Origin of the sequence: Muricoccus harenae (genome assembly GCF_009848505.1) — a bacterium.
Classification (GTDB): Bacteria; Pseudomonadota; Alphaproteobacteria; order Acetobacterales; family Acetobacteraceae; genus Roseomonas; species Roseomonas harenae.
Genome location: NZ_WWDL01000025.1, coordinates 55,123 through 95,673, shown reverse-complemented (window position 1 = coordinate 95,673; position 40,551 = coordinate 55,123). Strand labels below are relative to the sequence as shown.

Below are 40,551 nucleotides of genomic sequence, written 5' to 3'. Positions count from 1 at the left end.
CTGGTCAATGAGTTGGCAGAGGCAGCGCACGCCAACCAGCTCAGCCGCGCGCTCAGCCGCTGGGAGCGGCTCGACCTGATCTGCATCGACGAGCTGGGCTATGTGCCATTGGCCGAAACCGCCTGCGGGTTGATGTTCCAGGTGATCGCCGACCGAGCGGAGAAGGCGGCGGTGATCGTGACCACCAATCTGCCGTTCTCCGAATGGCCGCAGGTCATCCCTAATCCCCGGCTGTGCAAGGCCCTGATCGATCGCCTGACCGACCGGGCGCACATCATCACCACGGGGGCGGACTCCTACCGGTTCCGCCGCACCACGGCGCAGCGCAAGCCCGTCAAGCCGTGAGGAGGACACCAGAACAGCGACACTGACCGTCCTGGCCGGGCCGCGGCCCGGCCAGAACGGCCAGAAGCGGCAGCTGGGCCAGAATTCGCCAGCACTGCTGGGCCAAAATTCAGTGACACAGCCAACCGCCGCGCGAACGCCTTGGGCCTGGCTGCAGAGAGCTGCAATCTTGCCCTGCTGTCCCGCGATGGGGCTTCCCCACCACGGACATTAACGGTCGGCTTCGAACCCACTCATGTTTTCATGGGCTGGCTGGCAGCAGAACGGCCCACGTTGTTTCAACGTGGGCCGCCCGTAACTCATCGAAGATGATAAATTCTTAGCTCAGACCGAGTAGTACATCTCGAATTCAACCGGGTGCGGCGTGTGCTCGAACCGGTACACGTCCTGCCACTTCAGCTCGATGTAGGACTCGATCTGGTCGGTGGTGAAGACGTCGCCAGCCAGCAGGTAGTCGTGGTCGGCCTCGAGCGACTGCAGCGCCTCGCGGAGCGACCCGCAGACCGTCGGGATGCCCTTCAGCTCCTCCGGCGGAAGGTCGTACAGGTCCTTGTCCATCGCCTCGCCCGGGTGGATCTTGTTCTTGATCCCGTCCAGACCGGCCATGAGCATCGCCGCGAAGGCGAGGTAGGGGTTCGCGCCCGGATCCGGGAAGCGCACCTCGACGCGCTTCGCCTTCGGGCTCGTCGCGTAGGGGATGCGGCAGGAGGCGGAGCGGTTGCGGGCCGAATACGCCAGCAGCACGGGAGCCTCGAAGCCAGGGATCAGCCGCTTGTAGGAGTTGGTCAGCGGGTTGGTGAAGGCGTTGAGGGACTTGGCGTGCTTGATGATTCCGCCGATGTACCACAGCGCGTAGTCGGACAGGTCCGCATAGCCGTTACCGGCGAAGAGCGGCTTGCCATCCTTCCAGATCGACTGGTGCACATGCATGCCCGAGCCGTTGTCGCCATAGATCGGCTTCGGCATGAACGTCGCGGTCTTCCCGTAGGAATGCGCCACGTTGTGGATGCAGTACTTGTAGATCTGCATGTGGTCGGCCTGGGTGATCAGCGGGCCGAACTTGGTGCCGAGCTCGTGCTGCGACTGCGCCACCTCATGGTGGTGCTTCTCGCCCAGGACGCCCATCTCCATCATGGTGGAGAGCATCTCGGCGCGCAGATCGACTTCGCTGTCGACCGGGTTCACCGGGAAGTAGCCGCCCTTCACGCCCGGGCGGTGGCCCATATTGCCCTCGGGGAAGTCCTTCATGGACGCGCCCGGGCCTTCGCCGCTCTCCAGCTTATAGTGGCCGTAGTTGCCGCCGGTGCCGAACTTCACGTCGTCGAACACGAAGAACTCGGCCTCGGGGCCGAAGAACGCGGTGTCGCCGATGCCGGAGGACTTCAGATACTCCTCGGCCTTCTTCGCCGTGCCGCGCGGATCGCGGTTGTAGCGCTGGCCGGTGGAGGGCTCGTAGATGTCGCAGAACACGATCAGCTGTGGCTTGGCGCTGAACGGGTCCATGCAGGCATTCAGCGTGTCCGGCATCAGGATCATGTCGGACTCGTTGATCGCCTTCCAGCCAGCGATCGAAGAGCCGTCGAACATGATACCCTCGGCGAAGGTGTCCTCCTCGATGGTGGAGACATGCTGGGCAGTGTGCTGCCACTTGCCCTTCGGGTCCGTGAACCGGAAGTCCACATACTCGACGCTATTCTCCTTGATCATCTCCATTACCCTGGAGACGCTTTCCTTATCATTCGCCATTCGCCGGGTCCTGTTCCCCTTACGCGTTGATCATGGGGGAGCGTGTGCCGCCCCACCCTGGCCCACCGCAAGCCCCCCTGTCGGTTCCCCGGGGGCGTCGCGGCAGGAAAATCCCTCAGACCGCCTCTTCGCCGCGCTCTCCGGTGCGGATGCGCACCACGTCCAGCACGTCGGTGATGAAGATCTTGCCGTCGCCGATCCGCCCGGTGCGCGCGGCGGCGGTGATCGCCTCCACGGCGCGTTCGGCCAGGTCGTCGGAGCAGATCACCTCGATCTTCACCTTGGGCAGGAAGTCCACGACGTATTCCGCACCGCGGTAGAGTTCCGTGTGGCCCTTCTGGCGCCCGAAGCCCTTGGCTTCAACCACGGTCAGCCCTTGCAGGCCGATCTCGTGCAGCGCGTCCTTCACCTCGTCCAGCTTGAAGGGCTTAATGATAGCTTCGATCTTCTTCATCGGCTCCGTGTCCCGCAGGGTGGCGGGCACCCCGCTCCTCCCGCGTCTTGGCCGCGGCCCGGCAAGGCAGGCCGCTGGCGGGCGGACGTTGCACGGCCCGTGCCGGGCGGGCAAGGACGGCGCGAGGGGAATTTGAGAGACCCAGGGCCCGGCGCGCCACCAGCCGGGGCAATCTGCCTAAAGCGGAGGCATTCGGGCGCTGCGCGATTGCGCCCCGGGCCCTGCGACCCCATCATGGGCCGACCCGCACCCTGGAACGTCCCGCCCGGGATCGCCCTCCGTCGCGCCTGCCCTTCCTCGGAATCCCTGCCGCGCCCATGAACGCCCCCCTCAAGTCCCAGAATGCGCTCCTCTCCGCCACCGGCACCACGATCTTCACCGTGATGTCCGCCCTCGCCGTGCAGCACGGGGCAATCAACCTCGGCCAGGGCTTCCCGGACCAGGAGGGGCCGGAGGTGGTTGTGCGAGCGGCCGCCGAGGCGCTGCTGGACAACCGGAACCAGTATCCGCCGCTGACCGGCGTGCCGGAACTGCGCCAGGCCGTTGCCGATGCCAACCGCCGCTTCTATGGGCTGGAGGTCGATCCGCTCTCCGAGGTGGTGGTCACCTCCGGCGCGACCGAGGCGATCACCGCCTGCCTCATGGCCGTGTTGAACCCGGGCGACGAATGCGTGCTGATCGAGCCGCTTTACGACACCTACCTGCCCGTGGTGCGGATGCTCGGGGCCATCCCCAGGCTCGTCCGGCTGACCCCGCCGAAATGGGAGCTGCCGCGGACCGAGCTGGCTGCCGCCTTCGGGCCCAAGACCAAGGCAATCTTGCTCAACTCCCCCATGAACCCCGCCGGCAAGGTCTTCACGGCGGCGGAACTCGCCTTCGTGGCGGACCTGCTGCAGCGCCACGGTGCTTATGCCGTTTGCGACGAGGTCTATGAGCACCTGACCTTCGACGGCTGGGCGCATATCCCCCTGATGACCCTCCCGGGCATGCGGGAGCGCTGCATGCGGATCGGCAGCGCCGGCAAGACCTTCAGCCTGACCGGTTGGAAGGTCGGCTATATAACCGCCGACCGGTCGCTGGCCCCCAACATCGCCAAGGCACATCAGTTGCTGACCTTCACCACCCCCCCGAATCTGCAGCGGGCCGTCGCGGTGGGGCTGGGGCTCGAGGATTCCTATTTCACCGGCCTCTCCACCTCGCTCCAGGCGAAGCGGGACCGGCTGGCGGCCGGGCTGGCGGCGCTCGGCTTCGGGGTGCTGCCCAGCCAGGGCTCCTATTTCGTCACTGCCGATTTCCGGCCGCTCGGCTTCACCGGGAACGATGTGGCCTTCTGCCGCCACATCACCGAGGAAGCCAAGGTCACTGCCATTCCCGTTTCAGCCTTCTATGACGGGGAGGGGGCGCCGAATCACTTCGCCCGCTTTGCCTTCTGCAAGGCCGATGCGGTGTTGGACGAGGCACTGGCCCGGCTTGGAGCCTGGAAGGCGGCCCGCAGCGCCATGCCGGAAGCCGGGGCTCGCGCCGCCGGCTAAGGCACAATGCGTCCGGAGCCATGGTTCTGCTTCAGCCATGGTTGACGGAAGGGGCGCCTGCACCCTAAACCGCGCCGCCGGCCGGAACTCCCGGTCGGCACGTATGGCGGCCTTAGCTCAGTCGGTAGAGCGCCACGTTGTGGTCGTGGATGTCACGGGTTCGAGCCCCGTAGGTCGCCCATCCCTCCCTCCCGCCTTCACCGCATCCCGAGCCTGCTCTCACGGCAGACCCGGTTGACTTCGCGGCCATCTGCTTCCGAACTCCGTTTCCAGCGCGGCTTGAAGGCCGCCGGGGACGGAGAATGCCATGAAGCTTACCCTTGAGGGCCGCCGCGCCCTGGTCACCGGCGGCTCGCGCGGCCTCGGCCTCGCCACGGCCCGCGCCTTCGCCGAGGCCGGCGCCCGGGTGGCGCTGGTAGCCCGGAGCGAGGGGCCACTCGCCGAGGCGTCCGCCTCCATTCCCGGCAGCATCCCCGTCGCCGCCGACATCGCCACCGCCGAGGGCTGCGAGGCTGCCTTCCGCGCAGCCGAATCGGCGTTGGGCGGCATCGACGTCCTGGTGAACAACGCTGGCACCTCCCGCCGCGGGCCGCTCTCCTCGCTGAGCGATGCGGACTGGCAGGCAGACCTGGACCTGAAGCTCTTTGCCGCCATTCGGCTCGTGCGGCTCGCCTGGCCAGGCATGGCCGAGCGGCGCTTTGGGCGGATCATCAACGTGCTCAACATCGGGGCAAAAGCTCCCCCGCCGACCGGTGCGCCCACCGCCGTCTCCCGCGCCGCCGGCATGGCACTGACCAAGGTGATGGCGGGGGAGGGGGCGCCACTCGGGATCAATGTGAACGCCCTGCTCGTCGGCAAGATTGACAGCGACCAATGGGTGCGCCGGCACGCCGCCGACCCCGCCGGCCAGTCCTACGAGCAATGGAAGGAGGAAGCCGGCCGACCCATCCCCATGGGGCGGATCGGCCGGGCGGAAGAATTCGCCGCCATGGCCCTGGCCCTTGCGTCCCAGCCTGGCGACTACGTCACCGGCACCGCCATCAACGTGGATGGCGGCATGTCCCCCGTTCCCTGACAGGAGGCTTCCTTGCGCAACACGGTTGCCATTGCCGGGCTGGGCGCCATCGGGCTGGAATTGGCCCGTGCGCTGGATGCGGGGGTGGAGGGGCTGCGCCTCATCGCCGTGGCGGCGCGGGACACTGCCAAGGCCGAGGCCAACCTAGCAGGCTTCCAGAACCCGCCGCAGCTTGTTCCCCTGGCGGAGTTGGCGGACGAGGCCGAGATCGTCGTCGAATGCGCCCCCGCCGCGGTCTTTGAGGCGGTGGCGCGCCCCGCCATCGCACGCGGCCGCATCTTCATACCCGCCTCCGTCGGCGCGCTGCTGCCGCGCATGGAGCTGGTGGAGGAGGCGCGGCAGACCGGGGCGCGGATCGTGGTGCCCACCGGTGCCCTGCTCGGCCTCGACGCCGTGCGCGCCGTGGCCGAGGGACCGGTGCAGAGCGTGACGATCGAGACCCGCAAGCCACCACGCGGGCTGGAAGGCGCGCCCTACCTCACCGAGAAGGGACTGGACATGGGGGCGGTGACGGAGCCCACCCTCGTGTTCGAGGGTAATGCGCTGGAAGCGGCGCGAGGCTTCCCGGCCAATGTGAATGTCGCCGCCGCGCTGGCGCTCGCGGGAATTGGGCCGGAACGGACCATGGTGGAAATCTGGGCGGTACCGGGCCTGACGCGCAACACCCACACCATCCGGGTCGAGGCCGATGCGGCACGCTTCACCATGTCGATCGAGGGCGTGCCGAGCGAGACGAACCCCCGCACCGGCAAGCTGACGCCGCTCTCCCTCGTCGCCTGCCTGCGCGGGCTGGTTTCCACGCTAAAGGTGGGCAGCTAAGCCCTCAGGCAGCCGCCAGGGCGCGTGTCTCCGGCCGCCCATGCACCTTCAGCGTCCCGAGCCCCGCCAGCGCATCCCGGATCACGTCTCGCAGCAGCCGCACCTCGCGGATGCGGCCGAAGCTCGGGCGGTGGAAGAGGGAGATGTCCCGCCCTGGCAGCGGCACCGAGCGGATCAGCCGATAGGCCACCATATCGTCCAGCAGCGTACCCACCTGCACCGCCAGCTGCGGCAGGAGCGAGCAGCCCATGCCGGCGCCGATCAGCTGGCGCAGCGTCTCCAGGCTAGTCGCCTGCATGGAGCCGCCGGATTGCGCGGCGCGCTGGCAGGCGGGGAAGAGGGAGACGGTCTGGTCGCGCAGGCAATGGCCTTCGCTCAACAGGATCAGCTCCCCGGCGGGTACGTCATCCATCGTCACCCGGTCGATTACCGCCAGCCGGTGGTCGCGCGGCACGGCGAGAACGAAGCTCTCATGGAAGACCGGCAGCTCGGATAGCTCGATGTCACGCACCGGCGAGGCGGCGAGGAGGGCATCGAGGTCCCCCGCCTCCAGGGCGCGCACTAGCGGATGGGTCAGCCGCTCCACCAGGCTCAGGCGGAGATTCGGGAAGCGGCTGCGCAGCGGCTGCAGGATGATGGGGGCGATATAGGGCGTGAGGGTGGAGATGACGCCGAGGCGGAACTGCCCGCCCAGCGGTTCAATCCCCGACTGCGCCATCTCCAGCAGACGGCGGCCCTCCGCGAGGATGACGCGGCACTGGGCCAGGATCTCGGTGCCTTGCTCCGTCACCATCACGCTGCGGCTGGCGCGCTCGAAGACCTGCACGCCGAGATATTCCTCGAGCTTGCGGACCTGGGCCGAGAGGGTCGGCTGGCTGACGGAGCAGGCCGTCGCGGCCTTGCCGAAATGCAGGTTGTCGGCGACCGCGACGAGATACTCGATGTCGCGGAAGCTTAGCCCGGCGAGGTTCATCGCGCCCTGTCTCCTCGTCCCGTTACCACAGCACCACCACATCGCCGGAGGATGGCCCCTGGCGGATATCGATTCCTTCGGGAGTGCTGATCCCGAGCGTCATCGGCACGTGCCGTACCGTGCCGAGCGTTTCGCGAATCCGCACCACGCGCTCGCCGCCCTCGGTGCGGATGGCATCCTGGGGGCGGACGATCGCGTTCGGATTGTCACAGACGATCACGGAGAGATTTGCCGACATGCCGACGGCAAGATGGCGGCATTCCTCTGGCCGGATGTCCTCGATCAACATCCTCGCGGGGAAATCTGGCGCTCCGGTACGGGCGGAGGTCTCGCTGCTCGCCTGCGCGGTCACGCTTGCCACCATGCCGGTCAACTCCTGCCCCGAGAGGCTATCGCCGGGACCGAGGCGGGCTGCCCGACCCGGATCTTGCAGAAGTCGATCTCGTAGATACCGCTGCTCGGCTTGTCGGGCGGGCCGCTGATGTTCATCAGCTTGGGCTTGCCCGAGCCCAAGCCGCCCATGATGGAGACCGGTTCACCCTTCTCCACCCAGAGGGACAGGCCGCGCAGGATCTGCATCTGACCGGGCCCGACCTTGAAGGGCCGGGTGATGTCCGTGAGTTGGAGCATCCGCTGCTTCTACACGGCTCCGCACCCGTTGCGATGGGGGATCATGGCTCAGCGTCGGCCACCGAGCCTTACCAGCGCACCCCAGCCACCCCATGTTGCAGTGCAGCAAGTCTTTCTCGACGCGAGGGCCCGCCGCTTTGGCTCCCTCCGGGCGGAAGCAGGAGATACAGATGAATTCCAGGCTCGGCCTCGCCACACTCATGCGGCTCCAGCGGCAGCGCCAGAAGGCGGCCGAGTCTATGGGCCGGACGCCAACTGGCGATGGCCGGCTGACCGAGGTCGCCCATTTTGGCAGCAATCCTGGTGGCCTCCGCATGCTCAGCTACCTGCCGGCCGACCTGCCGCCGGGCGCGCCGCTCATCGTTGCACTGCATGGCTGCACCCAGACGGCCGCGGGCTATGACGCGGGCTGTGGCTGGTCGGACATGGCGGCACGCTCGGGCTTCGCGCTGCTGCTGCCGGAACAGCGGCGGGCGAACAACGCCCATCTCTGCTTCAATTGGTTCGAGCCCGGCGACACGGCCCGGGGCTCGGGTGAGGCGCTCTCCATCCGCCAAATGGTCGAGCACATGGTCAGCACCCATGGGCTGGACCCCGCACGGGTCTTCATCACGGGTCTCTCGGCAGGCGGGGCGATGACCTCGGTGATGCTCGCCACCTATCCGGAGGTCTTCGCGGCCGGTGCCGTTGTGGCGGGCCTCCCCTATGGCGCCGCGAGTGGGGTGGGGGAGGCCTTCTCCGCCATGGCCCGGCCGGCCGCGCTGCCGCTCCCGGCCCGCGGCGATGCGGTGCGCGCCGCAAGTCCGCACAGGGGGCCTTGGCCCCGCGTCGCCGTCTGGCAGGGGGAGGCGGACTCGACGGTGAATCCGGACAATGCGCATGAGATCGTCAAGCAATGGCTTGACCTGCACCGCCTTGGGAACCGCCCGCCGGATGTGGAGAAGCGGGCCGCCGGCCATTCCCGGCGCGGCTGGCAGGGCCGGGACGGACGGGTCCTGGTGGAGTGCCACCACATCGCGGGCATGGCCCATGGCGTGCCAATCCATCCCGGCGCCGAGGAGGGCCGCTGCGGCGTCGCCGGCCCTTACCTGCTGGATGTGGGCGTATCCTCTACCCATGGCATCCTTGATTTCTGGGGTTTGGATAGCGTCGGTGCCGCCATGGACCTGCCGGGCGCCAGCCAGGATGAGGTCATGCCCGAGCGGCCTGCCGCCAACCCGCTGCATGCGCCCCATGAGGCGATGGACTGGTCAAGGGCGCGCACAGGCGGAGGCCCAGGCGCCGCGATCGTTCAGGCGCTGCGTGCGGCCGGGCTGATGGGCCGCTAGGCGGCCGCCCCGGTTCGGCAAACTGCGGGCCGAAAGGATTGGGCGGGGCGGCCGATCCCGTACTCACTGCGGGCTAGGCGGCCGGCGGCAGCACCCTTGGCGATGCCCGGATGTCACGCGGAAGAGAATTTGGCAGAGTGCCTACAGTTCTGGGCATCGTACGGATGTCAAACTGGGCCACTCCCGCGCTACATCGGGACATCGCTGGCGATCTTTGCGCCGAGGGCAGCAACGTATCTTCGAAGCGGACCGGGCAGGCCGGTGAACGTCATTGGCTGAAAGGTCGGCCGGAGCTAGCGGCCGGAGCGAAGGGGCGAGGCAGCCGCGACGTGAAGCTGTTGCAGCGGCCAGAGGTAAAAGAAGGGTATTTCGAGGACGAAAGTCCTTAGCAATAGCGGGGAGATTTCGGATGTCACCGTCGGCCACGATTTCATCGCCGCCTTCGAGCGCGACGATCGAGATTATCCGCAGCCTCGCCGACCATGCCCGTGAGAAGGGGCTGGATATGGCGGATAGGGCGCTCATGGCTGTGCTCGAGGCGCTGCACGCCCAGGCCGCCGAGGCAGGAATGCGGCCGAGCGACGGCTGACCCGTGCGGGGTGCCTCCGCCAGCCGTGGACGGATTCCGCGTGGCCCATCCGGGGCAAGCCACTTCGTGGAGGTCCTTCAATGGACGGTAGGCCCGCAAGCAAAGGACCAGCGCGGACGCTGCGCCGTCGGCGCGTTCCGGCCGCCGACCCTACCAATGCCACCTGAACTTGACCCCGATATCTGTTCGGCCGGCACCTGCGAATTTTAATTCCGCAAATGGAACAAAAATGGACGACATTTTGCACTGATCTTGTTGTTGAAGTCGATGGCAAGGTTGAATTGCAGCCGGCTTTGATGGGTCCGACGTTGCGCGATGCGGCTGCCAGTATCTATGCGGTGGCCGCAACAGGTCGGTGATCGAGAGGTCCTATGCGGAACGAGACGCAGCACGGTGACGACGCGATGATCGCCGTTGTGGGACGCGCCGTGGAACGGGTTCTAGCCCGTGTCCCTTTTGAGCTTCGGGACGAGGCGCTGCGTGTCCTTAGGGATCAACTGGATTACACGCTCGCCAACTCGCCAATCGAAGGTCCGATCATTGATGAGATGCGGGTGCGGGCGCGTCTGGCAGCGGCATTCGCGGCCTATTCCCCCGCAGCAGGCGGCGAGGGGAGCGAACAGCACGAGCATAAACCCTGCTGACGGACCTCAGCGGAGGCGCATCGCCAGAGGAAAGCTGCGGCGGCGGCATCAGATGGAAAGATCTCCAAAGCCCACTCGGCACCCTCACGCGCGATACTGAACCTGACGGCAAGCGGCGCCAGCACGGATCTGGCGCTCAGCCTTGGCTCGCGAGTGTCGCGCGCCGTTTGCGCGGGCCGCCAGAGGGAAAGTACGCGCCTTCCCTCTTGCGCCCGGAGTGATCCGCTACGCCGGTGCAATCCGCGGTGGCTTCCAGCTTCTACTAGAGAGCGACAGCCATCTCCTCGTACATGGCGCGCTCTTCATCGATGGTCTTGTGGACCAGTTCCAGCGCTTCATCGGTCAAGGCGACGCACACGCGCCGGCCATCGGTGCCATGGGCGTAGCGCTGCACCAGGTTGGCGCGCTCAAGCGCGGCCAGCTTGCGGAGCGCGGTGCTCTGCGGTGCGCCCGAGGAAATGCAGACCGAGGAGACGCTCAGATGCGTCCCCTCAGCCCTGACGGCCGCCAAGTCGAGCAGCATGTCCCAGGCCGGCCATTCGAAGAGCTCACCGCGCGCCATGCGTCGCCGGCGGGCCCGAAGCCGCTGCATGCGCTTGAGCGAACTGGCCAGGTTCTTCGCATCCAAGCTTGCCAGGGAGGGCTGTACCTTCGCCGCTTCGGCCCGCTGCGGTGACGCCGGCGCGCCCGGTGCGTCAAGCTTAACGGTCTGAAGAAGGCGTTCGCATGTCAGCGTCAGCTCCCTGAGCAGGGCCGCACGATCCACATCTGTTCCTGACGCCGTATTCGAAGCCAGTTTGGTACCTGAGGGATGATCCGCCAGTGCTCCACCGTCCCAAGAAGTGAGACTGGCGTTCATACGTTGCGCTCCATGAGAAATGTTCCCTTGATGGAGATATGCTGCACCGCCGAACGACCCTGCGCGACCAACAATGACGTGATGCTTTGGCTCAATGGCACGAAAGCAAATCCAGTCTGGAGGGAGCACAAGTGGCGTTGTGCGGAACGAGCATGCTTGAATGTCCCCGGTCGGACCGGAGTTGCATCGGATTTTAGTCTTGCGACAATTTTCCTGCAGTGTGGCAGTTCAGAACAAGTGGCTCCAGCCGCAATACGGTTCGATGCTGACAGGTCCGCCTCTTCCTGGCGTCATCCTGGTATTACCAGGACGACGCTCCTACGCCTTCCTTGCAACTAGCGGATGTATACGGGCCGGAGAAATGCCTGCGTCAAGTGCCACTCCGGCGAAGAACCAGACATCCAAGATCGTCGGCAGCAATTGGACCATGACCGATCAAGATGAACTAAGCCGCCTCGTTGCTCAGGCCCTGGAGGCCGCCATGCAAGGTCTGCCGCCGGACCGCCGGGAACAGGCGCTGCGCCAGATGCGTGCGGAACTTGGCCATTTCCTTTGCCATGCGCCGATGGAAGAGGATTTCGTGGCGGACATCGCCTCCCGCGCGCGGATCGCCGCCTTGTTCGGCACAACCTATGAGCCTCCGCACAAGCCGCTGATCTAATGCACACGCTAGCACGGAGCGAGCGGGGGCGATCCGGTACGCCCGGCGGGTGGGCATCTGCACCACGCCTCCGCGTTACCGCTAGGCTTTGGGAGCGCGGAAGAGCTCGGCCCGTTTCAGTCAACCCCGGAGGAATGCCCCGGGTGTGCGCCAACCTGGCTTGGCCGGCCGCGCCTTCTGTGCTTCGCCTCTCGGGGTCATGCTGACCAACACGCCCAGGCCGAGCCGCTCCTCCGGGTCCGAGGCCTATGACCTGCTCCTGGAGGCGATCGAGACCGGCGCCTTGCCAGCCGGCACGCGGTTGCGCGAGTCGGAGCTGGCGGACCGCTTCCGCATCAGCCGCACCCCGGTGCGGGAGGCATTGAAGCGGCTGGAGGCCCACGGCCTCGTGCTTCACGAGCCGCATCACGGCGCCGTGGTGGCGCGTCTCGACTACAGCCAGATGATCGAGCTGTACCACATGCGTGAGGTACTGGAGGGCACCGCCGCCGGCTTGGCCGCCACCCAGGCGACGGCGACCGAGCTGGAGATCCTGCGCGAGATGGTGGTGCGCGACGAGGGGCTGCTCGGCGAGCCTGCGGCGCTGGCAGCCACGAACCGCATCTTCCACCGGCAGATCGGCCTTTCCGCCCGCAACCGCTATCTGAACACCATGCTGGAGAACATGCGCCTCTCTCTTGCGCTGCTGTCGGGCACCACCCTCGGCGTGCCGGACCGGGGCGCGGAATCGGTGAAGGAACACGCTGCCATCGTCGCCGCGATCGAAGCGCGGGACCCGGCCGCCGCCGAGCGCGCGGCGCGCCTACATATCCGCAATGCCTTCAAGGTGCGGATCGGCCTGACCCACGAGCCCATCCCTCGCGGCTGAAAGGTCGCGCGCGTCAAGGGCGCGCAGCCTTGCTCCAGCGACTGCCGCGGATGCCTCTTGAAACCACCCCGCCAAGAACGTATCCGCTGGTATACAGAGGAGGCGCCAGGATCGATGCCTGACTTTTCGCGGGTTTGGGACGTGCTGGTGATCGGCGGCGGCAATGCGGCCCTCTGTGCCGCGATCACGGCCCGGCTGGCCGGCTGCTCCGTTCTACTCATTGATTCCGCGCCCAAGCCCTTCCGCGGCGGCAACAGCCGCCACACGCGCAACATGCGGACCATGCATGCCGAGCCAACCTCGGTGCTGACCGAGGCCTATCTCGAGGACGAGTACTGGGACGACCTGCTGCGCGTCACCGGGGGCCAGACCGACGAGCATCTGGCCCGGATGACCATCCGGCTGACCCAGGACGCGCTGCCATTCATGGAAGCCTGCGGCGTGCGGTTCCAGCCCTCTCTTTCCGGCACGTTGAGCCTGTCCCGCACCAACGCCTTCTTCCTGGGGGGCGGCAAGGCGCTGGTGAACGCCTACTTCGCCACAGCCGAGCGCCTGGGCATCGACATCCTCTATGATACCGGCGCGGTGGACCTGAAGCTGGATGACGGCTTCGTCCGGGAGGTCGTGATCGACCACCGCGGCTTCCCGGAGACGGTGCGCGCCAAGGTGGTGATCGCCTCCTCCGGCGGCTTCCAGGCCAATCTCGAATGGCTGAAGGATGGCTGGGGCGAGGCGGCGAAGAACTTTATCGTGCGCGGCACGCCCTACGCCCAGGGGGTGGTGCTGCGGAACCTGCTGGATCAAGGCGTCGCGTCGGTGGGTGATCCGAGCCAATGCCATGCAGTGGCGATCGACGGGCGGGCGCCGAAATACGATGGCGGGATCGTCACGCGGCTGGACTGCGTGCCCTTCTCCGTCGTGGTGAACAAGAACGGCGAGCGCTTCTACGATGAAGGCGAGGATGTCTGGCCCAAGCGCTATGCCATCTGGGGCCGGCTGGTGGCGCAGCAGCCGGACCAGGTTGCCTATTCCATCATTGATGCGAAGAGCGAGACGCTCTTCATGCCCTCGGTCTTTCCCGCCATCAAGGCGGACACGCTGGGCGAGCTGGCGGTGAAGCTCGGGCTCGATCCGGCGGCGGTCGAGAAGACGGTCGCGGCGTTCAATGCCGCCTGCGTGCCGGGCGAATTCAATAGCAACCGGCTGGACGGAAGCCGCACCGAAGGGCTGTCGCCGCCCAAGACCCACTGGGCGCGGCCGATCACCGACCCGCCCTTCTTCGGCTATCCGCTACGGCCTGGGATCACCTTCACCTATCTCGGCGTGAAGGTGGACGAGAATGCGCGGGTGCTGATGGACAACGGCAAGCCCAGCGCGAATCTTTTCGCCTCGGGCGAGATCATGGCCGGTTCCATCCTGGGCAAGGGCTATCTGGCCGGCTTCGGAATGGCGATCGGCACCGTCTTCGGACGGATCGCAGGCAGGGAGGCCGCGAGGAATGCGCGAAACTGAGGCGACCACCGATGCCCGCCGCGCGATGGAGGTTTGCAATGCCTGCCGCTATTGCGAAGGCTTCTGCGCCGTCTTTCCGGCGATGGCGATGCGCCGGGAATTCTCCACCGGCGACCTGAGCTACATCGCCAACCTCTGCCACAACTGCAAGGGCTGCTACTACGCGTGCCAATACGCGCCGCCGCACCCCTTCAACATCAACGTGCCGCAGGTGCTCGCCCAGGTGCGGGCCGAAACCTATGAGGAATATGCCTGGCCCGCTCCGCTGGCGGGGCTGTTCAAGCGCAACGGCACCATCGTCTCGCTCGCCACGGCGGCGGGCATCGCGCTGACGCTCCTGCTGACCATGGCGCTCGTGGATCCCAGCGTGCTGTACCAGCCACAGATCGGGCCTGGCGCCTTCTACCGTGTCATCCCCTGGTGGCTGATGGTTGCGCTGGCGGGAGGTACCTCGCTCTTCGCCGTGCTTGCGCTGGCCATTGGCTTCCGTAACTTCTGGCGGGACACGGGCGGGCGGGCAGATGAATTCCGCCGGGCAAAGCCGCTCGCCGTCGCCCTGCACGACATCTTCACTCTGAAGAATCTCGGCGGTGGGGGAGGGGGCTGCAACGACAAGGACGAGGGTTTCTCCCAGCTTCGCCGCCGCTTCCACCACGCGATGTTCTACGGCTTCCTGCTCTGCTTCGCCTCCACCACCACCGCCACCTTTTATGACCACATCATGGGTCATCCGGCGCCCTATCCCTTCTGGAGCCTGCCGGTTCAGCTCGGCACCTGGGGCGGGGTCGGGATGGTGGTGGGCACGGCGGGGCTGATCTGGGTGAAGATCGTCTCCGACCCTGCGCCAGCAGCGCGCAACCTGCTGGGCGCGGATTACGCGCTGCTGGTGCTGCTGTTCCTCGCGGCCGCCACAGGGCTGCTGCTGCTGGCGCTTCGCGACACGGGGGCCATGGGCGTGCTGCTCGCGGTGCATCTGGGCGTCATCTTCGCCCTCTTCCTCGTCATCCCCTACAGCAAGATGGTGCATGCGGTGTACCGCTCCGCCGCTCTGCTGCGGCATGCGCTGGAGAGGCACCCCACGCCGCCGGGCAACAAGCCGTCCGATCGCGCCCTGGGCTCCGCCGCCTGAAGTGGCGCGCCCGTCCCGCGCTGACGCTTTCGGGAACAGGGCGGGGGCATGAAAATCCTAGCCGGTCGGATCGGCGCGGCGGAAGATGCCGGGCCGGGCGGACCGGCCCACCAACCGGGGCGGCGATCCCGCCCCATCGTTATCGTGGAGGAGGAAGCCCATGCTCGAACATGCCGGGAAGACACTGCGGATCAGTTCCATGCGCGAGCGCGTCTCGCCGGCGGAATGGCAGGCGCGGATCGATTGCGCGGCCTGCTACCGCCTTGTCGCACATTTCGGCATGGCCGACATGATGGCGAACCACATCTCAGTCCGCGTGCCCGGGGAGGACGGCGCCTTCCTCATCAACCCCTACGGCATGATGTATGAGGAGATGACGGCCTCCTCGCTCATCAAGGTCGATCTCGACGGAACCATCCTCGACAAGCCCGACTATGGCGACTTCGACTTCGGCATAAACCGTGCGGGCTATGTCATCCATTCGGCGATCCATGGCGCGAAGCACGAGATTGATTGCGTGATTCACACGCATACCTGGCCGGGTATGGCGGTGTCCTCGCTGGAATGCGGGTTGCTGCCGATGACGCAGACGGCGATGCGCTTCACCAGGATCAGCTACCATGAATATCAGGGCGTGGTGCTGGACCTGACGGAGCAGGAGGCGCTGATCCGCAACCTCGGCGACAACAATGCCATGATCCTGCGGAACCACGGGCTACTGACGGTGGGCCGCAGCGTCGGTGAGGCCTTCAACGCCCTGCACCGGCTGGAACTGTCCTGCCGCGCCCAGATTGCGGCCATGTCCTGCAACACGCCGCTGCATCCGGTACCGAAGGCCGTGCTGGAGGCGACCTACCAGAACTACCAGCCCAATGTCCGCCGCCCTTACGGGCTGATGGAATGGCCGGGCCTTCTGCGGATGCTCGACCGGAACGATCCCAGCTACGCCAGCTGAGGCACAGCCAGCGCGGACCCGGGAACGGGAACCCGGGTTCCGCGCTGGCCGGGCCGCATCACTCCACCATGGCGCCGGAGAGACGTACCACCGTCGCCCAGCGCGTGATCTCGGCATCAATGAAGGCGGCGAATTCCGCGGGGGTGTTCCCCACGGGATCGGCTCCCTGTTCGACCATCTGCTTCTCGATATCCGGCCGGCGCAGGATGGCCGCGACGTCGCTGGAGATCTTCGAGACGATTTCCCGCGGCGTGTTGGCCGGCGCCACCATGCCGAACCAGGAGGATGCGTCGAAGCCCGGGAAGCCCAGCTCCGCCATGGCCGGCACATCCGGCGCGGAACGCGAGCGCTGAAGGCTGGACACTGCCAGGGGGCGCAGCTTTCCGGCGCGGATCTGCTCGATGACCGATGGGATGGTCGCGAACATGAAGTCGAGGCGCCGGCTCAGCAGGTCGTTCAGCGCGACGGCGCCGCGATAGGGCACATGCGTGGTCTGGATGCCGGCCATCTGGTCTATCAGCGCCCCGGAGAGGTGCGAGGATGTCCCGACGCCGGTGGAGCCGTAGGACAGCGCCCCCGGCTTCTCCTTCGCCAGCTTCACCAGCTCCGCCACGTTGCGCGCGGGGAAGTCGGGCGCCACGACGAGGATGTTCGGCACGCCTGCCAAGAGCGAGACCGCTGCCACGTCCTTGCGCGTGTCATAGGGCATCGTTCGGTAGAGGGACTGGTTGACGGCTAGCGGTCCCACAGAACCGACGAGCAGCGTGTAGCCGTCGGGTGCGGAGCGGACGACGTATTCGGTGCCGATGTTGCCGCCCGCGCCGGGGCGGTTCTCGATCACCACCGGCTGGCCCCATTTCTCGGAGAGGTGGCTGCCGACCAGCCGAGCGATGATGTCCGTCGTGCCGCCCGCCGTGAAGGACACAATGATCCGGACCGGACGCTCGGGCCAGGCGGCGGCGCGGGCAGGTGCCACAAGGGCAAGGGCTGGCATGGCCAGCAGCAGATGGCGGCGTGTGGTCGTCATTGTTCCTCCCGATCGGGCCGTCTGGGCCTTGTCCCGCCGCAGAGTGGCGGTACCGTTCCAGCATCGTGGCAACGGTGCGCCGCACAGTGCAAGCACGAGCTGGAAATCCTGCGCAGCCCAAGGCGCGAGAAGGGGAGGTGTCTCCAGCTTTGCGGTGCGGTCCTGGACTGCCTCCTTCGCAAGCCGCGCCACGCCGCCCGAGATCATGAGCCGCTTCGCCGTCCTGGTGTGGAGGGTGCTGGCAGATTCTGCGGTGATGGCACGCACCATTCCCGCGCGGTCCCGCCTCGGGCGTTTCGGCGACAGGCCAAGATGATCGGTGCCATCGGCTCAAGCGATTGGCTGCGAGCGGATGGCTGCCGGTAACTACGCCCGTCACAGAGGAGACGCCCTCATGAGGAACGCGTTCGGCGCTGAATACACCGACGCTGCCGATCCAACATCCGGAGCATACTCACCGGCGGCATGCGGGTGGAGGAAGAGCGGCGCAGTTTCATGCGGGCGCGCCGCAAACGATGGTTCCGGGGGAAGGTGGCCTGACATTTGAAAATGTCGGGCAATGAGGAAACGCTAATGGCGCTTAAGCCATTTCTCGTTCTGTTTCCGCATTACGCTGCCTTTCTCGGCTTCGAGGACTGAATGCTGGACGATAGTGAACTGAGCCACGACCTTCGAGTGACGATGAAAATCGGCCCGCTCGGAGGGCCGAGCTATGTGTATCGGGGGGCTATCATTGACGGGAACGAGGGAGGCACGGTCTTCCGCATCGTCCTGCTCGGCGCCCCGTTTGACGGCTGGAAGAGCGACGGCGACCTGAGCCTGCCCCGCGGGCTCGTCGATGCCTGGCGGGATCACGGCGAGGCACGCCATTTGCTGGCAGATGCCGGCAACCCCTGAGGCAAGGGTTGTGAAACCCGAATGCTTCAAGTTGGAGGGGCGTATATAGGTCCGGCGAACTCACCCGCCAGCCCGGGAAAGCCTGGACTCACCCGCCTATGACGGCGCCCTTGTTCGTCGGGCGCCGCGCGCCTGCGGCAAGGAATGCAGGCGCGGGACGCATTCCCCTAATCGGCAGCCAGCGGCTTGCGGCTGCTGCCGGAAGCGTCGAGTGCCTGGGACAGGTCGCCCAGGATGTCATCAGGGTGCTCCAGTCCGATGGAAAGCCGGACATAGCCGGGCGAGACGCCGGTCGCGAGCTGATCCTCAGGGGAGAGCTGCGAATGGGTCGTGCTGGCCGGGTGGATGGCGAGGCTCCGCGCGTCTCCGATATTGGCCACGTGGTAGACGAGCGTCAGCGCGTCGATGAAGCGGCGCCCGGCCTCCGCGCCGCCGGCAAGCTCGAAGCCAACGAGACCGCCATGGCCGCGGGTGAGATACCTGGCTGCGCGCTCGGCGGCCCGGCCTTTCAGATGCGCGGGGTGGATCACGCGGCTGACCTCCGGCCGCCCCGAGAGGAAGTCGGCGACGATCCCGGCATTGCGGCTGTGCTCGCGCATCCGCAGTGCCAGCGTCTCGATCCCCTGCAGGGTAAGGAAGGCGTTGAAGGGCGACATGGCGGAGCCAAGGTCCCGCAGCAAGGTGACGCGGGCCTTCAGCACATAGGCGATCGGCCCCATCGGCTTGGCGGCCTCCGCCCAGACGGCGCCGTGATAGGAGGGATCCGGCCGGTGCAGGGCTGGCTGGCGCTGCGGATGCGCGGCCCAGTCGAAGTTGCCGCCATCGACGATGATACCGCCGATGCTGGTGCCATGGCCGCCGAGATACTTGGTCGTGGAGAGCACCACGACGGCGGCCCCGTGGTCGAAGGGCCGCACCAAGGTGGGAGCTGCGGTATTGTCCATGATCAGCGGGATGCCGAGCGGCCGGCCGAGCGCCGCGACCTCGGCGATCGGGAAGACCTCCAGCTTCGGATTGGGCAGGGTTTCGGCGTACCAGGCGCGGGTGCGGTCATCGGAGGCGCGCAGGAAGGCCTCAGGATCCTCCGGGTCCACGAAGCGTACCTCGATTCCCTGGTCGCGGAGCGTGTTGGCAAAGAGATTCCACGTGCCGCCGTAAAGGTTCGTCGAGGAGACGATGTTGTCGCCGGCATGCGCGAGGTTCTGCACCGACATGGCCGAGGCAGCCTGCCCTGAGGAAACGGCAAGCGCCGCCACCCCACCCTCAAGCGCCGCCACGCGCTGCTCCAGCACGTCGGTCGTCGGGTTCATGATTCGCGTGTAGATGTTCCCCAGCTCCTCCAGACCGAAGAGCCTGGAGGCATGGGCCGTATCGTCGAACTGGTAGGATGTCGTCTGATAGATTGGTACCGCCACGGCCTTGGTAGCGGGGTCGCGCCGCCAGCCGGCATGCAGGGCGATCGTCTCTGGGTGCTGGGGCATCAATTCCTCCTGAGGACAGGCCGTCTCGGCGGCATGCGGCGCATCCTACATCATCCGCCGGTCTGCCGATCTGCCGGTCTGCCGGTCTGCCGGTAAGGGATCAGTACCGCCTGAACCGGGATGCACCGGGTGGGGCCATCCCATCCGCAATCCCCGGTTCATCGGAGTTTGCGCTCCCAATGAAGTCGGTTGCGGGGTCCTGCACGAGTTCAAGGAGGCGCGCATTGCGGTTGTCTTCCCCCAATGCCCAGCCAAAGGAACAGGTACGTAGCCCCCACGCCGGATACAGAGGCCTTCATCGGCGACCGGCTTGCTTCCGGCTGGTGCCGGGGTGCCAGGGGGATGGTTCGCGCCGGCTTGTGGCTCCTGAAGGAGGTCGAGCACATTGAGGCTCGTCGAGGAAACCGCCCAGCGCACCTGGGCGGCCGTCGAGCGGGCGCAAGCCGAGGCGGCGCTGCTGGAGCGCGAGGAGCGGCTACGTCTCATCGTCGAGAATGCACGGGATCACGCCATCTTCACCGCGGACTCTGGGGGCCGGATCGATACCTGGCTGCCCGGTGCCGCCGGGGTTTTCAACCGGAACAAGGTCATGGCGGTCGGGCGCCCGACCGCCATGACCTTTGCGCCGGAGGGCCAGGAGCGAGGCGAGCCCTCAGTGGAGCTTGCCACCGCGGGCAGGAGGGCGTCGCGCCGAATATGCGCTGGCATCTTCGCAAGGACGGCTCGCTCGTGCTCATCAAGGCGGGCCTTCCTTTCAGGTTGAGATCGAATTTGCGGCGTACTTACTCCAAATCGGTGCCAGTTCCCGCTTAGCGGCACCGCAGCCCCGCCATAGGCTTTGCTTAACAGGGGAGGCGTCAGATGATCTTCGCGAGCGTCGTATGCGTGCCGCTGGTGCTCTTCTTCATCGCCGTCGCCGCCGTGCAAGCGGTCCCATGCCTCATCTGGGGCGGTACAATGGGGCGCGTTCCACGGGCCGTGCTCGGCACCGCCATGGCCGCCGCGGGTCTCTACGTCGTGCTCTAGCGCCTGATCCCGGCGCATGCAGTTCCCCGACAACGCCGAAGATCACCTTGGCAGAGATCCGGGACGCCCTGATCGAGCGCGGTGCCGGGCGGGTCTCGCTGACAACGATCTGGTCGCCCCAGCGCCGGCTCGGCGTCGGGCACAAAAAAGTCGTTCAGATCGGCCGAGCGGGACTAGCAGGACCTGGCCGTCTACCGGCGGCGGTCGCGCATCTGGCAGTGCTATATGGACCCCCAGCGCTTCGCGTCCTCGAGGAGACCTGTGCCGCGACCAACATGATCAGCGGTTATGGCTCGGCCCGAAAGCGAACGCCTTGTCGATGCCGCGCCCCATGGCCTCTGGCGCACCACCATCTTCATCGCAGGTCTCCACAGTGCCGCCCTGCCGCCCGCCCCTTCAAGGCAGTGCCTCGAAGCCCATCAAGCAGGTCTTCGACTTAGCTGAAGGCGCTGCTCGGGAAAGCCGCAGCCCGCATCCGACATGCCCTTTGGAACCGATCGGCAACCGCTAACAGCGTCACCCCAGACGAGTGCCGGGACTGCTTCGCCTACTCAGCATAGGCCTCGGAGTGAGCCGGAAATGCTCGGACCCGCAGTTGACGTCGATCTTGCCAAGCTGGCTGGGCCACGCCGGAAAATGGCTACACACTTGCCAGCCCAATTCGAGGGGCGTTCCGCCAAGCCTCGCATCGGTCGGTTGGGATCATGGCGGACAGGGTGGGATTCGAACCCACGATAGGCTTTTGACCTATACGCACTTTCCAGGCGCGCGCCTTCGACCGCTCGGCCACCTGTCCCGTGGCGCCGGGGTATACGGGGCCGGCACCGGGTCGACAAGCGGGGTCAGACAGATTCCATCAAGGCGCGCAGCGCGGCCTCGAATGCGGTCAGATCGCGCCAGCGGTCCGGTGCGGGTACCTCGCGCGTCAACAGCACCCCACCGGCCGCCCGAAGGCCGCCATCGATCATCAGATTGTCGTGGAGGCCGAAGGCCTCGATGTGCAGGCCCTCGGCATCCTCCCATTCGCCCTCCGCCCGCTCGCGGGCGCCGGCGCCGAGGAAATGGCGGGTCCGGTCGGTAAAGGGCATCGCGGTGTTGGCATAGCCTGCCACCGGGCGGCCCAGGGCCCGCATGAAGCCCAACTCATAGATCGTGCCCGCATCCGCGGAGGGCCCGCGGAAGGGGGTCAGGTTGGCGATCAGCGCATCCGCGCTGCGGATATGCGCCTCGTTCCGGAGGTAGATCGCCAACCAGGCCTCGGCGGCCAGATCGGCCTCCGGGCAGTCGATAGGGTCGGTCGGGAAGATCCCGGTGGCGCCATGGCGCGCGCAGAGGCGGCGCTTGGCATCCGCCACTGCCTCCGCATCCGGCAGGAAGACCTCCGGTCCCGCTAGGTAGATCCGCATGGGAACAAAGCTAGCACAAGCCCGGATAGCCAGCCACCGGGGCCCTCCGTTCAGCCTTTGCGTCGCGCCTCCACCTGCTCCGCGGTCACGCGCGGCATCTCAAAGCGGTCGGTGGTGCGGGCGTACCAACCGGCGCCATGCATGCGGCCCACCAGCCCCAGCTTGGGCGTATCGACGTAGAGCCGGGCGGGATCCAGCATGCAGTCGTCCCGGACATGCACGGCCTGGACCTCTCCCAGCACCAGGTTGTGCCCGCCGATCGGGATCATCTGCCAGAGGCGGCACTCGAGCGCGACCGGGCTCTCGGCGATCCGAGGCACCTTCACCTTGGCCGAGGGTGCGGTGGTAAGGCCCGCCTTCTCCAACTCATTGACCCCGGGCGGATAGTCGGCGGCGGTGACGTTCATCGCCTGCGCGGTTTCCTCGCTTACCAGGCAGAGGGTGAACTCGCCCGTGGCCTTGATGTTGGCCAGCGTATCCTTGAAGTCGTCCTCCTCCTCCCCGCCCATGCCGCGGGCGCCGACGCCGATGCCGACCACTACCGGATCGTTGCTGAAGACATTGAAGAAGGAGAAGGGGGCGGCATTGATGCGGCCCTCTGCATCCTGCGTCACCATCCAGGCGATCGGCCGCGGCACGACGGTCGATACGACGAGCTTGTAGCGGTCCTTCTTCGAAAGAGCCTCGAAGTCGAAGATCATCGGGTGGTTCCTGAACGTGAGATCGTGCGTTGCGCCTGGAGCCTGGCGGGCGGCGACCGCGCCCTAGCCGACGCGGTGAGGCGGTTCGGTGCTGTGGATAAGCACCGCGTCGATGTTGTCGAGGCAGCGGAAACCCATGGCGTCCCGCGTCTCGATGGTGGCGCTGCCGAGATGGGGCAGGAGGGTGAGATTGGGGGTGGTGTGATAACCCTCGAAGATGGCCGGCTCGCCGGCAAACACATCTAGCCCTGCGGCACGGAGATGGCCGGAACGCAGCGCGTCGCAGAGCGCGGCATCATCCACCGTCGTGCCGCGCCCGGTGTTCACCACAATCGCGCCGCGCGGCAGCTTCGCAATGCGACCGGCATCGAGCCAGTGCTTCGTCGCGGCCCCGCCGGGAATATGCATGGACAGCACGTCGCAGGCGGCAAGGAAGCTGTCGTCACTGCCATGGAAGACCGCGCCCTGCTCCTCCTGCGGCGTCAGCCGGGTGCGGTTGCGGTAATGGATGCGCATGCCCATCCCGCGTCCCATCCGGGCGAGTTCCTGCCCGATGCGCCCCATGCCGAGAATTCCCAGGCGCTTGCCCTCCAACGTCACGCCCATGAGCTGGGTGGGCGCCCAGCCGGTCCATTCCCGGGCGCGCACCAGCCGCTCGGCCTCGCCGGCACGGCGGGCGCACATCAGGATCAGCAGCATGCCGATTTCGGCCGTGGCCACGCTCAGCACGTCGGGCGTGTTGGTCACCGGGATGCCGCGCGCCTTCGCGGCGTCGAGCGCGATATGGTCGGTGCCGACGCTGAAGGTGGCGATCACCCTGATGCTGTCGGGCAGGCAGGCGATGGTCGCCGCGTCCAGCCCGTCGCCGGCCGCGCAGAAGATGCCGTCGCAGCCCTGGGCAGCGGCGAGCAGGGCGCCGGGCTCGAGCGTCCTGTCGGGGCCTTCCGGCCGGCGTATCACGTAATCGCGCGCGGCGCGGGCCTCCACGGCCTCGGGCAGGACACGGGTCAGGAGAAGGGTCGGGCGGGGCATGTCCGGCAGGATGCCTCCTGACTTCGTCCTTGCCAAACCGACATTTGCCTTGGCCCGCCGCACTTGCCAGCCAGAGCCGGGCGCGGGAAAGGCCCTGATCTTGCCAGGGCGGGAGGGCCGGTTCAGGGTCCGCCCCCTGATTCGTGGGAGGTTTCAATGGAACTCGGGCTTCGTGGTAAGCGGGCACTGGTTATGGGTGCCTCCAAGGGCCTCGGCCGGGCGATTGCCGAGGCGCTGGCGGCCGATGGGGCGTCACTGGCCATCTCGGGGCGCGAGGTGGAGCGGCTCCAGCCGGTCTGTGAGGCGCTGAAGGGCCTGGGGGCCGCTTCCGTGCATCCCTTCGCGGCGGATGTCGCGAAAGGCACGGACATGGACGCCCTGGCCGATGGCGCCGTTGCTGCCCTCGGCGGCGTGGACATCCTGGTGCTGAACCATGGCGGGCCACCGGCCGGCACCGCCGCGGATCTGACCGAAGAGGCGCTGGAGATGTGGTTCCGCCGCATCGTCCTCTCCCCGATTCGCTTGGCGAACAAGCTGCTGCCGGCGATGCGCGCGCAGAAGCACGGCCGGATCATCGCGGTCGGCAGCACCGGCATGGTGCAGCCGCTGCCGAACCTGGCGCTGTCCAACGTGCTGCGTGCCAATATCGTGGGCTGGGCGAAGACCCTGGCGGATGAGGTCGGGCCCGATGGCGTAACGGTGAACATCGTGGCGCCGGGCGCGATCCGCACGGATCGCAGCATCGAGCTGGCGGGGGCCGCGGCGGCCAAGCAGAGCAAGACGCCGGAGCAGGTGATCGCCGATCGCGAGAAGACCATCCCCATGCGCCGCTACGGCACGCCGGATGAGTTCGGCAAGGCGGCCGCGTTCCTTGCTTCCGACGCCGGCTCCTACATCACCGGCACGATCCTGCGGGTGGATGGCGGCGTGGTGCGAGGCTTCTGACGGATGGCGGCCAAGGGGGTGGCGCGGGCAAGGCTCGCAGCCGATATCGGCGGGACCTTCACGGATCTGGCGCTGGAATGCCCTGACGAGCAGGGCGGGTTGCAGCGCTGGACGGCAAAGGTCCTCACCACCCCGGCCGCGCCGGAGAAGGGCGTGCTGGAGGGCATCCGCGTGGTGCTCTCCAAGGCGGGGATGGCGCCGGCGGATATCTCCATCTTCATCCACGGCACGACCCTGGCGACCAACGCCCTGATCGAACGCAAGGGTGCGCGGACGGCCCTTCTGACGACGGAGGGCTTCCGTGATGTCCTCGCGCTGGGCAATGAGAGCCGCTACGACCAATACGACCTGAACATCACCCTGCCGCAGCCCCTGGTGCCGCGCCGCTGGCGCCTGCCGGTGCCGGAGCGGCTGGACAACGAGGGCAAGGTCCTGCTGCCGCTGGACGAGGGCGCGGTGCGACAGGCCGTGGCCATGATGCGCGCGGAGGGGATCGAGAGCCTCGCCATCGGCTTTCTCCACGCCTTCATGAACCCGGTGCATGAGCGCCGTGCCGCCGAGATCGTGCGGGAGGATTGGCCTGAGCTGCCCGTCTCGCTCTCCAGCGAGGTGAGCCCCGAGATGCGCGAATGGGAGCGCTTCTCCACCACCGCGGCCAATGCCTATGTGCAGCCGCTCATGGCCAGCTATCTGCATCGCCTGAAGGCCGGGCTGACGGAGGCGGGCTTCGCCTGCCCGCTCTACCTCATGCTCTCGGGCGGCGGGCTGACAACACTGGAGACGGCCGCGCGCTTCCCTATCCGGCTCGTCGAGAGCGGCCCGGCGGGCGGCGCGATCTTCTCGGCCTTCGTGGCGCGGCAGAAGGGCTGGGGCCGCGTGCTGTCCTTCGACATGGGCGGCACCACGGCAAAGGTCTGTCTCATCGACGATCACGCCCCGCAGACCGCCCGGACCTTCGAGGTGGCGCGGATCGGCCGCTTCAAGAAGGGCTCCGGCATGCCGCTGCGGATCCCGGTGATCGAGATGGTGGAAATCGGCGCCGGCGGCGGCTCCATCGCCTCCGTGGACGCGCTGGGCCGCATCCAGGTGGGGCCCGAAAGTGCTGGCGCCGATCCGGGGCCGGCCTGCTACGGGCGCGGCGGCGCGAAGCCGGCGGTGACGGATGCGAACCTGCTGCTCGGCCGCTACGACCCGGCCAGCTTCGCGGGCGGCAGCATGTCCCTGCATCCCGATGCCTCGCGTGGCGCGATGGATTCCTCCCTCGGCACGCTCGGCCTGGCGCCCGAGATGGCGGCGCTGGGCGTGGTGGAGGTGGTGGACGAGAATATGGCCAATGCCGCCCGCGTCCATGCCATCGAAAGCGGCAAGGGCTATGACGGACGCGCTGTGATCGCCTTCGGCGGCGGCGGGCCGGTGCATGGCTACCGCGTGGCGGAGAAGATCGGCGTGACGCGGCTTCTCGTGCCCTCGGGCGCGGGCGTGGGCTCGGCCATCGGCTTTCTGCGTGCGCCCGTCGGCTATGAGGTGGTGCGGAGCCTCTACCAGCGCTTCCGCAGCTTCGACCGGGAGGCGGTGAACGCGCTGCTGGCCGAGATGTCCGCAGAGGCGCGGCGCGTGGTGGCGGAGGGCGCTTTCGGAGCGCCGATGCTAGAGCGGCGCATCGCCTATATGCGCTATGTCGGCCAGGGGCATGAGATCGCGGTCGAACTGCCGGTGAAGGCGCTGGAGGCCACCGATGTGGACGCCATCCGCAATGCCTATGACGTCGCCTATGCCGGCTTCTACGATCGCCCGGTGCCGGGCAGCGACGTTGAGATCCTCTCCTTTGCCGTGACGGTTGCGACCGAGGTGGAGGCGCCGCCGCCGGTCGCCGAGGTCTCCGCCGCGCCACCGCCATCGCTGATCCGCCACCAGCCGGTGCGCGACACGGCGAAGGGCGAGGTGTCGGATTGGCCCGTCTATGACCGCGACGGCTTCTCCCCTGGCGCGGAAGTCACCGGCCCCTGCATCGTGGCTGAGGCCGAGACGAGCACGCTCGTCGGGCCAGGATGGACCTGCCAGATGGATGGGCTTGGATATCTGGAGCTGACGCGATGAGTGACGCCGCCACCGATGCGCTCGCCGCCATCCAGCGGCAGATCCAGTGGAACCGCCTGATCGCCGTGGTGGAGGAGCAGGCGCAGATCATGATCCGCACCGCCTTCAGCACCACGGTGCGCGAGGCGGGCGATCTTTCAGCCGGCATCTTCGACCTGAAAGGCCGGATGCTGGCCCAGGCGGTGACCGGCACGCCGGGCCATGTGAACTCCATGATGGAGTCAGTCGGCCATTTTCTCGCAAAGTTCCCGGCGCAGACGATGAAGCCGGGCGACCACTACATCACCAACGATCCATGGCTCGGTACCGGCCATCTGCACGACCTGACGGTGGTGACGCCCGCCTTCCGCAACGGCGCCATCGTCGGCCTCTTCGCGAACACCGCCCATGTCATCGATGTCGGCGGCCTCGGAATGGGCCCGGAAGGCCGCTCAGTTTTCGAGGAAGGCCTCTACATCCCCATTGTGAAGTGCTTCGACCAGGGGTGCGCGAACGAGACCTTCTTCGACATCCTGCGCGCCGGAACCCGCACGCCCGCAGAGCTGGAGGGTGACGTCTATTCCCTCTGCGCCTGCAACGACGCCGGCGCGCGGCGGCTGGTGGAAATGATGGACGAGTTCGCGATGGACTCGCTCGACGACCTCGCGGAATCTATCTTCGAGGCCTCAAGCCGCGCGACCCTGGCCGAGATTGCGAAGCTGCCCCGCGGCGATTATTCCGCGCAAATCAGCTCCGATGGCTATGAGGCGCCGGTCACGCTCCGCGCGCGCATGACCATCGCCGGGGACCATATCGCGGTGGATTATGCCGGCACCTCCGGCCTCTCCGGGCGCGGGATCAACGTGCCGGCCGCCTATACCCGCGCCTATGCCTGCTTCGGCATCAAATGCGTGGTCGCGCCGGATGTGCCGAACAACTGGGCCTCGCTGCTGCCCTTCCGGATGCAGATCCCCGAAGGCTGCATCCTCAACGCCCCGCGGCCCTTCGCGGTCAGTGTGCGCCACGTGGTGGGGCAGCTGCTGCCGGACCTGATGATGGGCTGCCTGCACCAGGCCGTGCCGAAACGCGTGACGGCGGAGGGTTCCTCCTGCCTCTGGAACCCGCCCCTGCGCGGCGGTGCCCAGGTGAGCGGCGGCGAGGCGGAACTGCCGGATTTCGAGGTCATCACCTTCAACTCCGGCGGTACGGGCGCGCGCCCCACGCAGGATGGGCTGGACGGCACCGCCTTTCCCTCCGGCGTCCGCACCATGCCGGTGGAGGCGACGGAGAATGTCGCGCCGGTGATCTTCTGGAAGAAAGAGCTGCGCCCCGGCTCCGGCGGCGCCGGGCGCACGCGCGGCGGCCTGGGGCAGGTGATGGAGATCGGCGCCAAGAACGACGCCGAATTCGCCGTGAACGCCATCTTCGACCGTGTGGCCACCCCACCGCGCGGGCGGGAGGGCGGCGGGGACGGCGCCCCCGGCTGGGTCGGGCTGACGGATGGCACGCTGCTGCGCACCAAGGGCTACCAGGTGATCCCCAAGGGCAAGCGCCTGCGCCTGCTCCTGCCCGGTGGCGGCGGCATGGGCGCGTCGAGCGAGCGGGATCCGGCGCTCGTTGCCCGTGACATTGCGGACGGCCTGGTCTGAGCGCGCCCCACATCTATGTGGACGGGGATGCCTGCCCTGTCCGCGACGAGGTGTTCCGCGTCGCCGCCCGTTACGGGCTGCCGGTCACCGTCGTCTCCAACGGGTCGCGCGGCGTGCGCCTGCCGGAGGGCGTGCGCCGCGTGATCGTGGCCGAGGGCCCGGATGCGGCGGATGACTGGATTGCGGAGAGCGTCCGGCCCGGGGACATCTGCGTCACCGCCGATATTCCGCTTGCCTCCCGCTGCCTGGCCGCCGACGGTCATGCCGTAGCCCCGAGCGGCAAGATCTGGGACAGCACAAATATCGGCGCCGCTCTCGCCGGCCGGGAGATTTCTCGCCACATGCGGGAGGTGACCGGCGGCCAGACGCGCAACAGCAGCTTCAGCGCCGACAATCGCTCCCGCTTCCTGCAGGCCCTGGACACCACGGTGCAGCTGGCCATGCGTGGCCCCAAGCCGCCGCCGCTGGCGATGCCCGACTTCTTCTCGGAATAGCCTCTCAGCGCTTCAGGAAGCGCTCCCGCGCCCAGACCAGGGTGAGCGCGACCAGCACCCCCCAGGCCACTTCGCTCACCCGGGAGGTGAGCATGTGCTGGGGCGTGCCCGTATGCGGCACCAGCAGGATGATGGTCGCCGTGATCCCCGATAGCCGGCTGGCCGAGGCCACGTTGAGGACCCAGCAGGCCAGCACGGAGAGCACCACCGCCAGGGCATAGCCCAGCAGCAACGGCCCCGTGACGAACGCCACCCCCACCCCGATCACTCCGCCCACGGCCGCGCCGGTGCACTGGTCCCGGCCGCTGCTGCGTGCCGCGCCCAACTCCGTCTGCACTACGGCAATGGCCGTGATGGCGCCCCAAAAACCCTCCTTCAGCCCCAGGACCTGGGTCGGCAGGTAGGCGGCGATCGCAGCGGCGGCCGAGAGGACGCCCTGCTCCAGCCCGCCTTCCATCCTCTGCCGGAGCGGGATGATCTTGCGCAGCTTGGCCATGCGCCCGCCGAGCCGCTCGATGCGTCCGGGCAGGCCATCGGTGCGGCGCTTCAGCGCATCCGCTGTTTCTGTCATCGCGGCAGGCTGCGCCGGGAGAGCGCCCCGATCCAGGCGCTGCTCGCTAGGGCCTGGATCACGGCTGCGGGTGGGGCCATCATGCGTCCACTCTTGAGAAGGCTCTAACCATGGCCCTGCGCTGCGACACCATCATCCGCGACGTCACGATCTTCGACGGCACCGGCACGGCACGCCGCGTCGGCGATGTCGGCCTCCGCGGCGACCGGATTGCCGGCGTGGGCGACCTGAGCAGCGCGATTGCCGACCGGGAGGTGGTCGCGACCGGCAAGGCCATCGCCCCCGGCTTCATCGACAGCCACACGCATGACGACCGCGCCGTGCTCTGCGGCCCGGAATGCACCACCTGCAAGACGAGCCAGGGTGTGACTACGGTGGTGGTGGGCAATTGCGGCGTCAGCCTGTCGCCCGCACGTCTGAAGGAGCGGCCGATCCCGCCGCTCGACCTGCTCGGCGACGAGAGCTGGTACATCTTCGACAGCTTCGGCGAATACGCCCAAGCGCTGAAGACGAAGGGCTCAGAGGTGAACACCTACGCCTTTGTCGGCCACCAGACGCTGCGTGCCATCACCATGAACAACGATGTGTACCGCCCGGCCAAGGATGCCGAGATCGCGCGGATGCACGACATGGTTCGCCAGGCGATGGGGGAGGGGGCGAGCGGCTTCTCCACTGGCCTCTACTACCCACCCAACGCGCAGGCGACGACCGAGGAGGTGATCGCAGTCGCCGAGGCCATCCGCCCCTTCGGGGGCCTCTACTGCACCCATATGCGCGACGAGGCGGACCGCATCCTCGCCTCGATCGAGGAGACGGCGAAGATCGGTAAGCGCGCCGGGGTGGCCGTGCATGTCAGCCACCACAAATGCTCCATGCCGGAGAATTATGGTCGCTCCACCCAGACCCTTCCGCTGCTCTCCGAATATGCACGCACGCAGGACCTAGCCTTCGACGTCTATCCTTATCCCGCCGGCTCCACCGTGCTGATGCCGGACAAGCTGCGGGAGGATGTGGAGGTGATGATCACCTGGTCCGTCCCGCATCCGGAGATGGCGGGCAAGTACCTGAAGGATGTGGCGCGCGGTTGGAACACGGACATCCGTAGCGCCGCTTCCCGTCTGCTGCCCGCTGGGCAGATCACCTTCCAGATGGACGAGGAAGACGTGCGCCGCATCATGGCGCATCCGCTCTCCGTTATCGGCTCGGACGGCATCCCGCATGACGACCATCCGCATCCGCGCCTCTGGGGCACTTTCCCGCGCGTCCTCGGCCATTACGTTCGCGACGTGAAGCTGTTCAGCCTGGAGACCGCCATCCACAAGATGACGGGCCGCGCAGCCGAGATCTTCGGCATGGTGGATCGCGGCGTGCTGCGCGAGGGCGCCTATGCCGATGTTGTCCTGTTCGATCCGCATACGGTGCGCGACCGCGCGACTTTCGAGAACCCGAAGCAGCTTTCCGAGGGGATCGAGGAGGTGTGGTGCAACGGCGTGCCGACCTATGCCGGAGCCAAGGGCGCGACGGGCGAGAAGCCGGGGCGGCTGGTGACGCGCAACCGCTGATCGCGCCACTGGCGGCGCCCGGAGTGACGCGGGCTCGCCGCATCGCTCCGGGCACCGGCCTGGTGATCAGTGCCAGACGGTGCGGCTGTCGTCGTCGAGCGTCAGTGCGCCGGACGCGTTCGGCCTCAGCCCCCCCGCATACCCGCGGGCCAGCGTCTCCATGATCAGCCGGCTGGGCTTCAGGTTCGTCATCAGCGAGCTCACCGTCGGCCCGCCTTCCCTGGGGCTGAAGGACACCGTGCCACGGTACCCGGTCACGATGATCCGTTGGTAGCCGCGGCCCTTCAAGGCGCCGCAGAGCTGCCCGGCAAAGGGCGCGTCGCCCTCTTTCCGCTTCAGCGTGTGTGAGCCCCAAGCCTTGTCGCCGCCCGTATACCCGCCCCAGCAGACGATCAGGCGCAGATCGCCGAAGTTCTTCGGCAGCCCGTCCTCCACCAGTGCATCGCCAAGCTGGCTTGCCGTCATTGTTACCCGCCGCTTGCCATAGACCCGCCCCTTCACCTCGCCGACGATCTCCGAGCCGCTGCCGTAGCGTCCATGCGCGATCACATAGAGGATGTCGTCACGTCCCAGCGTCGCCAGACCGGCGCGGTCCACGCCATGGATCACCGTGCGGTTGCCGCCATCGGCCCGGAAGTTCCGGGCACCGTTGATCAGTTCACTATCCCCGAAGGGTACGTAGAAGGTGGCGGACATCACGGCGTCTCCGTTGCAGTCGCGGAACAGGCCATCGCCGCCTGCCCGCGGCCACGGGCTGCGCTCAATTACTGCGATAGGGAAAGCTTGCGGAGGGGCGGGGCAAGTTTTCCCGCCCCGCCACCGGCTCATGCCTTCCCCGCGCCAAGCCGGGTCGCCAACAGGCGGACCAGCAGACGCAATGCCGCGCGGCCGGCGGGGGTCATGCCGGGACGCCGCGACCTGGGGACTGGCGCCGGGCGCGAGGAGCCCATCACCATGGTATCAGCCCACCGCCTTGGCGTAGAGCTTCTGGGCTATCTCGAGGATCTCCTCCGGCGCGTAATCCGGGATGAAGGCCGAGGCAACGCCCTCCTGCTGGTATTGCGGGCCGCCGGTGGGCGGACCGTCGGTGATCTCCAGCGGACCGCTGCCATCAAGCGCCTCGCCCCGCCAAATGGCGCCCATCTCGCGATAGTCGTCGGTGCTGAAACGATAGAGGCGGCGATGCATGCCCTCGGCCATGAAGGGCAGGGATTCCGGGATGGTCTTCCCCTCGATGTTCGGAATGGGAAGCATCTTCTTCATATCCACACCGGTCAGCTTCTCCAGCGCCAACGCATAGGCATGCGCATGCACGCCGCCGCGCGTGAACAGATAGCCGAGCATGCGCCGCGCTGCGGGGTTCTTCGTCATCTCATAGACGCGGAGCTTCGCGGTGCGCGCGCCATTCTCGAGGAAGAAGTTGTGCAGCAGGTCGAGCACCAGATTGCCGCTGTTGAAGATATAGTCGCCGCGCCAGGGCTGGCCCATGGCGGACATCGGCAGCACGCCGTGGCCGCCATTGATGTGGTACATCGGCCCAGCCATGGTCGCCGTGCCGAAACTGTCGGCGAAGGCGGCGTCGCCCTTCGGCTGGATGCCGTTCAGCAGCCCGTTCACTGCGGCGCCGACCAGCTCGATATGCCCCAGCTCCTCGGCCGCGATATTGGCGATCAGCGCGTAGAAGGGCTTCAGCTTCTCCCGTTGCTTGAAGTTGAAGCTCTGGAACATGTAGGTGTTCAGCGTGGTCAGCTCGCCGAAGCGACCACCCATGAGCTCGTTGACCGCGGCCGCAGCCGAGGGGTCCGGCTCATTCGGCAGGGGCATCTCCACCTGCAGCTTGTCGATACGGATGAACATGCGTCCGGTCCTTTCCTTCACCATCCGCCGGCTTGTGGCCGGCGTCGACGCGACCATCTCCGCACGGGGCGATAAGGACAAAGACAAGCTTCTTCACGACCCGATAGGCATCGTTTATGAGGGTCATGCCATGTCGCTTGCCGGTCTGTCCCTCCGGGACCTCGAATATCTCCTCGCCGTTGCCGAGCACCGCCATTTCGGCCGCGCAGCCGACCGCTGCGGTGTCTCGCAACCCGCCTTGTCGTCGCAGATCCGCAAACTTGAATCGCTCCTCGGCACGCAGGTGTTCGAGCGGTTGCCCGGACGTGTGCTGGTTACGGCCCGCGGCGAGGCGGTGCTGGCGCGTGCCTCGGCGGTGGTGCGCGAGGCCCGGGCGCTCCTGCTCGCCGCCCGCGCGGAAGAAGCCCCACTGGCTGGGCCCTTCCGCCTCGGCGCCATCCCAACGCTCGGCCCCTATCTGCTGCCGCATCTGCTTCGCCCGATTCGCGAGGCCTTTCCGGCCATGCGCCCGGTGCTGTCCGAGGCGCGGACGGCGGAGCTGCGCGATTCGCTGAAATCCGGCGCGCTGGACGCGGCGCTGTGCTGCGCAGGACCAGTGGATGCCGCGCTTCGTTCCCTGCCGCTCTTCCTCGAGCCCTTCCTGCTGATGCATGTCCCAGGCCCTGCGCCCGCCGCGCCAGGCACCCTGCCGCCTCCAGATGAGCTGCTGTTGCTCGAGGAAGGGCACTGCCTGCACGATCAGGCGCTGGCTGTCTGCGGCATGGAGGCGCCGCGCGGCACCCGCCATGCCACCGGATTGGAGATGCTGCGCCACATGGTCGCGGCCGGTGAGGGGACCTCGCTCATGCCAGCGCTTGCCGCGGCCGCACTCGGCCCGGTGGAAGGGCTAGTGGCCTTCACGCCGTTGCCAGAGGGAGTGGGGCGGGAGGTCACACTGCTGGTTCGCGCCTCGGATCCGCGCGCGGCGGCGATGGACGCCCTCGCGGCGCTGATGCGGGACGGCTCGCCGGCTGCAGTGCGGCCCCTTGCGGGCTGAGCCGCGTGTTCCGACCGGGCCTGCCACGGCCGCGCGCTCACTCCTATCGGCGGCTTCGACGCGCGATCATCCGCGCACCCCGGCCAAACCGCGCGCCAGAAGCGGCACGGCGCGGGTGGCCAGCGGGATAGCCATGCTGCGATAGGAGTCGAGGCCCCGTCCGCGCTCTCCCTCCGGCGCCGCACCGGGCATGCGGATGATACCTGGCGGTGGTGTGGCGCGGATGCTGAGCCCAGGAGTGCCGGCAGCGGCAACCATGGGGCGCGGCACGTTCGACCAGCCGGCCTGCCAGGATGGCGCCGCGCCAGCCAGGCGCTGCTCCTCGGGCCAGCGCAGGGCGACCTGCGCCCGATAGGCCTCGGACCGGTGCGGGGTGTGGCTGTGGTAGTTTCCGGCCGCCACCATCCAGTCGCCGCTCGCGGCCTTCAGCTCCGTCAGGAAGCGGGCGGCATAGCGGGCATTGGCGAGGGGATCGAAGGCTTCCTCGATGGAAGGGAAGGCATTCGGGTGGTGGTGCAGGTTGATCTGCATGCAGCCGACATCGATCAGCCGCATGCCCCCGGCACGGAGTTGCCGCACCTCGGCAACCGCTTCCGCCTTGGAGGAGAAGAATTTGCCGGAGCCCTCGGCGTTCATGGTCCAGGGCCAGGGACCGTTCTCGCCGGTTCCGGGCTCCCGCCGACCGGATTCAACACGCCCGATGGCGGCCAGAAGCCCTGCTGGAAGCGCGTATTCCCGCTCCGCCGAGGCGATGGCCGCGTGGCAGAGGGCGATGGGCGAGGGCTGGGCCTCAGCAAGGGCCGGAAGCATGGCGAGGAGCAGGGTGAGGAGGCGCATGGGGGTGCCTGCTCAAGCACAGTGCCAGACGCCGGTCTGCTATCGCGTTCCCGTGATGGTGCGTTGCAATACGACACTTGCGCATCGGGGGGTGCGGCACTAGTTTGTGCATCGCAGCAACGCGATGTTGTCGCGCTGCTGTCTTTCTTGGACGTTTCCTCCCTAAACTCGGCGGTGCCTCTGGCACCGCCTCTTTTTTTGCCTGCAGCCTTACACCGGCTGCGCGGCAGAGGCCTTCAGGGGCGCAGGAAGGACCAGTCCGCTTCCACCAGCCCCTTCGCCATTCGCTTCATATCCGCTCGCAGACTCACGAGCCCCGGCAGGCGCTGGATTCGGCGCTCGTCCATGTAGAGGCTGCGCGCGATCTCTAACTGAATGACATGCACGCCGTCCCGCGGGCGGCCATAGTGGCGGGTGACGTAGCCGCCGGCATAGGGATCGTTCCGACGCAGCCGGTAACCCAGGCCGGTCAGCGACTCCTCCAGCATCCGCGTCGCGCGCGGCGCCGCGGCGGTGCCATGCGCGTCGCCTAGAATCATGTCTGCCGCCCGGCTTGATTCGCCGGGGAGGGAAGGCATGGAATGGCAGTCGATCAGCAGGCAGCAGCCGAAGCGCCGCGTGGTTTCCTCGATCAACCCGGACAGGGCCGTGTGATACGGCTCCCATAGCGCCCGGATGCGGCTGGCGGCCTCGTCGAAGGATAGGCGGCGCCGGTAGACGGCCTCGCCGCTTGCCACCACCCGCGCGATGGTGCCCAGCCCGGCGCCCACCCGGGGCGAGGCGCTGTTGACGAAGTCGGGCAGCGGCCCGTCGAACATCCCAGGATCCAACTCCCAGGGTTCCCGGTTCGCGTCGCAATAGACGCGCGGAAAGGTAGCCGCCAAAAGTGGCGCGCCATGTGCCGGAACGTCGGCGAACAACTCCTCCACAAAGCCGTCCTCGGACCGGCGCAGCGCCACGGGGTCCAGGCGGCTCTCGGCCAGGAAGGCAGCCGGGTAGTGCCGGCCCGAATGCGGGGATGCGAAGATGATCGGCGCGGCCTGCTTCACAGGCCGTTCGAGCAGGAAAGGCGGGGGGGAGTCGGCCTCGACCGGGGCCTGGATCGGAAGGTCCATCAATCTGCGAATCACCACAGCCGCGCGCGGCTGTCACGCGCCTTGCGAAGCCTTTCCGGAGCGCCGCGCCAGGCTATCGGCAGGGCCCAGTCACACGGCGCAAGAAAGCTGTGCCGTTCGGGCTTGTCCCGCTCGGGTCCCCGCGCTAAAGGGGCGCCCCGGCCGCGATGCGGCAGGTCCCGGCGGATGGGCGCATAGCTCAGCGGGAGAGCACCTCCCTGACACGGAGGGGGTCACAGGTTCAATCCCTGTTGCGCCCACCATTCGCCTGATTTTCCTCGATATTCGATTAGATGCTCCGAAGCCTCCCGGCTCGACCGGCCATGTTCGCCTGCCCTATGATCGGGGGATGCAAGACGTTTCCCCGGCCCCGCGGGCCTGATCCGGTGCTGGCCGACCCTCTTTTGCCTGCTAGTTCATCCGACAAGCTCCTCCCGACGGAGGCGGTGGTCTGGGCATTCCGCCTCCTGCTCGGCCGGGATCCGGATCGGGTGGAGCTGAGGACGCATCGCCGCCATGCGTCACCCGAAGCTCTCCGCCAGGCGCTTCGGCCGGCGGGCTATGCGGCGCCGCTCTGGCTGCTGGGGCCGCCGGCCTCTCCGACAATCCCCTGGCGCCTCGAACCGCCGCGCCTTTCGGCGCCGACGACCCAGCTCTGCACGGCGGCCAGTTCGACGAACCTGATTATGCCGGCTGGTGCGCCACCATCGGCGAGCTGCCGCGTCCCCATCGCAAGCAATGGGAGTTCTGCTGGATCCTCTCCGTCCTGCGCGCGGCGGACCTGATCCGTCCCGGCACGCACATGCTGGGCTTCGGCGTGGGTCAGGAGCCCTTGCCATCTATGCTGGCCGCCAACGGCGTCGCCGTGCTCGCCACGGATGCGCCGCCTGATCTGGTGAACGACATGGGCTGGAACAGCACGGGCCAGCATGCGGCCGGGCTGATGCAACTCTACCACCGGCGGCTGCTGGACGAGGCAAGCTTCCGGGAAAGGGTGGAGTTCCGCTCGGTGGATATGAACGACATTCCACGGAACCTTCGCGGCTTCGACGCCTGCTGGTCCTCCTGCTGCTTCGAACACCTGGGCAGCATCGACCACGGGCTCGACTTCGTGGAGAACAGCCTGGAGACGCTGCGCCCTGGCGGGCTGGCCGTGCACACGACCGAGTTCAATCTCGGCTCAAACGAGACGACACTGGAGACGCCCGGCCTCTCCATCTTCCGCCGCCGCGATATCGAGCGGCTGCTGGAACGCCTCGCCGCACGCGGCCATGTGGTCTGGCCGCTGAACCTGCATCCGGGTGACGCGCCGCTCGACGCGCATATCGACGTGCCGCCCTATGCCCTGCCGCATCTCAAGATCGAGGCCGAAGGGCAGGTCACCACCTCCTTCGGCCTCGTGGTGCAGCGGGGCGGTTGAGAACTCAGCCCGCCCGCACCAGCACGTGGCGCTTGCGCCCCGCGGAAAGCTTCGCCGCGCCGTCCCGCAGATCCGCCGCCGTCACCTCCCGCGCGACATCGGTCACCACCTCGTCGTTCAGGCGCAGGCCCGACTGCCCGACCAGTCGCCTGGCCTCGCCCTTGCTGGCGGCCAGTCCCGCCGCGACCGCGACGTCAAGCAGGCTGGCGGGAAGGGCGGTCGTGATGGCGGGCAACGTCTCTGCCGCTTGGCCCTGCTCGAAGGTGGCGCGCGCCGTCTCGGCGGCGGCCTCGGCGGCCTCTCGTCCATGCAGCAAGGCGGTGGCCTCGGTGGCGAGGATCTTCTTCGCCTCGTTCACCTCGGCACCCTGGAGGGCGGCGAGGCGCTCGGTTTCCGTGATCGGCATCTCGGTGAACAGGCGCAGGAAGCGACCGACATCCGCATCCTCCGTGTTCCGCCAGAACTGCCAGTAGTCATAGGGTGAGAGGCGGTCCGGGTTCAGCCAGACCGCACCCGTGGCCGTCTTGCCCATCTTGGCGCCCGAGGAGGTGGCGAGCAGCGGGGTGGTTGCGCCGAAAACCTCCGCCTGGTCGATCCGGCGGTTCAGCTCCACCCCCATCACGATGTTCCCCCACTGGTCGCTGCCGCCCATCTGGAGGCCAACCCCGTGGCGTCGCCGCAGCTCCAGGAAGTCGTAGGACTGCAGGAGCATGTAGTTGAACTCGAGGAAGGAGAGCGGCTGGTCCCGCTCCAGCCGCAGCCGCACGCTGTCCATGGTCAGCATGCGGTTCACGCTGAAATGCCGGCCGACATCGCGCAGGAAGGGGATATAGGCGAGCCCGTCCAGCCAGGCGGCATTGTCCAGCATGACGGCATCCGCCGCGCCGTCCCCGAAGCGCAGGAAGGACGCGAAAGTCCGGCGGATGCCGACCTTGTTCGTCTCGATCTGCTCATCAGTGAGAAGAGGCCTCTGCGTGTCCCGGAAGGAGGGATCGCCGATCCGGGTGGTTCCGCCGCCGAGCAGGGCCACTGGCTTGTGGCCCGTCTTCTGAAGCAGGCGAAGCAGCATGATGGGCAGCAGGTGGCCCACATGCAGGCTGTCGGCCGTGCAGTCGAAGCCGACATAGGCGGGCAGCACCCCCTGGGCGAGGCGGGCGGTCAGCGCCACCTCGTCCGTCACCTGGTGGATATAGCCGCGCTGCCGCGCGAGATGCAGGAAGTCGTCGTTCGTATCGGGCATGAAACCGTCACTCGGGCCTTGCAAAGCCGGCGGGCCGTAGCACAAGTGCCGCCATGCTGCGAACCATTGGGCTGATGAGCGGAACTTCGCTAGACGGGGTGGATGCCGCCTATGTCGAGACGGACGGGGAAAGGATCGGCCGCTTCGGCCCTTCCGTCACCATTCCCTATCCCCCGGCGCTCCGCCGAGACCTGCGTGCCCTGCTGGATGCGGCACCCGCCCTGCATGCCGAGGGACGGCTCGCCGATGACCCCGGACTGCTGGACTGTGCCCGGCGCCTGACCGAGCGCCATGCCGAGGCCGTCGAGGCCCTGAACATGCCTGCCGAGCTGATCGGCTTCCACGGCCAGACCATCCTGCACCGGCCCGCGACCCGGCCCGGTGAGAAGGGCCACACTTGGCAGATTGGCGACCCGGCCCTGCTGGCGCGCAGCACCGGGGTGGAGGTGGTGCATGACTTCCGCTCGGCGGATGTGGCGGCCGGCGGGCAGGGCGCGCCGCTGGTGCCCGTGTTCCACCGGGTGCTGGCAGAGTCGCTGCCCAAGCCGGTCGCGATCCTGAACCTGGGCGGTGTCGGCAACGTGACCTGGATCGGCGCGGATGGGGAGCTGATCGCCTTCGATACCGGCCCTGCCAACGGCCCGCTGGACGATTGGGCCCGGCGCTCCCTGGGCCAGGATTACGACAGGGACGGCAAGCTGGCCCTGGCCGGGGCGCCCGATGGTGCGGTGCTGGGGCGGCTGATGGCGCATCCCTACCTCGCGGCATCCCCGCCCAAGTCGCTGGACCGTCTGGATTTCGACCTGGCCTTGCGGGAATCGGGCGCCGGCGCCCTTTCCCCGGCCGATGGGGCGGCGACCCTCGCCGCCTTCTGCGCCGTATGCGTGGGCGCGGCGGCGCGGCACTTCCCGGATCCGCCGGTGCAATGGCTGGTCGCAGGCGGCGGGCGGCGGAACCCGGCCCTGATGAAGGCGCTGGCCAGCATGCTGGAGGCGCCCGTGCGCCCTGTTGAGGTCGCGGGCTGGGATGGCGACGCTCTTGAGGCCCAAGCCTTTGGGGTGCTGGCCGCCCGCGTAGCGCGGGGCCTGCCCCTGACCTTCCCGGGTACCACGGGGGCCCCCTATCCGCTGACCGGTGGGCAGCGCATGCCGGCCTACGCCTGAAAGGCAGGCACAAAAAAGGGGCGGCGCCCTTTCGGAACGCCGCCCCCCGATTTGTGAATCCCGGCCGGGATCAGTCCGCCGCCATCGACATGCGCGCGCGGTTCAGCACCGTCATCACATGGTCCTCGGTGGCGTCGGCGACCTTCTCGGTCTGCTCCGGCGTGTAGACATGGCCCGCCTCGGGCATCGTCCGATAGTCGATCTTGATGCCCTTCTGGGTGTTCAGCTTGTCCACCAGCTTTCGCACCGAAGGCTCCGGCACAAGCTCGTCGGCCTCGCCGTGCAGGATCAGGCCCGAGCAGGGGCAGGGGGCCAGGAAGCCGAAATCGTAATGGCTGGCCGGGGCGGAGATCGAGACGAAGCCACCCATCTCCGGCCGCCGCATCAGCACCTGCATGCCGACATAGGCACCAAAGGAATAGCCCGCGACCCAGAGCATGGAGGCCGCCGGATTCACCGCCTGGAGGAAGTCGAGCGCCGCCGTGGCGTCGGAGATCTCCCCGATGCCGCCGTCATAGCGCCCCTGGCTCTTGCCGACGCCGCGGAAGTTGAAGCGCAGCGTGGAAAAGCCCATGCCCCGGAAACGCTCATAGAGAGCGTGCACCACCCGGTTGTTCATGGTCCCGCCATGCAGCGGATGCGGGTGCAGAATCAACGCAGTGGGAGCATTGGGCTGCTTGGCGTGGTGGTAGCGACCCTCGAGCCGGCCGTCAGGACCGGCGAACATCACCTCGGGCATCATCACCTTCCGCCCCGTAGGGCGTTCATCTGTGGTAGGCCAACCCCCTGAAGGGAGCCGCCCCGCCAGTTTCATCATCCGTGGCATCCCGCCCCGGCGGAACGGGCTCCGTTCGTGGGCCCGTCCGGGCCGCTCGAAGGGAACCCGTTCCGCCAAGC

Annotated in this window: 41 protein-coding genes and 3 tRNA genes; 25 read left to right on the top strand and 19 right to left on the bottom strand. The window is 67.6% G+C overall.

Going from position 1 to position 40,551, the window contains the following annotated elements:
* Positions 1-345 (top strand): ATP-binding protein (locus GSE44_RS17745; protein WP_159350162.1); only part of this gene is annotated, 345 nt, incomplete at its 5' end.
* Positions 346-669: 324 nt separating this feature from the next.
* On the opposite strand, the gene glnA is transcribed toward GSE44_RS17745, so the two are convergent.
* Both glnA and GSE44_RS17735 read right to left on the bottom strand, forming a co-directional pair.
* Positions 670-2,091, bottom strand: coding sequence for a type I glutamate--ammonia ligase (gene glnA, locus GSE44_RS17740; RefSeq protein ID WP_159350161.1), 1,422 nt, complete (start codon positions 2,089-2,091; stop codon positions 670-672).
* A 115-nt stretch (positions 2,092-2,206) separates the two neighbouring features.
* A complete protein-coding gene (locus tag GSE44_RS17735; protein WP_159350169.1) occupies positions 2,207-2,545 on the bottom strand; it encodes a P-II family nitrogen regulator in 339 nt (112 codons plus the stop codon).
* A 317-nt stretch (positions 2,546-2,862) separates the two neighbouring features.
* Here GSE44_RS17735 and GSE44_RS17730 point away from each other — a divergent pair, with 317 nt between their 5' ends.
* The 4 genes from GSE44_RS17730 to GSE44_RS25360 all read left to right on the top strand — a co-directional run bounded on the left by GSE44_RS17730 (position 2,863) and on the right by GSE44_RS25360 (position 5,971).
* Positions 2,863-4,077: an aminotransferase gene (locus tag GSE44_RS17730; RefSeq protein ID WP_159350160.1), complete on the top strand. Its 1,215-nt coding sequence runs from the start codon at positions 2,863-2,865 to the stop codon at positions 4,075-4,077.
* A gap of 106 nt (positions 4,078-4,183) precedes the next feature.
* Positions 4,184-4,256, top strand: a tRNA-His gene (locus GSE44_RS17725).
* A 128-nt stretch (positions 4,257-4,384) separates the two neighbouring features.
* A complete protein-coding gene (locus tag GSE44_RS25365) occupies positions 4,385-5,152 on the top strand; it encodes an SDR family oxidoreductase (protein ID WP_201306121.1) in 768 nt (255 codons plus the stop codon).
* 12 nt (positions 5,153-5,164) lie between these two features.
* Positions 5,165-5,971, top strand: coding sequence for an aspartate dehydrogenase (locus tag GSE44_RS25360; RefSeq protein ID WP_201306120.1), 807 nt, complete (start codon positions 5,165-5,167; stop codon positions 5,969-5,971).
* 4 nt (positions 5,972-5,975) lie between these two features.
* Here GSE44_RS25360 and GSE44_RS17715 read toward each other — a convergent pair whose 3' ends face one another.
* Genes GSE44_RS17715 through GSE44_RS17705 form a run of 3 tightly spaced genes read right to left on the bottom strand, consistent with a single transcriptional unit; the run spans position 5,976 to position 7,574 of the window.
* Positions 5,976-6,944, bottom strand: coding sequence for a LysR substrate-binding domain-containing protein (locus tag GSE44_RS17715; RefSeq protein WP_159350159.1), 969 nt, complete (start codon positions 6,942-6,944; stop codon positions 5,976-5,978).
* A gap of 22 nt (positions 6,945-6,966) precedes the next feature.
* A complete protein-coding gene (locus tag GSE44_RS17710; protein WP_159350158.1) occupies positions 6,967-7,308 on the bottom strand; it encodes an efflux RND transporter periplasmic adaptor subunit in 342 nt (113 codons plus the stop codon).
* 5 nt (positions 7,309-7,313) lie between these two features.
* Positions 7,314-7,574 carry a hypothetical protein gene (locus tag GSE44_RS17705; protein ID WP_159350157.1) on the bottom strand — a complete coding sequence of 87 codons (261 nt, stop codon included), beginning with the start codon at positions 7,572-7,574 and terminating at the stop codon, positions 7,314-7,316.
* Between the two features lie 170 nt (positions 7,575-7,744).
* Between GSE44_RS17705 and GSE44_RS17700 the strand changes: the two genes are divergently transcribed.
* From GSE44_RS17700 to GSE44_RS17690, 3 genes are all read left to right on the top strand, one after another.
* The gene (locus tag GSE44_RS17700; protein ID WP_159350156.1) at positions 7,745-8,902 is read left to right on the top strand and encodes an extracellular catalytic domain type 1 short-chain-length polyhydroxyalkanoate depolymerase; all 1,158 of its coding nucleotides are present in this window, start codon (positions 7,745-7,747) and stop codon (positions 8,900-8,902) included.
* 409 nt (positions 8,903-9,311) lie between these two features.
* Positions 9,312-9,491 (top strand): hypothetical protein, encoded by a 180-nt coding sequence (locus GSE44_RS17695; RefSeq protein ID WP_159350155.1) that lies wholly within the window; start codon positions 9,312-9,314, stop codon positions 9,489-9,491.
* Positions 9,492-9,862: 371 nt separating this feature from the next.
* Positions 9,863-10,135 carry a hypothetical protein gene (locus tag GSE44_RS17690; protein WP_159350154.1) on the top strand — a complete coding sequence of 91 codons (273 nt, stop codon included), beginning with the start codon at positions 9,863-9,865 and terminating at the stop codon, positions 10,133-10,135.
* A gap of 262 nt (positions 10,136-10,397) precedes the next feature.
* Here the strand turns inward: GSE44_RS17690 and GSE44_RS17685 are convergent, their stop codons facing one another.
* Complete coding sequence (locus GSE44_RS17685) at positions 10,398-10,994, bottom strand: helix-turn-helix domain-containing protein (protein WP_159350153.1); 597 nt, start codon at positions 10,992-10,994, stop codon at positions 10,398-10,400.
* Positions 10,995-11,154: 160 nt separating this feature from the next.
* Between GSE44_RS17685 and GSE44_RS17680 the strand changes: the two genes are divergently transcribed.
* The 5 genes from GSE44_RS17680 to GSE44_RS17660 all read left to right on the top strand — a co-directional run bounded on the left by GSE44_RS17680 (position 11,155) and on the right by GSE44_RS17660 (position 16,119).
* A complete protein-coding gene (locus tag GSE44_RS17680; protein WP_159350152.1) occupies positions 11,155-11,655 on the top strand; it encodes a hypothetical protein in 501 nt (166 codons plus the stop codon).
* 145 nt (positions 11,656-11,800) lie between these two features.
* Positions 11,801-12,523 (top strand): GntR family transcriptional regulator, encoded by a 723-nt coding sequence (locus GSE44_RS17675; protein ID WP_235924914.1) that lies wholly within the window; start codon positions 11,801-11,803, stop codon positions 12,521-12,523.
* A gap of 114 nt (positions 12,524-12,637) precedes the next feature.
* Complete coding sequence (gene tcuA, locus GSE44_RS17670) at positions 12,638-14,035, top strand: FAD-dependent tricarballylate dehydrogenase TcuA (protein ID WP_159350151.1); 1,398 nt, start codon at positions 12,638-12,640, stop codon at positions 14,033-14,035.
* The gene (gene tcuB, locus GSE44_RS17665) at positions 14,022-15,164 is read left to right on the top strand and encodes a tricarballylate utilization 4Fe-4S protein TcuB (RefSeq protein WP_159350150.1); all 1,143 of its coding nucleotides are present in this window, start codon (positions 14,022-14,024) and stop codon (positions 15,162-15,164) included. Before tcuA ends, tcuB begins: the two co-directional genes overlap by 14 nt.
* Positions 15,165-15,324: 160 nt before the next feature.
* Positions 15,325-16,119 (top strand): class II aldolase/adducin family protein, encoded by a 795-nt coding sequence (locus tag GSE44_RS17660; protein WP_159350149.1) that lies wholly within the window; start codon positions 15,325-15,327, stop codon positions 16,117-16,119.
* Positions 16,120-16,177: 58 nt separating this feature from the next.
* Here GSE44_RS17660 and GSE44_RS17655 read toward each other — a convergent pair whose 3' ends face one another.
* Entirely contained in the window at positions 16,178-17,146 is a 969-nt protein-coding gene (locus tag GSE44_RS17655) for a tripartite tricarboxylate transporter substrate binding protein (RefSeq protein ID WP_159350148.1), read from the bottom strand.
* A gap of 639 nt (positions 17,147-17,785) precedes the next feature.
* Between GSE44_RS17655 and GSE44_RS17650 the strand changes: the two genes are divergently transcribed.
* Positions 17,786-18,043 carry a hypothetical protein gene (locus GSE44_RS17650; RefSeq protein WP_159350147.1) on the top strand — a complete coding sequence of 86 codons (258 nt, stop codon included), beginning with the start codon at positions 17,786-17,788 and terminating at the stop codon, positions 18,041-18,043.
* Between the two features lie 167 nt (positions 18,044-18,210).
* On the opposite strand, the gene GSE44_RS17645 is transcribed toward GSE44_RS17650, so the two are convergent.
* The gene (locus GSE44_RS17645) at positions 18,211-19,524 is read right to left on the bottom strand and encodes an O-acetylhomoserine aminocarboxypropyltransferase/cysteine synthase family protein (protein WP_159350146.1); all 1,314 of its coding nucleotides are present in this window, start codon (positions 19,522-19,524) and stop codon (positions 18,211-18,213) included.
* A 385-nt stretch (positions 19,525-19,909) separates the two neighbouring features.
* On the opposite strand from GSE44_RS17645, the gene GSE44_RS17640 reads away from it, so the two are divergent.
* Positions 19,910-20,287 (top strand): hypothetical protein, encoded by a 378-nt coding sequence (locus GSE44_RS17640; protein WP_159350145.1) that lies wholly within the window; start codon positions 19,910-19,912, stop codon positions 20,285-20,287.
* 98 nt (positions 20,288-20,385) lie between these two features.
* Positions 20,386-20,550, top strand: coding sequence for a hypothetical protein (locus tag GSE44_RS17635; RefSeq protein WP_159350144.1), 165 nt, complete (start codon positions 20,386-20,388; stop codon positions 20,548-20,550).
* A 705-nt stretch (positions 20,551-21,255) separates the two neighbouring features.
* On the opposite strand, the gene GSE44_RS17630 is transcribed toward GSE44_RS17635, so the two are convergent.
* The 4 genes from GSE44_RS17630 to GSE44_RS17615 form a co-directional block, all read right to left on the bottom strand.
* Positions 21,256-21,346: transfer RNA gene (locus GSE44_RS17630), tRNA-Ser, on the bottom strand.
* Between the two features lie 46 nt (positions 21,347-21,392).
* A complete protein-coding gene (locus tag GSE44_RS17625; RefSeq protein WP_159350143.1) occupies positions 21,393-21,956 on the bottom strand; it encodes a nucleoside 2-deoxyribosyltransferase in 564 nt (187 codons plus the stop codon).
* Between the two features lie 50 nt (positions 21,957-22,006).
* Positions 22,007-22,657 carry a flavin reductase family protein gene (locus tag GSE44_RS17620; protein ID WP_159350142.1) on the bottom strand — a complete coding sequence of 217 codons (651 nt, stop codon included), beginning with the start codon at positions 22,655-22,657 and terminating at the stop codon, positions 22,007-22,009.
* Positions 22,658-22,720: 63 nt separating this feature from the next.
* Positions 22,721-23,689 carry a 2-hydroxyacid dehydrogenase gene (locus GSE44_RS17615; protein ID WP_159350141.1) on the bottom strand — a complete coding sequence of 323 codons (969 nt, stop codon included), beginning with the start codon at positions 23,687-23,689 and terminating at the stop codon, positions 22,721-22,723.
* A 156-nt stretch (positions 23,690-23,845) separates the two neighbouring features.
* On the opposite strand from GSE44_RS17615, the gene GSE44_RS17610 reads away from it, so the two are divergent.
* From GSE44_RS17610 to GSE44_RS17595, 4 genes are read left to right on the top strand one after another with little or no spacing between them, the layout of a single operon-like run.
* Positions 23,846-24,634 (top strand): SDR family oxidoreductase, encoded by a 789-nt coding sequence (locus GSE44_RS17610; protein WP_159350140.1) that lies wholly within the window; start codon positions 23,846-23,848, stop codon positions 24,632-24,634.
* Between the two features lie 3 nt (positions 24,635-24,637).
* Positions 24,638-26,731: a hydantoinase/oxoprolinase family protein gene (locus tag GSE44_RS17605; protein WP_159350139.1), complete on the top strand. Its 2,094-nt coding sequence runs from the start codon at positions 24,638-24,640 to the stop codon at positions 26,729-26,731.
* Complete coding sequence (locus GSE44_RS17600; protein ID WP_159350138.1) at positions 26,728-28,359, top strand: hydantoinase B/oxoprolinase family protein; 1,632 nt, start codon at positions 26,728-26,730, stop codon at positions 28,357-28,359. Before GSE44_RS17605 ends, GSE44_RS17600 begins: the two co-directional genes overlap by 4 nt.
* 17 nt (positions 28,360-28,376) lie before the next feature.
* Positions 28,377-28,853, top strand: coding sequence for a YaiI/YqxD family protein (locus tag GSE44_RS17595; RefSeq protein ID WP_408015117.1), 477 nt, complete (start codon positions 28,377-28,379; stop codon positions 28,851-28,853).
* Positions 28,854-28,857: 4 nt separating this feature from the next.
* Here GSE44_RS17595 and GSE44_RS17590 read toward each other — a convergent pair whose 3' ends face one another.
* The gene (locus GSE44_RS17590; protein WP_159350137.1) at positions 28,858-29,424 is read right to left on the bottom strand and encodes an FUSC family protein; all 567 of its coding nucleotides are present in this window, start codon (positions 29,422-29,424) and stop codon (positions 28,858-28,860) included.
* A 110-nt stretch (positions 29,425-29,534) separates the two neighbouring features.
* On the opposite strand from GSE44_RS17590, the gene GSE44_RS17585 reads away from it, so the two are divergent.
* A complete protein-coding gene (locus tag GSE44_RS17585; RefSeq protein WP_159350136.1) occupies positions 29,535-30,986 on the top strand; it encodes an N-acyl-D-amino-acid deacylase family protein in 1,452 nt (483 codons plus the stop codon).
* A 66-nt stretch (positions 30,987-31,052) separates the two neighbouring features.
* Here the strand turns inward: GSE44_RS17585 and GSE44_RS17580 are convergent, their stop codons facing one another.
* A complete protein-coding gene (locus GSE44_RS17580) occupies positions 31,053-31,682 on the bottom strand; it encodes a hypothetical protein (protein WP_159350135.1) in 630 nt (209 codons plus the stop codon).
* Positions 31,683-31,946: 264 nt separating this feature from the next.
* Positions 31,947-32,843 (bottom strand): manganese catalase family protein, encoded by an 897-nt coding sequence (locus tag GSE44_RS17575; protein WP_159350134.1) that lies wholly within the window; start codon positions 32,841-32,843, stop codon positions 31,947-31,949.
* Between GSE44_RS17575 and GSE44_RS17570 the strand changes: the two genes are divergently transcribed.
* Positions 32,842-33,879 carry a LysR substrate-binding domain-containing protein gene (locus tag GSE44_RS17570; RefSeq protein WP_235924912.1) on the top strand — a complete coding sequence of 346 codons (1,038 nt, stop codon included), beginning with the start codon at positions 32,842-32,844 and terminating at the stop codon, positions 33,877-33,879. The genes GSE44_RS17575 and GSE44_RS17570 overlap by 2 nt on opposite strands.
* 66 nt (positions 33,880-33,945) lie before the next feature.
* On the opposite strand, the gene GSE44_RS17565 is transcribed toward GSE44_RS17570, so the two are convergent.
* Together GSE44_RS17565 and GSE44_RS17560 are read right to left on the bottom strand one after the other, a co-directional pair.
* A complete protein-coding gene (locus tag GSE44_RS17565; RefSeq protein WP_159350133.1) occupies positions 33,946-34,716 on the bottom strand; it encodes a transglycosylase SLT domain-containing protein in 771 nt (256 codons plus the stop codon).
* A gap of 236 nt (positions 34,717-34,952) precedes the next feature.
* Entirely contained in the window at positions 34,953-35,831 is an 879-nt protein-coding gene (locus GSE44_RS17560; RefSeq protein WP_159350132.1) for an N-formylglutamate amidohydrolase, read from the bottom strand.
* Between the two features lie 188 nt (positions 35,832-36,019).
* Between GSE44_RS17560 and GSE44_RS17555 the strand changes: the two genes are divergently transcribed.
* A tRNA-Val gene (locus GSE44_RS17555) sits at positions 36,020-36,094 on the top strand.
* Between the two features lie 578 nt (positions 36,095-36,672).
* Positions 36,673-37,251 carry an SAM-dependent methyltransferase gene (locus tag GSE44_RS17550; protein ID WP_159350131.1) on the top strand — a complete coding sequence of 193 codons (579 nt, stop codon included), beginning with the start codon at positions 36,673-36,675 and terminating at the stop codon, positions 37,249-37,251.
* A gap of 4 nt (positions 37,252-37,255) precedes the next feature.
* Here the strand turns inward: GSE44_RS17550 and tyrS are convergent, their stop codons facing one another.
* Complete coding sequence (gene tyrS / locus GSE44_RS17545; protein WP_159350130.1) at positions 37,256-38,491, bottom strand: tyrosine--tRNA ligase; 1,236 nt, start codon at positions 38,489-38,491, stop codon at positions 37,256-37,258.
* 56 nt (positions 38,492-38,547) lie between these two features.
* Between tyrS and GSE44_RS17540 the strand changes: the two genes are divergently transcribed.
* Complete coding sequence (locus GSE44_RS17540) at positions 38,548-39,654, top strand: anhydro-N-acetylmuramic acid kinase (RefSeq protein ID WP_159350165.1); 1,107 nt, start codon at positions 38,548-38,550, stop codon at positions 39,652-39,654.
* A 70-nt stretch (positions 39,655-39,724) separates the two neighbouring features.
* Here GSE44_RS17540 and GSE44_RS17535 read toward each other — a convergent pair whose 3' ends face one another.
* On the bottom strand, positions 39,725-40,393 hold the full coding sequence (locus tag GSE44_RS17535) for an alpha/beta hydrolase (RefSeq protein ID WP_159350129.1): 669 nt from the start codon (positions 40,391-40,393) through the stop codon (positions 39,725-39,727).
* Positions 40,394-40,551: the final 158 nt, after the last annotated feature.

Coding starts and splice junctions, on each gene's coding strand:
- GSE44_RS17550 (WP_159350131.1), top strand. CDS start 36,673: ATGCTGGCCGCCAACGGCGTCGCCGTGCTCGCCACGGATGCGCCGCCT.
- GSE44_RS17580 (WP_159350135.1), bottom strand. CDS start 31,682: ATGTCCGCCACCTTCTACGTACCCTTCGGGGATAGTGAACTGATCAAC.
- GSE44_RS17560 (WP_159350132.1), bottom strand. CDS start 35,831: ATGGACCTTCCGATCCAGGCCCCGGTCGAGGCCGACTCCCCCCCGCCT.
- GSE44_RS17690 (WP_159350154.1), top strand. CDS start 9,863: ATGCGGAACGAGACGCAGCACGGTGACGACGCGATGATCGCCGTTGTG.
- GSE44_RS17610 (WP_159350140.1), top strand. CDS start 23,846: ATGGAACTCGGGCTTCGTGGTAAGCGGGCACTGGTTATGGGTGCCTCC.
- GSE44_RS17590 (WP_159350137.1), bottom strand. CDS start 29,424: ATGACAGAAACAGCGGATGCGCTGAAGCGCCGCACCGATGGCCTGCCC.
- GSE44_RS17605 (WP_159350139.1), top strand. CDS start 24,638: ATGGCGGCCAAGGGGGTGGCGCGGGCAAGGCTCGCAGCCGATATCGGC.
- GSE44_RS17620 (WP_159350142.1), bottom strand. CDS start 22,657: ATGATCTTCGACTTCGAGGCTCTTTCGAAGAAGGACCGCTACAAGCTC.
- GSE44_RS17705 (WP_159350157.1), bottom strand. CDS start 7,574: ATGCTCCAACTCACGGACATCACCCGGCCCTTCAAGGTCGGGCCCGGT.
- GSE44_RS17635 (WP_159350144.1), top strand. CDS start 20,386: ATGATCTTCGCGAGCGTCGTATGCGTGCCGCTGGTGCTCTTCTTCATC.
- GSE44_RS17735 (WP_159350169.1), bottom strand. CDS start 2,545: ATGAAGAAGATCGAAGCTATCATTAAGCCCTTCAAGCTGGACGAGGTG.
- tcuA (WP_159350151.1), top strand. CDS start 12,638: ATGCCTGACTTTTCGCGGGTTTGGGACGTGCTGGTGATCGGCGGCGGC.
- GSE44_RS17645 (WP_159350146.1), bottom strand. CDS start 19,524: ATGCCCCAGCACCCAGAGACGATCGCCCTGCATGCCGGCTGGCGGCGC.
- GSE44_RS17700 (WP_159350156.1), top strand. CDS start 7,745: ATGAATTCCAGGCTCGGCCTCGCCACACTCATGCGGCTCCAGCGGCAG.
- GSE44_RS17600 (WP_159350138.1), top strand. CDS start 26,728: ATGAGTGACGCCGCCACCGATGCGCTCGCCGCCATCCAGCGGCAGATC.
- tyrS (WP_159350130.1), bottom strand. CDS start 38,491: ATGCCCGATACGAACGACGACTTCCTGCATCTCGCGCGGCAGCGCGGC.
- GSE44_RS17565 (WP_159350133.1), bottom strand. CDS start 34,716: ATGCGCCTCCTCACCCTGCTCCTCGCCATGCTTCCGGCCCTTGCTGAG.
- GSE44_RS17680 (WP_159350152.1), top strand. CDS start 11,155: ATGTCCCCGGTCGGACCGGAGTTGCATCGGATTTTAGTCTTGCGACAA.
- GSE44_RS17650 (WP_159350147.1), top strand. CDS start 17,786: ATGCTGGACGATAGTGAACTGAGCCACGACCTTCGAGTGACGATGAAA.
- tcuB (WP_159350150.1), top strand. CDS start 14,022: ATGCGCGAAACTGAGGCGACCACCGATGCCCGCCGCGCGATGGAGGTT.
- GSE44_RS17535 (WP_159350129.1), bottom strand. CDS start 40,393: ATGCCCGAGGTGATGTTCGCCGGTCCTGACGGCCGGCTCGAGGGTCGC.
- GSE44_RS17655 (WP_159350148.1), bottom strand. CDS start 17,146: ATGACGACCACACGCCGCCATCTGCTGCTGGCCATGCCAGCCCTTGCC.
- GSE44_RS17730 (WP_159350160.1), top strand. CDS start 2,863: ATGAACGCCCCCCTCAAGTCCCAGAATGCGCTCCTCTCCGCCACCGGC.
- GSE44_RS17685 (WP_159350153.1), bottom strand. CDS start 10,994: ATGAACGCCAGTCTCACTTCTTGGGACGGTGGAGCACTGGCGGATCAT.
- GSE44_RS17625 (WP_159350143.1), bottom strand. CDS start 21,956: ATGCGGATCTACCTAGCGGGACCGGAGGTCTTCCTGCCGGATGCGGAG.
- GSE44_RS17570 (WP_235924912.1), top strand. CDS start 32,842: ATGCGTCCGGTCCTTTCCTTCACCATCCGCCGGCTTGTGGCCGGCGTC.
- GSE44_RS17715 (WP_159350159.1), bottom strand. CDS start 6,944: ATGAACCTCGCCGGGCTAAGCTTCCGCGACATCGAGTATCTCGTCGCG.
- GSE44_RS17695 (WP_159350155.1), top strand. CDS start 9,312: ATGTCACCGTCGGCCACGATTTCATCGCCGCCTTCGAGCGCGACGATC.
- GSE44_RS17710 (WP_159350158.1), bottom strand. CDS start 7,308: ATGGTGGCAAGCGTGACCGCGCAGGCGAGCAGCGAGACCTCCGCCCGT.
- glnA (WP_159350161.1), bottom strand. CDS start 2,091: ATGGCGAATGATAAGGAAAGCGTCTCCAGGGTAATGGAGATGATCAAG.
- GSE44_RS17575 (WP_159350134.1), bottom strand. CDS start 32,843: ATGTTCATCCGTATCGACAAGCTGCAGGTGGAGATGCCCCTGCCGAAT.
- GSE44_RS17615 (WP_159350141.1), bottom strand. CDS start 23,689: ATGCCCCGCCCGACCCTTCTCCTGACCCGTGTCCTGCCCGAGGCCGTG.
- GSE44_RS17585 (WP_159350136.1), top strand. CDS start 29,535: ATGGCCCTGCGCTGCGACACCATCATCCGCGACGTCACGATCTTCGAC.
- GSE44_RS25365 (WP_201306121.1), top strand. CDS start 4,385: ATGAAGCTTACCCTTGAGGGCCGCCGCGCCCTGGTCACCGGCGGCTCG.
- GSE44_RS17660 (WP_159350149.1), top strand. CDS start 15,325: ATGCTCGAACATGCCGGGAAGACACTGCGGATCAGTTCCATGCGCGAG.